56 protein-coding genes and 3 tRNA genes (1 of these 59 running past the window's edge) are annotated in these 54,812 nt (G+C 68.0%); 31 read left to right on the forward strand and 28 right to left on the reverse strand.

Going from position 1 to position 54,812, the window contains the following annotated elements; all coding sequences use genetic code 11:
* The 3 genes from ACP7AZ_RS15465 to ACP7AZ_RS15475 all read right to left on the reverse strand — a co-directional run.
* Positions 1 to 119: GTP-binding protein (locus ACP7AZ_RS15465; RefSeq protein ID WP_426038994.1), on the reverse strand; the 119-nt coding region annotated here is incomplete at its 3' end.
* Between the two features lie 51 nt (positions 120 to 170).
* Positions 171 to 244 (reverse strand) — tRNA-Gly (locus tag ACP7AZ_RS15470).
* 88 nt (positions 245 to 332) lie between these two features.
* Positions 333 to 416, reverse strand: a tRNA-Tyr gene (locus tag ACP7AZ_RS15475).
* 147 nt (positions 417 to 563) lie between these two features.
* Between ACP7AZ_RS15475 and rlmB the strand changes: the two genes are divergently transcribed.
* From rlmB to ACP7AZ_RS15490, 3 genes are all read left to right on the forward strand, one after another.
* Positions 564 to 1,484: a 23S rRNA (guanosine(2251)-2'-O)-methyltransferase RlmB gene (gene rlmB, locus ACP7AZ_RS15480; protein WP_426039527.1), complete on the forward strand. Its 921-nt coding sequence runs from the start codon at positions 564 to 566 to the stop codon at positions 1,482 to 1,484.
* 76 nt (positions 1,485 to 1,560) lie between these two features.
* A complete protein-coding gene (locus tag ACP7AZ_RS15485; protein ID WP_426039528.1) occupies positions 1,561 to 2,439 on the forward strand; it encodes a TerC family protein in 879 nt (292 codons plus the stop codon).
* 32 nt (positions 2,440 to 2,471) lie between these two features.
* Complete coding sequence (locus tag ACP7AZ_RS15490; protein WP_426039529.1) at positions 2,472 to 2,918, forward strand: hypothetical protein; 447 nt, start codon at positions 2,472 to 2,474, stop codon at positions 2,916 to 2,918.
* Here the strand turns inward: ACP7AZ_RS15490 and ACP7AZ_RS15495 are convergent, their stop codons facing one another.
* The 12 genes from ACP7AZ_RS15495 to ACP7AZ_RS15550 all read right to left on the reverse strand — a co-directional run bounded on the left by ACP7AZ_RS15495 (position 2,919) and on the right by ACP7AZ_RS15550 (position 15,143).
* Complete coding sequence (locus ACP7AZ_RS15495; protein WP_426039530.1) at positions 2,919 to 3,203, reverse strand: 2OG-Fe(II) oxygenase family protein; 285 nt, start codon at positions 3,201 to 3,203, stop codon at positions 2,919 to 2,921. It abuts the gene before it with no gap.
* Between the two features lie 12 nt (positions 3,204 to 3,215).
* On the reverse strand, positions 3,216 to 3,632 hold the full coding sequence (locus ACP7AZ_RS15500; RefSeq protein ID WP_426039531.1) for a hypothetical protein: 417 nt from the start codon (positions 3,630 to 3,632) through the stop codon (positions 3,216 to 3,218).
* Complete coding sequence (gene metG / locus ACP7AZ_RS15505; protein ID WP_426039532.1) at positions 3,629 to 5,332, reverse strand: methionine--tRNA ligase; 1,704 nt, start codon at positions 5,330 to 5,332, stop codon at positions 3,629 to 3,631. Before metG ends, ACP7AZ_RS15500 begins: the two co-directional genes overlap by 4 nt.
* A 59-nt stretch (positions 5,333 to 5,391) precedes the next feature.
* Positions 5,392 to 5,799 carry an MAPEG family protein gene (locus tag ACP7AZ_RS15510; RefSeq protein ID WP_426039533.1) on the reverse strand — a complete coding sequence of 136 codons (408 nt, stop codon included), beginning with the start codon at positions 5,797 to 5,799 and terminating at the stop codon, positions 5,392 to 5,394.
* Between the two features lie 46 nt (positions 5,800 to 5,845).
* Entirely contained in the window at positions 5,846 to 7,201 is a 1,356-nt protein-coding gene (locus tag ACP7AZ_RS15515; RefSeq protein ID WP_426039534.1) for an MATE family efflux transporter, read from the reverse strand.
* Between the two features lie 96 nt (positions 7,202 to 7,297).
* Positions 7,298 to 7,696, reverse strand: a complete 399-nt coding sequence (locus ACP7AZ_RS15520; RefSeq protein ID WP_426039535.1) for a DUF1489 domain-containing protein — start codon at positions 7,694 to 7,696, stop codon at positions 7,298 to 7,300.
* 164 nt (positions 7,697 to 7,860) lie between these two features.
* The gene (locus ACP7AZ_RS15525; RefSeq protein WP_426039536.1) at positions 7,861 to 9,852 is read right to left on the reverse strand and encodes an acetyl/propionyl/methylcrotonyl-CoA carboxylase subunit alpha; all 1,992 of its coding nucleotides are present in this window, start codon (positions 9,850 to 9,852) and stop codon (positions 7,861 to 7,863) included.
* 436 nt (positions 9,853 to 10,288) lie between these two features.
* Positions 10,289 to 11,188, reverse strand: a complete 900-nt coding sequence (locus ACP7AZ_RS15530; RefSeq protein WP_426039537.1) for an enoyl-CoA hydratase-related protein — start codon at positions 11,186 to 11,188, stop codon at positions 10,289 to 10,291.
* A gap of 14 nt (positions 11,189 to 11,202) precedes the next feature.
* The gene (locus ACP7AZ_RS15535) at positions 11,203 to 12,795 is read right to left on the reverse strand and encodes a carboxyl transferase domain-containing protein (protein ID WP_426039538.1); all 1,593 of its coding nucleotides are present in this window, start codon (positions 12,793 to 12,795) and stop codon (positions 11,203 to 11,205) included.
* A 201-nt stretch (positions 12,796 to 12,996) separates the two neighbouring features.
* Positions 12,997 to 13,416 (reverse strand): J domain-containing protein, encoded by a 420-nt coding sequence (locus ACP7AZ_RS15540; protein ID WP_426039539.1) that lies wholly within the window; start codon positions 13,414 to 13,416, stop codon positions 12,997 to 12,999.
* A 13-nt stretch (positions 13,417 to 13,429) separates the two neighbouring features.
* Entirely contained in the window at positions 13,430 to 14,263 is an 834-nt protein-coding gene (locus ACP7AZ_RS15545) for a division plane positioning ATPase MipZ (RefSeq protein WP_426039540.1), read from the reverse strand.
* Between the two features lie 193 nt (positions 14,264 to 14,456).
* Positions 14,457 to 15,143 (reverse strand): SPOR domain-containing protein, encoded by a 687-nt coding sequence (locus ACP7AZ_RS15550; RefSeq protein WP_426039541.1) that lies wholly within the window; start codon positions 15,141 to 15,143, stop codon positions 14,457 to 14,459.
* Positions 15,144 to 15,219: 76 nt separating this feature from the next.
* Here ACP7AZ_RS15550 and panC point away from each other — a divergent pair, with 76 nt between their 5' ends.
* Positions 15,220 to 16,083 carry a pantoate--beta-alanine ligase gene (panC, locus tag ACP7AZ_RS15555; protein WP_426039542.1) on the forward strand — a complete coding sequence of 288 codons (864 nt, stop codon included), beginning with the start codon at positions 15,220 to 15,222 and terminating at the stop codon, positions 16,081 to 16,083.
* Between the two features lie 65 nt (positions 16,084 to 16,148).
* A complete protein-coding gene (locus ACP7AZ_RS15560; RefSeq protein ID WP_426039543.1) occupies positions 16,149 to 16,658 on the forward strand; it encodes a cytochrome C in 510 nt (169 codons plus the stop codon).
* 4 nt (positions 16,659 to 16,662) lie between these two features.
* On the opposite strand, the gene ACP7AZ_RS15565 is transcribed toward ACP7AZ_RS15560, so the two are convergent.
* The 4 genes from ACP7AZ_RS15565 to gor all read right to left on the reverse strand — a co-directional run bounded on the left by ACP7AZ_RS15565 (position 16,663) and on the right by gor (position 21,276).
* Positions 16,663 to 17,433: a chorismate mutase gene (locus ACP7AZ_RS15565; RefSeq protein WP_426039544.1), complete on the reverse strand. Its 771-nt coding sequence runs from the start codon at positions 17,431 to 17,433 to the stop codon at positions 16,663 to 16,665.
* 282 nt (positions 17,434 to 17,715) lie between these two features.
* Entirely contained in the window at positions 17,716 to 18,303 is a 588-nt protein-coding gene (locus ACP7AZ_RS15570; RefSeq protein WP_426039545.1) for a prephenate dehydratase domain-containing protein, read from the reverse strand.
* Positions 18,300 to 19,670 carry a class II 3-deoxy-7-phosphoheptulonate synthase gene (locus ACP7AZ_RS15575; RefSeq protein WP_426039546.1) on the reverse strand — a complete coding sequence of 457 codons (1,371 nt, stop codon included), beginning with the start codon at positions 19,668 to 19,670 and terminating at the stop codon, positions 18,300 to 18,302. Before ACP7AZ_RS15575 ends, ACP7AZ_RS15570 begins: the two co-directional genes overlap by 4 nt.
* A 226-nt stretch (positions 19,671 to 19,896) precedes the next feature.
* A complete protein-coding gene (gene gor / locus ACP7AZ_RS15580) occupies positions 19,897 to 21,276 on the reverse strand; it encodes a glutathione-disulfide reductase (protein WP_426039547.1) in 1,380 nt (459 codons plus the stop codon).
* Between the two features lie 334 nt (positions 21,277 to 21,610).
* On the opposite strand from gor, the gene ACP7AZ_RS15585 reads away from it, so the two are divergent.
* Complete coding sequence (locus ACP7AZ_RS15585) at positions 21,611 to 22,567, forward strand: hypothetical protein (RefSeq protein WP_426039548.1); 957 nt, start codon at positions 21,611 to 21,613, stop codon at positions 22,565 to 22,567.
* Positions 22,568 to 22,587: 20 nt separating this feature from the next.
* Here ACP7AZ_RS15585 and rpiA read toward each other — a convergent pair whose 3' ends face one another.
* Positions 22,588 to 23,274, reverse strand: coding sequence for a ribose-5-phosphate isomerase RpiA (gene rpiA / locus ACP7AZ_RS15590; protein WP_426039589.1), 687 nt, complete (start codon positions 23,272 to 23,274; stop codon positions 22,588 to 22,590).
* Positions 23,268 to 24,614 carry a bifunctional UDP-N-acetylglucosamine diphosphorylase/glucosamine-1-phosphate N-acetyltransferase GlmU gene (gene glmU / locus ACP7AZ_RS15595; protein ID WP_426039549.1) on the reverse strand — a complete coding sequence of 449 codons (1,347 nt, stop codon included), beginning with the start codon at positions 24,612 to 24,614 and terminating at the stop codon, positions 23,268 to 23,270. Before glmU ends, rpiA begins: the two co-directional genes overlap by 7 nt.
* 67 nt (positions 24,615 to 24,681) lie before the next feature.
* Here glmU and ACP7AZ_RS15600 point away from each other — a divergent pair, with 67 nt between their 5' ends.
* Positions 24,682 to 25,398: an HAD-IA family hydrolase gene (locus ACP7AZ_RS15600; RefSeq protein ID WP_426039550.1), complete on the forward strand. Its 717-nt coding sequence runs from the start codon at positions 24,682 to 24,684 to the stop codon at positions 25,396 to 25,398.
* A gap of 150 nt (positions 25,399 to 25,548) precedes the next feature.
* Here ACP7AZ_RS15600 and ACP7AZ_RS15605 read toward each other — a convergent pair whose 3' ends face one another.
* A complete protein-coding gene (locus tag ACP7AZ_RS15605) occupies positions 25,549 to 25,953 on the reverse strand; it encodes a winged helix-turn-helix transcriptional regulator (RefSeq protein ID WP_426039551.1) in 405 nt (134 codons plus the stop codon).
* A gap of 104 nt (positions 25,954 to 26,057) precedes the next feature.
* Here ACP7AZ_RS15605 and ACP7AZ_RS15610 point away from each other — a divergent pair, with 104 nt between their 5' ends.
* The 3 genes from ACP7AZ_RS15610 to ACP7AZ_RS15620 all read left to right on the forward strand — a co-directional run bounded on the left by ACP7AZ_RS15610 (position 26,058) and on the right by ACP7AZ_RS15620 (position 28,529).
* Positions 26,058 to 26,804 (forward strand): SDR family oxidoreductase, encoded by a 747-nt coding sequence (locus ACP7AZ_RS15610; RefSeq protein WP_426039552.1) that lies wholly within the window; start codon positions 26,058 to 26,060, stop codon positions 26,802 to 26,804.
* Positions 26,805 to 27,090: 286 nt separating this feature from the next.
* Entirely contained in the window at positions 27,091 to 28,380 is a 1,290-nt protein-coding gene (locus ACP7AZ_RS15615) for a dicarboxylate/amino acid:cation symporter (protein WP_426039553.1), read from the forward strand.
* A 74-nt stretch (positions 28,381 to 28,454) separates the two neighbouring features.
* Positions 28,455 to 28,529, forward strand: a tRNA-Val gene (locus tag ACP7AZ_RS15620).
* Positions 28,530 to 28,611: 82 nt separating this feature from the next.
* On the opposite strand, the gene ACP7AZ_RS15625 is transcribed toward ACP7AZ_RS15620, so the two are convergent.
* Positions 28,612 to 30,252, reverse strand: coding sequence for a M28 family peptidase (locus ACP7AZ_RS15625; RefSeq protein ID WP_426039554.1), 1,641 nt, complete (start codon positions 30,250 to 30,252; stop codon positions 28,612 to 28,614).
* 151 nt (positions 30,253 to 30,403) lie between these two features.
* Here ACP7AZ_RS15625 and ACP7AZ_RS15630 point away from each other — a divergent pair, with 151 nt between their 5' ends.
* From ACP7AZ_RS15630 to ACP7AZ_RS15645, 4 genes are read left to right on the forward strand one after another with little or no spacing between them, the layout of a single operon-like run.
* A complete protein-coding gene (locus ACP7AZ_RS15630; protein ID WP_426039555.1) occupies positions 30,404 to 30,865 on the forward strand; it encodes a DUF4126 domain-containing protein in 462 nt (153 codons plus the stop codon).
* A gap of 12 nt (positions 30,866 to 30,877) precedes the next feature.
* Positions 30,878 to 32,251, forward strand: coding sequence for an FAD-containing oxidoreductase (locus ACP7AZ_RS15635; protein WP_426039556.1), 1,374 nt, complete (start codon positions 30,878 to 30,880; stop codon positions 32,249 to 32,251).
* Positions 32,248 to 32,400, forward strand: coding sequence for a hypothetical protein (locus tag ACP7AZ_RS15640; RefSeq protein WP_426039557.1), 153 nt, complete (start codon positions 32,248 to 32,250; stop codon positions 32,398 to 32,400). The genes ACP7AZ_RS15635 and ACP7AZ_RS15640 overlap by 4 nt, the downstream gene beginning before the upstream one ends.
* A 58-nt stretch (positions 32,401 to 32,458) precedes the next feature.
* Positions 32,459 to 33,631: an aspartyl/asparaginyl beta-hydroxylase domain-containing protein gene (locus ACP7AZ_RS15645; RefSeq protein ID WP_426039558.1), complete on the forward strand. Its 1,173-nt coding sequence runs from the start codon at positions 32,459 to 32,461 to the stop codon at positions 33,629 to 33,631.
* A 4-nt stretch (positions 33,632 to 33,635) separates the two neighbouring features.
* Here the strand turns inward: ACP7AZ_RS15645 and ACP7AZ_RS15650 are convergent, their stop codons facing one another.
* The 3 genes from ACP7AZ_RS15650 to ACP7AZ_RS15660 are packed head-to-tail and all read right to left on the reverse strand — an operon-like array spanning position 33,636 to position 38,026.
* Entirely contained in the window at positions 33,636 to 35,180 is a 1,545-nt protein-coding gene (locus ACP7AZ_RS15650) for a class I SAM-dependent methyltransferase (protein WP_426039559.1), read from the reverse strand.
* A gap of 46 nt (positions 35,181 to 35,226) precedes the next feature.
* Positions 35,227 to 35,610 carry a hypothetical protein gene (locus tag ACP7AZ_RS15655; RefSeq protein ID WP_426039560.1) on the reverse strand — a complete coding sequence of 128 codons (384 nt, stop codon included), beginning with the start codon at positions 35,608 to 35,610 and terminating at the stop codon, positions 35,227 to 35,229.
* Between the two features lie 31 nt (positions 35,611 to 35,641).
* Positions 35,642 to 38,026 (reverse strand): pre-peptidase C-terminal domain-containing protein, encoded by a 2,385-nt coding sequence (locus tag ACP7AZ_RS15660; RefSeq protein WP_426039561.1) that lies wholly within the window; start codon positions 38,024 to 38,026, stop codon positions 35,642 to 35,644.
* 233 nt (positions 38,027 to 38,259) lie between these two features.
* On the opposite strand from ACP7AZ_RS15660, the gene ACP7AZ_RS15665 reads away from it, so the two are divergent.
* Both ACP7AZ_RS15665 and ACP7AZ_RS15670 read left to right on the forward strand, forming a co-directional pair.
* A complete protein-coding gene (locus tag ACP7AZ_RS15665; protein WP_426039562.1) occupies positions 38,260 to 40,404 on the forward strand; it encodes a DEAD/DEAH box helicase in 2,145 nt (714 codons plus the stop codon).
* A 110-nt stretch (positions 40,405 to 40,514) separates the two neighbouring features.
* Positions 40,515 to 41,603: an ABC transporter ATP-binding protein gene (locus ACP7AZ_RS15670; protein WP_426039563.1), complete on the forward strand. Its 1,089-nt coding sequence runs from the start codon at positions 40,515 to 40,517 to the stop codon at positions 41,601 to 41,603.
* A 9-nt stretch (positions 41,604 to 41,612) separates the two neighbouring features.
* Here ACP7AZ_RS15670 and cysS read toward each other — a convergent pair whose 3' ends face one another.
* Positions 41,613 to 43,022, reverse strand: a complete 1,410-nt coding sequence (gene cysS, locus ACP7AZ_RS15675; protein ID WP_426039564.1) for a cysteine--tRNA ligase — start codon at positions 43,020 to 43,022, stop codon at positions 41,613 to 41,615.
* Positions 43,023 to 43,178: 156 nt separating this feature from the next.
* Between cysS and folE the strand changes: the two genes are divergently transcribed.
* The 15 genes from folE to ACP7AZ_RS15750 all read left to right on the forward strand — a co-directional run bounded on the left by folE (position 43,179) and on the right by ACP7AZ_RS15750 (position 54,634).
* Positions 43,179 to 43,793: a GTP cyclohydrolase I FolE gene (folE, locus tag ACP7AZ_RS15680; protein ID WP_303694410.1), complete on the forward strand. Its 615-nt coding sequence runs from the start codon at positions 43,179 to 43,181 to the stop codon at positions 43,791 to 43,793.
* Between the two features lie 273 nt (positions 43,794 to 44,066).
* A complete protein-coding gene (locus ACP7AZ_RS15685; protein ID WP_426039590.1) occupies positions 44,067 to 44,507 on the forward strand; it encodes a biopolymer transporter ExbD in 441 nt (146 codons plus the stop codon).
* Between the two features lie 201 nt (positions 44,508 to 44,708).
* Complete coding sequence (locus ACP7AZ_RS15690) at positions 44,709 to 45,542, forward strand: aldo/keto reductase (RefSeq protein ID WP_426039565.1); 834 nt, start codon at positions 44,709 to 44,711, stop codon at positions 45,540 to 45,542.
* A gap of 39 nt (positions 45,543 to 45,581) precedes the next feature.
* Positions 45,582 to 45,830 (forward strand): helix-turn-helix domain-containing protein, encoded by a 249-nt coding sequence (locus ACP7AZ_RS15695; RefSeq protein WP_426039566.1) that lies wholly within the window; start codon positions 45,582 to 45,584, stop codon positions 45,828 to 45,830.
* Positions 45,830 to 46,495: a Pr6Pr family membrane protein gene (locus tag ACP7AZ_RS15700; RefSeq protein WP_426039567.1), complete on the forward strand. Its 666-nt coding sequence runs from the start codon at positions 45,830 to 45,832 to the stop codon at positions 46,493 to 46,495. The genes ACP7AZ_RS15695 and ACP7AZ_RS15700 overlap by 1 nt, the downstream gene beginning before the upstream one ends.
* A gap of 34 nt (positions 46,496 to 46,529) precedes the next feature.
* Positions 46,530 to 48,059: a UbiD family decarboxylase gene (locus ACP7AZ_RS15705; RefSeq protein ID WP_426039568.1), complete on the forward strand. Its 1,530-nt coding sequence runs from the start codon at positions 46,530 to 46,532 to the stop codon at positions 48,057 to 48,059.
* A gap of 292 nt (positions 48,060 to 48,351) precedes the next feature.
* Positions 48,352 to 48,687, forward strand: coding sequence for a hypothetical protein (locus ACP7AZ_RS15710; RefSeq protein WP_303694401.1), 336 nt, complete (start codon positions 48,352 to 48,354; stop codon positions 48,685 to 48,687).
* 68 nt (positions 48,688 to 48,755) lie between these two features.
* On the forward strand, positions 48,756 to 49,376 hold the full coding sequence (locus ACP7AZ_RS15715) for a hypothetical protein (RefSeq protein ID WP_426039569.1): 621 nt from the start codon (positions 48,756 to 48,758) through the stop codon (positions 49,374 to 49,376).
* A gap of 40 nt (positions 49,377 to 49,416) precedes the next feature.
* Complete coding sequence (locus ACP7AZ_RS15720) at positions 49,417 to 51,240, forward strand: M14 family metallopeptidase (protein ID WP_426039570.1); 1,824 nt, start codon at positions 49,417 to 49,419, stop codon at positions 51,238 to 51,240.
* A gap of 5 nt (positions 51,241 to 51,245) precedes the next feature.
* The gene (locus ACP7AZ_RS15725) at positions 51,246 to 51,659 is read left to right on the forward strand and encodes an MAPEG family protein (RefSeq protein WP_426039571.1); all 414 of its coding nucleotides are present in this window, start codon (positions 51,246 to 51,248) and stop codon (positions 51,657 to 51,659) included.
* Positions 51,660 to 51,698: 39 nt separating this feature from the next.
* Positions 51,699 to 53,045, forward strand: coding sequence for a TldD/PmbA family protein (locus tag ACP7AZ_RS15730; protein ID WP_426039572.1), 1,347 nt, complete (start codon positions 51,699 to 51,701; stop codon positions 53,043 to 53,045).
* Positions 53,042 to 53,836 carry a 3'(2'),5'-bisphosphate nucleotidase CysQ gene (locus ACP7AZ_RS15735; RefSeq protein ID WP_426039573.1) on the forward strand — a complete coding sequence of 265 codons (795 nt, stop codon included), beginning with the start codon at positions 53,042 to 53,044 and terminating at the stop codon, positions 53,834 to 53,836. The genes ACP7AZ_RS15730 and ACP7AZ_RS15735 overlap by 4 nt, the downstream gene beginning before the upstream one ends.
* A gap of 25 nt (positions 53,837 to 53,861) precedes the next feature.
* Positions 53,862 to 54,101 carry a DUF4170 domain-containing protein gene (locus tag ACP7AZ_RS15740; protein ID WP_426039574.1) on the forward strand — a complete coding sequence of 80 codons (240 nt, stop codon included), beginning with the start codon at positions 53,862 to 53,864 and terminating at the stop codon, positions 54,099 to 54,101.
* 75 nt (positions 54,102 to 54,176) lie between these two features.
* Positions 54,177 to 54,425, forward strand: coding sequence for a hypothetical protein (locus tag ACP7AZ_RS15745; RefSeq protein ID WP_426039575.1), 249 nt, complete (start codon positions 54,177 to 54,179; stop codon positions 54,423 to 54,425).
* The gene (locus ACP7AZ_RS15750) at positions 54,422 to 54,634 is read left to right on the forward strand and encodes a hypothetical protein (RefSeq protein WP_426039576.1); all 213 of its coding nucleotides are present in this window, start codon (positions 54,422 to 54,424) and stop codon (positions 54,632 to 54,634) included. The genes ACP7AZ_RS15745 and ACP7AZ_RS15750 overlap by 4 nt, the downstream gene beginning before the upstream one ends.
* 16 nt (positions 54,635 to 54,650) lie before the next feature.
* Here the strand turns inward: ACP7AZ_RS15750 and ACP7AZ_RS15755 are convergent, their stop codons facing one another.
* On the reverse strand, positions 54,651 to 54,812 hold the 3' end of the coding sequence (locus ACP7AZ_RS15755) for a fused DSP-PTPase phosphatase/NAD kinase-like protein (protein WP_426039591.1). Its footprint extends 504 nt past the window's final position; 162 of the gene's 666 nt are visible here — the last part of the coding sequence; its start codon lies off the right edge, out of view; it ends in the stop codon at positions 54,651 to 54,653.

The raw sequence follows: 54,812 nt of genomic DNA on the forward strand, positions 1-54,812 counted from the left end.
CTGGCCTTGGCCAGAACCATCGTGATCGCAGCCGTCAGCGTCGTCTTGCCGTGGTCCACGTGACCGATCGTGCCGATGTTGCAATGCGGCTTGTTACGTTCGAACTTTTCCTTGGCCATGGCCAAACTCCTGATGGCCCGGCTCGGGGGCGCTGGTGCTTATCAAAAATATGGAGCGGGTAGACGGAATCGAACCGACATATTCAGCTTGGAAGGCTGCTGTATTACCATTATACTATACCCGCACGGAAACCACGGCAGTCCTTTGTTTTCACAAAGAAACTTCCGCAGCTGATCGTCCTCGAAAACCCTGCCGTCCGTATCGAAAGCGCGTGGTGGGGGAAGCAGGACTCGAACCTGCGAAGCTTACGCAGGGGATTTACAGTCCCCCCCCTTTGCCACTCGGGACATTCCCCCAGCGCGCTATGTCGATCCGTCCGAACCGTCCCTGACCAATCTTTCGACCGGCGTCGGAACAAAAGGCTTCGGGGTCGGGACACGCCTGAGATAGAGGGAGCGCCAGACCCGAAAGCCCTAGGGCTCCAAATCGGAGGGCGTCTTATAGTGTCGAGAAATCCAGAACGCAACGACCGGAAATCGGGCCAAAAGCCGACCGGCAAACCGGCCTTCAAAGGCCGGTCCGGCGACGCTTCGCCAGAGTCCAAAGGGGCGCCCAAGGGCGGCCCCGACCGCGGTGGCTGGAACCCCAACCCGCCAACCAAGGCCTTCTCCACCGCCGCGCCGCGCGCCGGGCGGGGCAAGGTCGACGCCGACGGCTTCGTGTGGGGCCGTCATCCCGTGCTGGCGGCGCTGGCGAACCCGGCGCGCAAGGGCATGGGGCGTCTGCTGGCGACCGCCGATCGCGCCGCCGAGCTGGAACGCGACGGCATCCCCAACGGCCACAAGGTCGAGGTGATCGAATCGCTGGCGCTGGAGCGGATGCTGCCCGCAGGCGCGGTGCACCAGGGCCTGGCCTTCAAGGTCCAGCCGCTGGAAGGCGTGGCGATCGAGGACTTCGCCGATCCGGCCGAGGGAATCATCGTCATGCTGGATCAACTGACCGACCCCCAGAACGTCGGCGCCATCTTCCGCTCGGCCCTGGCGTTCGGCGCGCGGGGAATCATCGTTCAGGACCGGCATTCGCCGGTGCTGGCCGGAGCGCTCGCCAAGGCGGCGGCCGGGGCGACGGAGCGCCTGCCGTGCGCGCGGGTGACGAATCTGTCCCGGGCGCTGGAGCGGCTGGCCGATCTGGGCTGGCGGGCGGTCGGACTGGATGGATCGTCCGAGGAACTGCTCGAGAATGCGCTGGATCACCGGCCGACCGTTCTGGTCATGGGCTCCGAAGGCGACGGCATCCGCCGTCTCGTCGCCGAACACTGCGACGTCCTGGCCAGGATCCCCATGCCGGGCGGCTTCGAGAGCCTCAACGTATCCAATGCGGCGGCCGTGGCCCTCTATGAAGCGACCAAGAAACAGCGCGGCTAGTGGCTTTCCTCCCCGTGGTCGTTCGGCGACGGGGAGGAGACTTGGCGCATGACGTTCGCGACGCTAGAGACCGCCAATGGAATTCCTCAGCTCTCCCGAACTCGCCAGCCAGTTGACCGCGCTCGGTCAGGTCATGGCCATCGACCTGGTGCTCGCAGGCGACAACGCCGTGGCCGTGGGCCTGGCCGCCGCCGCCCTCGCGCCCGAACAGCGCAAGAAGGCGATCCTGATCGGTCTGGCGGCCGCCGTCGTGCTGCGGATCGGTTTCGCCCTGATCACGGTGCAGCTTCTGGCCATTGTCGGCCTGCTGCTGGCCGGCGGCATCCTGCTGCTTTGGGTCTGCTGGAAGATGTGGCGCGAACTGCAGGAGCATAAGACTCACGACCAGGCCGAGGCCGAGGCCGAGCTCGAAACCGCCCTGTCCGCCCACCACGGCGGCGGACCGGCCCCCGAGGCCCTGGGCCTGAAGCGCAAGACCTTCGGCGCCGCCCTGCTGCAGATCATGATCGCCGACGTGACCATGTCGCTCGACAATGTGCTGGCCGTGGCCGGCGCGGCTCACGAGCATCCGTGGATCATGGTGTTCGGCCTGATCCTGTCCATCGCCCTGATGGGGCTGGCCGCGACCTTCATCGCCAAGCTGCTGAACAAGTACCGCTGGATCGGCTACATCGGCCTGGTCATCGTCCTGTACGTCGCCCTGCACATGATCTGGGACGGCGCGCGCTCGGTCGTGGTGCGGACCGGCAATCTGGAGCAATTCAACGCCGCCGCCCCGGCCTTCCTCGATATCTCCCCCTATGAGGTCGAGAAGTTCCAGCAGGGCGTGCGGACCGAGGACAGCGCCCTGCCCGGCACAGGCGAGCCCCTGACCTCGCCTGATGCAGCGGCGGAGGCCGCTTCCGCCCCGACCGGGACCGCAGTAGCCTCACCGGAGCCGGCAAAGGCGGAATAGTCCGCCGACCCGGCCGCAAGGCGGAGGCTGAAGTGAGCGTCATTCTGATTTCCGCGCTGATCGCGGGGCCGATGACGGCCGCGCCGGTCGCACCGCCCGCGGTCGTCGTCCAGGCGGGACCGCGATCCGTGCCGGTCGGCGACCCCCTGCGGCGGACGCTGCTGAATACGCTGCGTCCGTCGGTCGAGGACGAGCTGGGCCAGCCGGTTCAGTTCATGGTCGATACGCTGAAGATCCAGGGCGACTGGGCCTTCTACGCCGGCTCGGTGCAGCGCCCCGACGGCCGCCCCATCGACTTCGCCCAGGCCGGCTTCGCCGAAGCGATTGCCGAGGGCGTGTTCGACGGCCCGGCGACCTATGGGCTGATGCACCGCGTGAAAGGACGCTGGACGGTGACCGTCTTCGTCATCGGCCCGACCGACGTGGCCTATATCGGCTGGCCCGACGCCTACGGCGCGCCGCTGAGTCTGTTCGAATAGTCAGGCCCCGCGCAGCCAGCCGGTGATCGACACGCGGTCGGCCCCGGCCGACAGGGCGACCTGGGTCACCGAATGGGGGGCCGGGACCTTGAGCAGGTTCAGGGTGTTGAAGCGCGGGGTGAAGGCCTCGCCGACATTGCCCTCGGCATCGTGGAAGGCCAGCAGGCCGCCCCAGTCGATCCGCCAGCCGGGCGTCAGGCCCAGGACATAGGCATAGAGGCGGTTCTTCCCCTCGGCCGTGTCGTCATGCTCGGTCAGGAAGTGCCCCTTGCGGAAGCGGGTCAACTGGGCGTCGGCCTAGGCGATGCCGGGCTCGCCCGTCGCCTCCCGCATCAGGCCTAGGAAGGCCTCGCCGTTGAGGAAGGCGACCAAATCGGCCCAGACGGGAGCGGCTGCTCCGGCTTCGGCGAGATCGTAGATCGGATGGTTGTCGAACAGGTACTGAAACGCGTCAGTCGCGGCGGCCTGGACGGCCTGGCCCAGGGCCTGACGCTGGTGCGGCTCCAGCGAATACAGCCAGGCGCCGGGGAGATCGACATGACCGGTCGAGCGGCGGGTGACGACGTTGAAGTCGGGCTGCTCCGCTTCGGCCCGCAGGTGTTCGGCACAGGAAGCCGCCAGCAGGTCGTGAAGTTGGGCGCGGCCGGTGGTGGCGAGGCGCGCGCGCACCGCCGAGAGGGTCGCCGGGGAGTGATCCGCCAGCGTGGGCTTCACTGAGCCCCTCCGAACCGCTCGCTCCATTCGACGATCTGGACGTCCTCGATCTTCCTGAACAGGACCTCGGCCGCAGCGACAGTCTGACCGCGCGGGAGTTGGTCCAGAAGCGCGGCGTTGGTGGCGGGCCAGCTGAGATCCGTCTCGCCCACGGCGGCGGCGATCTTCCCGGCCGAGAAGGGCATGACGGGCGCGGCGATGCGGGCGAACAGGGCGACGAGGTTCAGGCCCGTGCGAACACCCACGGCGGCGCGATCGACATCGGTCTTGAACGCGGTCCAGGGCGCGGCTTCCTGCAGGTATTCGTTGCCGAGGACCCAGACGGCGCGCAGGGCCTGGCAGGCCTTGCGGAACTCCTGGGCCTCAAAGGCCTCGGTCGCCTCGGCGATGCCGGCGCGGATGTCGGCGTCGAGCTTGGCTTCCAAGGGGCCGGGTTCGCCGCCCTCGGGGACGACGCCGTCGAATTTCGACTCGGCGAACTTGACGATGCGGTTGACGAAATTGCCCAGGACGTCGGCCAGGTCCTTGTTCGTCGTCGACTGGAACTGTTCCCAGGTGAAGGCCGCATCCGACCCTTCCGGCCCATAGGCGGTCAGATGCCAGCGCCAGTAGTCGGCGGGCAGGATCTCCAGCGCCTGGTCCATGAAGACGCCGCGCTTTTGCGACGTGGAGAACTTGCCGCCGTACCAGTTCAGCCAGTTGAAGGCCTTCAGCGTATCGACGGTCTTCCACGGCTCGCCGGAGCCGAGAATGGTCGCGGGGAAGCTGACGGTGTGGAAGGCGACGTTGTCCTTGCCCATGAACTGGACGTAGCGCACGTCGTCCGCCCCCTCATCCAGCCGCCACCAGTCGCGCCAGGTCGTGCCGTTGGCCGCGGCCCATTCCTCGGTCGCGCCGATGTATTCGATAGGGGCGTCGAACCAGACATAGAAGACCTTGCCCTCCATGCCCGGACGCGAACCGCCGTCGGGACCGACCACCGGCACGCCCCACTTCAGGTCGCGGGTGATGCCCCGGTCGATCAGGCCTTCGTCGAGGTGTTTGAGCGCGATCGAACGGGCCAGGGTCTGCCAGTCGGTCTTCGACTCGATCCAGGCGCGGATCTGGCCCTCGATCTTCGTCTGCAGAAGATAGAGGTGGCGGGTGTCGCGAACCTCCAGATTGGTCGAGCCCGAAACCGAAGAATAGGGGGCGATCAGGTCGGTCGGGTCCAGCAGGCGGCCGCAGTTGTCGCACTGGTCGCCGCGCGCGCCCACGTGGCCGCAGTGGGGGCAGGTCCCCTCGACATAGCGGTCGGGCAGGAAGCGGGCGTCGTCGATCGAATAGATCATCCGGTCGACCCGTTCCTCGATCAGGCCGTTCTCCTCCAGCACCTTGGCGAAATGCTGGGTCAGGCGGCGGTTGGGCTCGCGCGAGGAGCGACCGAACCAGTCGTAGCTGAGGCCGAAGGCGGCGCCGGCGGCCTTCTGGATCTCGTGCTGTTCGTCGCAATAGGTCTGGACGTCCTGACCCGCGGCGCCGGCGGCCAGTTCGGCAGGCGTACCGTGTTCGTCGGTGGCGCAGATGTAGAGGGTCTCGTGCCCCTGGGCGCGCTTGAAGCGGGCGAAGACGTCGGCCGGCAGCATCGAGCCCGCCAGATTCCCCAGATGCTTGATGCCGTTGATGTAGGGCAGCGCCGAGGTGATGAGGATGCGGGCCATGATCGTCCGATGTTGGGGAAGGCGACCATATAGAGAGGGGCGGGCCCGGCGGCAAAGTCCTAGCTGAACGCCGTGAATCCGAGCTGCACCGCCATGGCCAGCAGGGCCAGGGTCCCGACGGCAAAGGCGTTGAATCGCAGCCTCACATTGTTGCCGTTCAGATGGATCAGGCTATGGGCCAGGCGCGAGGCGACGAAGATCCACGCTGTGACGGCCAGGCCCGGCCCCGTCGCCCCCAGATGCAGGGCCAGCAGCACCAGAACGTAGAACAGCACCGGCGTCTCGAACTGGTTGGCGTAGTTGTTGGAGATCAGGCGAACCGGCTCGGGCCAGGCGTCGTTCGAGGCCGCGACCGCCGCGAGCGGGACCTCGCGCCGACGCAGCGCGCCGATTCGGGACACGCCGACGAGGCCGACAAGGCCGAGGGTCAGGGCGATCTGGACCAGAAGGGGGGCGATCAGGGACATCGGGCGACTCCGGGTTTTGAATCGCTACTCTCTCTCCGGATCGACCCTAAGGCAACGCTTGAGTCGAAGCCGGCAGCCTTCTGGCCACCCGCATGAACCGCCCCGTCAACAGGGCGGAAGACACCAGGCTGGCGATGATCACGGCCCAGACCAGGCCATTGACCCCGATCTGGTGCGCCAGGACCCAGCCCAAAGGCATCATGACCCCACCATAGGCGGCGAAGTGGATGATCGTCGGCCACCAGACATCGCCCGCTGCACGGTTGGCCTGGGCGGCGACGACCTGGATGCCGTCCGCCACGAAGAACAGGGTCGCCAGAACCAGGGCGGGCGCGGCGATGGCCAGGAGCAGGGGATCACGATTGTAGGCCCCGACCATCAGATGCGCGCTGGGCCAGACCAGCAGGGCGACGATCAGGGTCAGGCCGGTGACCACGCCGATCCCGACCAGGCCTGCCCGCAACGCGCCTTCGCTGTCCCCTGCCCCATAGGCGCGACCGACCAGCACGGCCGTCGCCGACGACAGGCCCATGGGGACCATGAAAACGATCGCGGACACGTTCAGCACCACGGCCCAGGCGGCGGTCTCGTTGGCGCCCAGCTGGCCGGCGATGAAGGTCATGGCGGCGAAGGCCGCGACCTCGATGAAGTAGGACGAGCCGCCGCCATAGCCGATGCGGCGCTGTTCGGCGGCGGCGACCGGATCGGGCCTCGGCCGGGTGAAGATCCCCAGCGCCCGCGCCTCCGGCAGGCGGACGATGTAGATCACCAGGAAGATCGCCAGCGCCGCCCGCGCGGCGAAGGTCGCCCAGCAGGACGCCTCGGCGCCATTGATGCCGAGGCCGAGCAGATCGGGCACCAGCAGCAGGTTGAGGGCCAGGTTGACGCCATTGGCGACCCACATGGCGACCATGCCGGGCTTGGGTTTGCCGAGCGCCTCGAGGAAGAACTGGGCCGCGACCGACACGAGATAGGCGGGCATGGACAGGGCGAGCACGATCAGGGCCGGGCCCGCGCCCTCGGCCAGACCGGCCTCGAGGTTGAGCTGGCGCAGGAGCCAGGGGCCGAGGAACACCAGGGCGATACAGGCGGCGACGCCGAGCTGCAGCGCATAGACGAGTCCGCGTCGGAGGACGGCGCCGACCTCGGCGCGACGTCCCTCGCCCAGCATCCGGGCCGTCATGACCTGGACACCGAACAGCAGGCCGACCGCCGTCACGACGATGATCGAATGCGGCGCCCAGGCGAGGGAATGGAAGGCCAGCTCGCGCGAAGCGTAATTGCCGACCACGATCGCGTCGGTCAGCCCCATGGTCATGATGCCGATCCGCGCCAGCACCACCGGCCAGGCCAGGGTCAGAAGCTCGCGTGTCGCGGCGCGGGTGGAGGGGCTGAGGAACATCGAGTGGCGAGTGCTTCGTGGCGAGTGGCGAGGTGAGGCCGGGCGGCGGCTATAGCGACTTGCTCGCCACTAATCACTCGCCACTCGCCACTTTGTTCACCACGCCCCCATCTCGCGGAGCTGTTTCGCCAGATCCTCGGGCATGTCGCCGGCGTCGAGCGAGGACAGGTCCGGCGGGGCGTCTTTCGGCTCGAGGTAGCGCCAGCCCTGGAAGGGGCGACGGGCCTGGGGCGCGGTGCGGATGACCTCGGGCGACAGCTTGATCAGGCACATGGAGGCCTTGCCCTCCCCACTGGTCGAGACATCCAGAATGGGCATCCGGCAGGTCACCGAGCCCTTCATGACCCAGTAAAGGGAGCCGCCGTCCTCGAGCTCGGGCGCGCGCTTGGGCGTCATCCGGGTGTTGACGGTCAGCCATTCGCCCTTGGCCGCGCGGCGTTCCAGTGTTTCCACGTGGACGACGCCGACGCACAGCTTGATCATGTGGAGAGGCATGGGCGGTCACTAGCATCTCCCTCCCCGACCGGGGAGGGTCGTCGCGAAGCGACGGGGTGGGAACGGCGGGTGATGCGGATGCAGGAGGGCGGCGTTTCGCCTTGCCGCCCCCACCCGGTCTCCGCTGCGCTGCGACCACCCTCCCCCGAGGGGGAGGGAGAGACTTATGTGCTAGCCTCGACCTTCGCCAGCACGGCGTCAGCGGTCACCTGATCCCCGACGGCAAAGCCGATCTCGCCGACGACGCCGTCGAACGGCGCGACAAGGGCGTGCTCCATCTTCATGGCCTCAAGCACGATGATCGGCTGGCCCCTGGTCACGATGTCGCCGGCCCTGGCGGGCGTGGCGACAATCTTGCCGGGCATGGGGGCGCGGAGGGAGCCGTCCGAGGCTGAGCCGCCGCCGGCCCTTTCCGCCACGCCGCCGCGCCAGGCGACACTGATCGCCTCACCATCGGCGAACAGGATGTCGCCGTCATCCTCTCCATAGGCCCAGTTGAAGACCCGGTCACCGACCAGGACCTGCTGGTTGACGACCTCGGCCGGAATCTGATCCGCGCCGATCAGCCATTTGAACCCATCCGTCGTGTCGGTCAGGACGGGCCGGACGACGGGCTTGCCGCCGATGCGGGCGGCATAGCTGGCGCTCGACGGGCCATTCAGGCGGAAGCCGAACGTCGCGCCGGGCAGGCCCTCGAACGGCGACGCCCTGTCTGCGCCTTTGAACCCGGTGCGGGAATGCCACTCGTCTTCGGCCGCCAGGGCGATGGCGGCGGCTTCGATGTCCGGGTCGTGCGCGGCCGCCAATGTGTCCGCCTCCGCCGCGATCAGGCCCGTATCGACATCGGCCGTCACGAAACGGGGATGGCGCAGCAGGCGGGTCAGGAAGCCGGCGTTGGTCCTGACCGGCCAGACCTCGACCTCGCCGCAGGCCTGCGCCAGACGCTCCGCCGCCGCCGCCCGCGTGTCTTCATGCACGATCAGCTTGGCGATCATCGGGTCGTAGAACTGGCTGACCTCGCCGCCCTGTTCGACGCCGGTGTCGACACGGATGTCGTCAGGCAGCACGAAATGATCCAGCCGCCCGATCGAGGGCAGGAAGCCGTTGGCCGGATCCTCGGCGTAGAGGCGGGCCTCCATGGCCCAGCCGTTCATCGGGATATCGGCCTGTTTCAGCGGCACGGGCTCGCCCGCCGCGGCGCGGAACTGCCATTCGACCAGGTCGACGCCGGTGATGGCCTCGGTGACCGGGTGTTCGACCTGCAGCCGGGTGTTCATCTCCATGAACCAGATACGGTCGGCCTTGAGCCCGTCGGAGGCGTCGGCGATGAACTCGATGGTGCCCGCGCCGATATAGTTCACGGCTTTCGCTGCCTTCACCGCCGCCGAGGTGACGGCTTCGCGGGTCGCGGCGTCCATGCCCGGGGCCGGGGCCTCCTCGATGACCTTCTGGTGGCGGCGCTGAAGGGAGCAGTCGCGCTCGTACAGGTGGACGACCTCGCCGTGGCTGTCGCCGAAGACCTGAACCTCGATGTGGCGGGGCGAGAGGATGTATTTCTCGATCAGCACCCGGTCGTCGCCGAAGCTGGAGGCCGCCTCGCGTCGGCACGAGGCCAGGCCGTCGAGGAAGGCTTCGCCGGCGTCGACGCGCCGCATCCCCTTGCCGCCGCCGCCCGCGACCGCCTTGATCAGGACCGGATAGCCGATGGCGTCGGCCTCGGATTTCAGTCGGTCGGGCGACTGGTCCTCGCCCATATAGCCGGGCGTGACCGGGACCCCGGCCTCGACAATCAGCTTTTTGGCGGCGTCCTTGAGGCCCATGGCGCGGATCGAGGCCGGCGGGGCGCCGATCCAGACGATGCCCGCCGCCATCACCGCCTCGGCGAACTCGGCGTTCTCCGACAGGAAGCCGTAGCCGGGGTGGATGGCCTCGGCGCCCGTGGCCCTGGCCGCCGCCAAGACCTTGTCGGCGACGAGGTAGGATTCGCGCGCCGCCGCCGGGCCGATCAGGACGGCCTCATCGGCCTCGCGGACATGAAGGGCCCCGGCGTCGGCCTCTGAATAGACGGCGATCGTGCGGATCCCCATCCGCTTTGCGGTGCGGAAGACGCGACAGGCGATCTCGCCACGATTGGCGACCAGGACGGACTTGAACATGGGCCCGGTTTAGAGGGGCGGAGGGCGATTGTCTCCTCCCTCGCCGGGGGAGCGCGACTCCAAAAAAGAGTCGACAGAGTCGAAAGAGTCTACATCGACGGACGTGTGGCGGCGGCGATGTCAAAGACCGGGAGACAGTGTCTCACGGTTTTCAGGGGCGCCTGGAATAGAGCTATGAATCACGGCCGGGCGTTAGAATCGTTGAAAGATTTCGGGCGTGCGTTGATGGGTATGGCGTGGGATCTCCTTCTCCCCTTGTGGGAGAAGGTGGCAGCCGAAGGCTGACGGATGAGGGGTCACTCCGGCGGCTGAAGTCATGGATGGACCACTGCTCATTCGGCTGGAGCCGGTGTCACCCCTCACCCGCCGGCGCAAGGACGATCGCTGCGCTCTCGTGCGCCGCCTCCCTCTCCCGCAAGGGGAGAGGGCAAGTCCCCTATTCCGCCCAGCGCGGGGCGCGCTTGTCGAGGAAGGCGCGGACGCCTTCCTGGCCTTCGTCGGAGACGCGGGCGCGGGCGATGCGTTTGGCGGTCTCCTCCATCAGGCCGTGATCGATGTGGCGTCCGGCGACGTCGCGAACCAGTCGCTTGGCCTCGCCCATGGCGCCGGGGGCGTTCTGGGTCAGGCTGTCGGTCAGCATGGAGATGAACTCGTCCATCGAGCCCTCGGGCAGGACCATGTCGACGATCCCGGCGTGGGCGGCGTAGTCGGCATCGAAGATGTTGGCGGTCAGGAACAGCTGCTTCGCGCGGCGGGCGCCGACGGCCTCGATCACATAGGGGGCGATGGTCGCGGGGATGAGCCCCAGCTTGACCTCGGAGAAGGCGAAACGGCTGCCCTCGACCGCCACGGCCATGTCGCAGGCGCAGACGATCCCCGCCCCGCCGCCCATGGCCGCGCCCTCGACGAGAGCCACGGTCAGGGCCGGGATGTCATGCAGGGCCTTGAGCATTTTCGCCAGCATCATGGCGTCGTCGCGGTTGTCGCTCTCGGACCAGCCGGCGGCGTCGGCCATCCAGTTCAGATCGCCGCCGGCGCTGAAGGTGCCGCCCGCGCCGCGGATGAAGACGACGCGCACGTTGTCGGCCCCGTGCAGCGTCTCGAACGTCTCGTACAGGGCGGCGACGGTGGCGGCGTCGAAGGCGTTCTTCTTGTGCGGCCGGTTGATGGTGACGAACACCACGCCGTCGGCGGTGCCGTCCACCTGAATCAGGTCGTCGTTCGCGTCCGGCGCCGGGTCGCTCAACAGCGGGTGGGAGATCGCATTGATCTCGGCGGCCTCGGCATCGGTGATGTCCAACGCGTTCAGGTCGGCTTCGGTGGGTTTGTCGGTCATGGGAAACTCCTCAATCACATCCTGAACACGCCAAAGGTCGTGTCGGCTATCGGTGCGTTCAAACTGGCCGAGATGGCCAGACCGAGAACGTCGCGGGTCTGGGTCGGGTCGATGACTCCGTCGTCCCAGAGGCGGGCGGTGGCATGGTAGGGATTGCCCTCGTCCTCGTATTTCTGACGAACGGGCGCCTTGAAGGCTTCGGCCTGTTCGGGAGTCCAGCTGTCGGCGTCGCGGTGGACGGTGGCGAGGACGCTGGCCGCCTGTTCCCCGCCCATGACGCTGATCCGGCTGTTGGGCCAGGTGAACAGGAAGCGCGGGCCGAAGGCGCGGCCGCACATGCCGTAGTTGCCGGCGCCGAAGGAGCCGCCGATCAGGATGGTGAACTTGGGCACGCCGGCCGCGGCGACGGCGGTGACCAGCTTGGCCCCGTCCTTGGCGATGCCGCCGGCCTCGTATTTTCCGCCGACCATGAAGCCGGAGATATTCTGCAGGAAGACGAGCGGGATCTTCCGCTTGCAGGCCAGTTCGATGAAGTGGGCGCCCTTCAGCGCGCTCTCGGAGAACAGCACGCCGTTGTTGGCCAGGATGGCGACCGGATAGCCCCAGATGCGGGCGAAGCCGCAGACCAGGGTGGTGCCGTACAGCGATTTGAACTCCTCGAACTCCGAGCCGTCGACGAGGCGGCCGATGACCTCGCGCACGTCATAGGGAGCGCGGACGTCGTCGGGGATGAGGCCGTAGAGTTCGGCGGGGTCGAGAACGGGATCACGCGGCTCGCGCACGTCCATGTCGACGCGTTTGACGCTGTTCAGGTGGCCGACGATGTCGCGCACGATCTCCAGCGCGTGTTCGTCGTTGTCGGCAACATAGTCGACGACGCCGGACTTCCGCGAATGGGTCTCGGCACCGCCCAGGTCCTCGGCCGAGATGACCTCGCCGGTGGCGGCCTTCACCAGCGGCGGGCCGGCCAGGAAAATGGTGCCCTGGTTCCTGACGATGACCGTCTCGTCGGACATGGCCGGGACATAGGCGCCGCCGGCGGTGCAGGAGCCCATGACGCAGGCGATCTGGGGGATGCCCTTGGCCGACATCTGCGCCTGGTTGAAGAAGATGCGGCCGAAGTGGTCGCGGTCAGGGAAGACCTCGGCCTGATGCGGCAGGTTGGCCCCGCCGGAATCGACCAGATAGACGCAGGGGAGATTGTTCTGTTCGGCGATCTCCTGGGCCCGCAGGTGCTTCTTCACCGTCATCGGGAAATAGGCGCCGCCCTTCACCGTCGGGTCGTTGGCGACGATCATGACCTCGCGGCCCGAGACCCGGCCGACGCCGCAGATCATGCCGGCGCCCGGCGCCGCGTCGCCGTACATGCCGTTAGCGGCGAGCTGGCCGACCTCAAGGAAGGGCGAGCCTGGATCGAGCAGGCGTTCGACGCGGTCGCGAGGCAGAAGCTTGCCGCGCGAGACGTGGCGGTCGCGGCTGGCGTCCGATCCGCCGCGACCGGCCTTGGCCACCCGCTCGCGCAGCTCGACCTTCAGGGCCGTGTTGTGGGCGTGGAGCGCCTTGAAGGTCGGCGATTGCGGGTCGATGGCGGAGGTCAGCTTCGGCATGGCGCGAGGTTTACGAGCGGTCGCGACGGAAGGCAAAGGGTGCGCAACGGTCTCTCCCTCCCCGTCCGGGGAGGGTGGCCGAGAAGCGGCCGGGTGGGTGCGGCCGGCGAGCCGGACGCCGATTGCCCGTGTTTCGCCGCGCCCTCCCCACCCGGTCTCCGCTTCGCGCCGACCACCCTCCCCCGAGGGGGAGGGAGAGGGTTACTTGCGGAGCAGCCGGTCGCGCGCCGCATTCAGCCGTGCCGCCAATCCCTCGGTGCCGCCCTGATCCGGGTGGGCGCGCCCCATGAGACGGCGCCAGGCGGCGTTGATCGCTTCGGGGGTGGCGTCGGCCCCGACGCCGAGGATCGAGCGGGCGTCGACGTCCCCGAGGGTTTCGCGCTTCGCGGCGACCTGCCGGATGCGAGACGCAACGGTCAACCAAAGCGCCGCCCCGACCAGCGCGCCGCCGCTGATCCACGCGCCCTTCGACAGGGCCAGCGCTCCTCCGGCCAGCATGGCGGCCGATACGAGCGTGGCGGCGACTCGCCATTGGCCGCGCCGGGGACCTTCGGTCTGACGGCCCAGCCGGACCAGCGCCCAGACTCCGATGCCGACCAGCACCAGCCAGATCAAACCCATGGCGGGACCTGGGTCAGGCCGCCGCGTCCAGGGCCGGCAGAGCGACCTCATCCAGGCCGAGCGACTGCATCAGATTGCGCATCTCCTGACGCGCGGCGACGTGGGCCAGCGACACGGCCACGGGGCGGACCTCGCTCGACAGATCTGCGACGGTCAGGCCGAAAGGGAAGAGCTCGCGGTAGATGACCCGGTCGCGCAGGCCCGGACCGACGCGGAAGCCGACCCGCTTGGCCAGTTTCTGCATCTTGTCGTCCAGGCGGCGACGATTGCGCGCCTCGGCGACGGCCATGCGGTTGGTGATGATGACCCAGTCGATGGCGGCGTGGCGGCCTTCCGAGATCGCGCGGTGCTTGCGGGCCTCCCAGACGCTCTCGGAATAGGTGGAGGGCTTGAGAAGGTCGAGCGTCACCGGATCGACCGTGCCCAGCATGTCGAAGTCGACGAAGCTGTCGTTCATCGGGGTAACGATCTGGTCGGCGCGGGCGTGGGCCGCGCGTGACAGGGCGGTGTCGCCGCCGGGGGTGTCGATCAGGATGATTTCGGCGCCTTGCGCCTCGGCGAAGGCGGCCTCGAAGCAGGCGATCTGGTCGGCCTCGCCGGCCTTGGCCAGAGCCTTGCCGTCGCCGAGATCCGGCTCGATCGGCATGGGCAGGATCACGCCGTTGGCGGCGGTCCAGGCGGCGCGGTGGGCGAAGAAGTGACTCATGGATCGCTGGCGCAGGTCCAGGTCCAGGATGGCCACCCGCCGGCCCGCGTGCAGCAGTCCGCACACGATATGGATGGCGAGGGTGGACTTGCCCGCCCCGCCCTTTTCGTTGCCGACGACGATGACCTGAGGCTGCGTCATGAACCGATGATCCGAAAGCTGGCGACGACCGACTCACTCGCCGGTCGCCATGGTTCGCCAGAATCGGGCTCGCCGTCGCCTTCGTCAACGAAAGGTTAAAAGACGGCTGTGGATGGGATCGTCGGGGCTCACCGCTCCCCTATACCCGTGCACCCCGGCGAAGGCCGGGGTGCACGGATGATGGATTGGGAGGCTAGCCCCGGCGCAGGCAACCCAGCTGTGCCGCATCGGCGGCGCGGCAGACGGCGCGGGCGGCGTCGGCGGGGGCGACGACCTTGAGGCGGGTCAGGCGGCGCCCATCGACCTCAACCGCTTCGAACACAGGAGACAGTTCGGCAACCGCATGGCCGGCTGAGGCAATACGCGTCCAGGCGGCGCGGGCGGCGCCCGGGCTGGAGAAGGCGCCGAGTTGAAGCGTCGTGCGAGGCGACGCAGGCGCAGTTGGGGCCGCCGTAGTGGAGCGGACCACAGCGCGTTCGACATGGTGCGCCTGCATTCGGTCCGAGACCTGCTGGACGACCGCCTCAGCCACCATGGGAGCCGCGGCCTCGATCAGGGCGGGTGCGGCGCGTTCGACCGCGCCGCGCAGGCCGGCGTCGCGCGCGTCCCACAGATCATGCGGATCCATGACCTCGACCCGCAGCGCGCCGGGGTTCACGACCGCCTCGGTCATGGCCAGCGCGGGACGCAGGCCGCCCTCGGCCGCCGAGCGCACGGGTCGATGCACACTGTGGCGCTGCCCCCCGTCAAGAGGGATATCGGCCACGGCCTGGGCCATGGACTCGAACCGGTGCGGGTCGCCCTCGACCAGGCTGCACGACGAGGTCGCGAGGCCGGCGAGACCGAGGAGCACTGGACGAAGCATTCTGCTGGGCGTCATAAGCCGACCCTTAGCCGGGCACCTTTTGCCGTCCCGTGCACGAACAGGCTTAAGTCGAAGGGTTAACCCGGTAAGCATGACTGAGAACGCTCCTCCCCTTCCCATCGCGCGAACCGTCGAAGCGTTGCGCACGACCGTGCGCGACTGGCGTCGTCAGGGGTTCGCCGTAGCCTTCGTGCCGACCATGGGCGCCTTGCACGAAGGCCATCTGACCCTGGTGCGCGAGGCTGGACGGCGGGCGGACAAGGTGGTCGCCAGCGTCTTCGTCAATCCGACCCAGTTCGCGGCGCATGAGGACCTCGGCGCCTACCCGCGTCGCGAGACAGAGGATGCGGGATTGCTGGTCGGGGCCGGGTGCGACCTGCTGTTCGCGCCGACGGTCGGGGAAATGTATCCGGAGGGCTTCGTCACAGGCATCAGCGTCGGCGGACCGTCGCAAGGGCTGGAGACCGACTTCCGGCCGCATTTCTTCGGCGGGGTGGCCGTGATCGTGGCCAAGCTGCTCAACCAGGTCCAGGCCGACGTCGCCGTGTTCGGGGAGAAGGACTATCAGCAGTTGCTGGTGGTTCGCCGCATGGCCCGTGATCTGGACATCCCGACCGAGATCGCGGGTTCGGCGACCGAGCGGGACGGGCACGGTTTGGCCCTGTCGTCGCGCAACGCCTATCTGGCCGAGGCCGAGCTGACGGTGGCGCGCAGGCTGAACGGCATCCTGGCCGAGGCGGCGATGAAGGCGGCGGACAGGCGTCCGCTCGCAGCGGTGGAGCGGGAGGCCTACGCCGAGCTGCTGAAGGCCGGGTTCGAGCGGGTGGACTATGTCGCCGTGCGCCGCGCCGACGATCTGGCGGCATTTGCGAACGGAGTCGTCGATGGACCGGCCCGGATCCTGGCCGCCGCCTGGCTGGGAACGACGCGGCTGATCGACAACATGGCAGTCTGACCCCTCGCCAGCTTGACCCCAGGCGGTGGTGCATGTTCCCTCCTCACCGAACGGGGGAATATCAAATGACCACAAAGATGCTCGTTGTCGCGGGTCTCGGCGTCGCCGCCCTGCTGTCCGGCTGCGACCAGGCTGGTGTGAAGCTATCGACCAGCGCCGGGGGGCCACACGTCATCGCCGCGTCCGACATCGAGGCAGGCCGCTATGTCGTTCTGGTCGGCGGCTGCAACGACTGCCACACGCCGCAGTACGCCATGACCGGCGGGGCCCGGCCGCCGGAGAGCGAATGGCTGAAGGGCTCGTCCGAGGGACACAGCGGCCCTTGGGGGACCAGCTACGGCAAGAACCTGCGCCTGACCGTCGCGGGGCATTCCGAAGACGAGTGGGGCCAGTTGCTGAGCACGGGCGCCAGCCTGCCGCCCATGCCCTGGCCGAGCGTCCGCGCGATGTCGGAGGCCGACAAGCGCGCCGTCTATCGCTACATCAAGTCCTTGCCGGGCGACCCGGGCCAGCCTTCGCCGGCCCCCCTGCAGCCCGGCGTGACGCCGCGCGCGCAAGTCGCGCCCGCCGCCTGACCCTCTAGCCGATCGCGCCGACACAGCCCTCGGCGTCGCCGGGGGTCAGGTCGGCCTCGGTCAGGGCCAGGGTCCAGCCGTGGTGGGTATTCAGGCCCCAGCGACGCGCGCCGCCGCCGTCGCCGGCGTCCCCGCCCGCGCTGACCACGACCCGTCGGCCCCTGGGCAGGGCGGCCGGGTCGATCTTGCCCACAGCCAGAGAGGTCGGCTGACCGCCGGCCGAGCCGAAACCGTCGAAGACGCTCAGGCTCGACCAGTCGCGGCGCAGACCGACCCACCAGGAATCTTCGGTGTTCACGGCCAGAACAGCGACACCCTTGCCCTCCGCCGCGAAGGCGAGCGCGGCCTGCGGGTCGCGGACCATGCGGATCGAGGCGGCCGTGCCGAAGCGATGGCGGGCGCCATCGAAGGCGCGGGTCGGGTCGGTCGGAGCCCAGACCTGGACCTGAAGCTGGCCCTGGCGCGCCAGACCCCAGCCGACGATCTCGCGCCACAGGCCCTCGACGGCGACGGCGTTCTCGGGCTCGGCCCTGGCCATGACGCGGCTCAAAACGGTCTGTTCGCGGTCGGGGCGGAGCTTGGTGTGGGGGCCGTGGGGCGCGTCCTTGGCCTGGCCGACCTTAGCGGCGATGGCGAGGCGGCGCTGGAACAGGACCAGGAGTTCGTCGTCGACGAGGTCGATCTCGTGACGCAGGGCGGCCAGGGCCATCTGCTCGGGCGACATGTCGTCGGGATTCATGTCGGGCCAGACTTGCTGGAGGTTCGATTTCGGCATGGGATTTGGGCTTTCACGGGATGCATTTCGATGAAGGGCGAAGGGGTGCGCCGCCGCCCTGGTTGAGGGCGGTCGCCGGCGAGGCTGTCAGGAGCGAGGAATGCTCGAGGCCTCAGCCGGCGTATCGAAAGCCGTAAAAGCAGGAGCCGAGATAGCAGGCAGCCGCGCGCGAACGGAGCGAAAGGATCGAAAGCGAAGCGCGCAGCGGGGACATGAGTCGAACCGGTTGTGGGGATCGTGTGCGATCCATGGGGCCTTAAGACACGCAACGATCGTGCGACGTCAACCCGGCTCGCGGGCCAGAAGAACAAATCGCGTGCGATTGTCGTCGGAATCCTGAAGATCGTTGCGCAGAACCGTCAGTCCGTAAACCTCGGCCGCAGCGACCGGCGCGATGGCGGCGCGGGTGCGGTCGCCCAGCGCGGCGACCTCCCGGGCGGCCCCGGCGGTGTCGAAGGCCTCGATGATCTCGAAGCCCATGTCGGCCACGGTCCGGGCGCATTGGCGCAGGGCGATGGGATGGCTGGCCACGGTCCGGATCTGTTCGAACTCGGCGCCGTCGACCGCCATCAGGGCCATGCGGATGGGACGCCAGGCATCGCCGACAATCGGCAGGCCCGACTCGGCCACAAGGGTCGCCGCTGGCTCCACGACACCGATGGTCGAGTTCTCGACCGGGATCAGGGCGCAGTCGCAATCGCCCGACTGCACGGCGGCGATGGCTGCGTCGAAGGTCTCATACGGCACATGCTCGTCCCAGGGACGCAGGACCATGCAGGCCTCGTGGCTGAAGGCCCCGGGCGCGCCCTGGAAGGCCGTGCGGCCTGCCCGATCCTCGCTCTCCGGCCTGCCGACAGCCCCGGTGGTCATGCCGCCTTCGACCTGTTGAGGCGGCCCGACTTCAGCCGCTCCGCCACCAGGAAGGCCAGCTCCAGCGCCTGATCGGCGTTGAGGCGCGGATCGCAGTGGGTGTGGTAGCGGCTGGACAGGTCGTCCTCGGACACGGCCTGGGCGCCGCCGAGGCATTCGGTGACGTTCTGGCCGGTCATTTCCAGGTGGACGCCGCCGGGGTGGACGCCCTCGTGCTCGGCCACCTCGATGAAGCCCTTCACCTCGCCCAGGATGCGATCGAACGGGCGGGTCTTGTAGCCATTCGAGGCCTTCAGCGTGTTGCCGTGCATCGGGTCGATCGACCAGATGACCTTCTTGCCGTGCGCCTTGGCGGCCTTCATCAGGCGCGGCAGGCGGTCGTGAACCTTGTCGTGGCCGAAACGGCCGATGATGGTCAGGCGGCCGGGCGTGTTGTCCGGGTTCAGGGCGTCGATCAGGGGCAAGAGGTCGTCCGGCTCCATCGTCGGGCCGCACTTCACGCCGATCGGGTTCCTGATACCGCGCATGAACTCGACGTGGGCGCCGTCCAGCTGACGCGTGCGCTCGCCGATCCAGAGCATGTGGGCCGAGGTGTCGAACCATTCGCCCGAACCGCCGTCGAGGCGCGTCAGGGCGCTCTCGACGTTCAGGAGCAGCGCCTCGTGCGAGGTGAAGACCTCGACGCGCGAGAGGTCCGGATGGGATTCGGGCGTGACGCCGACCGCCTCCATGAAGGCCAGGGCCTCGGCGATCTTCTCGGCCAGTTCGCGGTACTGCGCGCCGACGCCGCCGTCGGCGAAGCCCTGAGTCCAGCGATGGATGTTGTAAAGGTCAGCATAGCCGCCGCCGGCGAAGGCGCGCAGCAGGTTCAGGGTCGAGGCCGACTGGTTGTAGGCCTTCAGCAGACGCTGGGGATCGGGGATCCGCTCCTCGGCCGTAAAGGCCGAGCCGTTGATGTTGTCGCCGCGGTACGATGGCAGCTCGACGCCGTCGATCTCCTCCACCGCCGAGGAACGCGGCTTGGCGAACTGGCCGGCGATGCGGCCGACCTTCACCACGGGCTTGCGACCCGCGAAGGTCAGTACGACGGCCATCTGCAGGATCAGGCGGAAGGTGTCGCGGATGTTGTCGGTCGAGAACTCCTTGAAGCTCTCGGCGCAGTCGCCGCCCTGGAGCAGGAAGGCGTCGCCGCGTTCGACCTGGGCCAGTTTGGCCGTCAAGCTGCGCGCCTCGCCCGCGAACACGAGTGGCGGCAGGGCGCGCAGTTCGTCCTCGACGGCGGCGAGCGCGCGCGGGTCCGGATAGTCCATCGGCATGTGCACGATGGGTTTGTTTCTCCAGGATTCAGGGGTCCAACGCTTGGTCATTGCAGAAGAATAGGCCTCTCGCGGTTGCGAAACAACAAATCTGGTCTCCTCCCTGTTCGCCGCCTGGCGAATGGGGAGGTGGCGCCGAGCCCTTGCGAGCTGACGGAGGGGTTCTGGAGGGCGGCAAGAACCCCTCCCGTCGTTGGGCCACATTCGGCCCTTCCTCCACTCCGCTTCGCTCCGAGCCACCTCCCCATCGCTGCGCGACAGGGAGGAGACGTGCGGCTTAGCCCGCGCTCGTTTCCTGCGACTGCTTGACCTTTAGGGTCACCAGTTCCTCGGCCATCGTAGGGTGGACGGCGCAGGTGGCGTCCCACTGCGCCTTGGTCAGGCCGGCCTTCACGGCGATGGCCGCCAGCTGGATCATCTCCGGCGCCTCGGGACCGACGATGTGGACGCCGACCACGCGGTCGGTGTCGGCATCGACGACCAGCTTCATCAGCACCCGCTCATCACTGCCGGTGAAGGCGTATTTCATCGGCCGGAAGCGGGTCACATAGACATCGACGCCCTTGGCGCAGGTGTGCCGGGCCTCGCTTTCGGCCAGGCCGACGACGCCGACAGGCGGCTGGCTGAAGACCGCCGTGGCGACGGCCTCGTAGTCGAAATGCTGCGGGTTGTCCTTGTAGACCGTCTCGTGGAAGGCCACGGCCTCGCGGATGGCGACAGGGGTCAGGTTCATCCGGTCGGTGACGTCGCCAATGGACCAGATATTGTCGGCGGTGGTCCGGGACAGGGCGTCAACCTTGATAGCGCCCTTCTCGTTCAGCTCGACCCCGGCGGTTTCCAGCCCCAGATCGACGACATGCGGGACCCGGCCGGTGGCGAACATGACGACGTCGGTCTCGATCTCCATGCCGTTTTCAAGAACGTTCATCAGACCCGTCGCGGTCTTTGTGATCTCGGTGTGCTGGGAACCCAGGATCACCTTGATCCCGCGCTTCTCGATCTCGCCGGCCAGGTGGGCGCGAACGTCGTCGTCGAAACCGCGCAGGATGTTCGGGCCGCGATAGATCAGGGTCGTTTCAACCCCCAGGCCCGCAAAAATGCCGGCGAACTCCACCGCGATATAGCCGCCGCCTGCGATCAGGATGCGTTTGGGCAGTTCGGGCAGGTGGAAGGCCCCTTCCGACGTGATGGCGTGTTCGATGCCCGGCAGGTCGTCCGGCATCCAGGGCCGGCCGCCCGTGGCGATCAGAATGCGTTCGGCGGTGATCGTCTGGTCCTTGCCGACGATCTCGACGGTGTGGGCATCCTTCAGGACCGCACGGCCGTGGATCAGCTCGACCCCCGCCTTGCCGAGGTTGGCGGCATAGATGCCCGACAGTCGGGCGATCTCGACGTCCTTGGCCTGGATGAATTTCGGCCAGTCGAAGCTGGCCTCCACCGTCCAGCCATAGCCCTCGGCGGTTTCGAACTGGTGGGCGAAGTCCGAGGCCATGACCATGAATTTCTTGGGCACGCAGCCCCGAACGACGCAGGTGCCGCCGACGCGGAACTCTTCGGCTATGGCGACGCGCTTGCCGCCGAGGCCCGTCAGACGCGCCGCGCGCACCCCGCCGGACCCGGCGCCGATGACGAAGAGGTCGTAGTCGTAGTCGGCCATGGCGATCTCGAAGCGGACGGAAAACACAGTCCGAAGCGTCCGAAGCGTCCGGAGAGGCCGGGCGTCGCTGGCGGCGTCGGCGGACGGATTTAGGCGCCGCTGACGCTCGGGACAAGCGCCCTTCCCGCTTCAGCTCCAGGCCTCGGGCCCCCCTGACCGTTGCGCAGTGACGGCAGGGCTCGAACAGGCCGGTGTCGGGGCCTCAGGAACGCGCCCAGCGCGGGTGGCGCCTGTCGCTCTCAGGCCACGGCAAGCGCGTTGCACCAGCCGCAGTTGAACAACCACAGATCAGTGTTAGCCTCGTCTCCGGGACCTGTTCAGGAGAGACACCGCCATGCTTACGCTCGCCGCCCTGGCCGTTATGGCCACCCTGTCGATCGAGGGTGACGCCAATGCGTCGAACCGGCCGCTCCAGGTGGCGCCGCAGGTGGCCCAGACGGGCGAGCCTATCCGGCTGGAGGACATCGAGGTCACGGGCCGTCCGCTGGACACCATGATCCTGAACTTTGTCGATGAGGTCGCCGCCCCGGCACGTAACCGGGGTCTGGCGCGCTGGGACAATCGCGTGTGCGTCGGGGTGGCCAATCTGCGCACTGACGTCGGCCAGTACATCGTCGATCGCGTCCAGACCGTCGCCCAGGATCTGGGCCTAGAGAGCGGCCGTCCGGGGTGCCAGCCCAACGTCGTGATCGTCGCCGCCGCGGACGCGGACGCCGCGACACAGGCCCTGACCGAGCGACGCTCGCGCTTCCTGATGGGCGGCAGCGGCATGGACCGTGGCTTTACGGCCTATGACGCGTTCAAGGCCTCCGATGCGCCGGTTCGCTGGTGGACCGTCAGCATGCCCGTCGATACCGACACGGGCCTCCGCGCCGTGCGACTGCCGGGCGATTGCCGCAACGAATGCGATCACTCGCACACCTATGCCCCGATCGTGACGACGCGCCGCGCCTCGAACCTGACCACCCAGGTCGTCGACGAGATCATCCAGACTGTCGTGGTGCTGGATGTGGACCAGGTGGCGAACGTTTCGGCCCAGCAACTGGCGGACTATGTCTCGATGGTGGTCTTCGCCCAGATCGACCCTGAAGCGGACACCAGCGCCTACGCCTCGGTGCTGAACGTGTTCGATGCGCCCGAGACGGCCGAAGGCCTGACGCAGTGGGACCTCGCCTATCTCGAAGGACTGTATGACGCCCGGCGCACCCTGCGCAGCACGCGGGCGAGCAATCGCGAAATCGCCAGTTCGATCCATCGCGCCCACTCCCGGCTGAACAGCGCCGAAGAATAGCGCCGGAGCCGGCGTGGAGGTCAGGGCAGCCTGATCTCCACGCCCGTGTCCGTGCCGATGATCGCCTCGTCAGCAAGGTCGAGGAACAGACCGTGCTCGACCACGCCGGTGATCAGCTTCAGGTCGTCGGCGAGACGGACCGGGTCATGGATGGCCTGGCATCTGGCGTCGTAGATAACGTTGCCGCCGTCGGTGCGGACCACGCCGCGATCCGCCTGACGCAGACGGGCGGGCATCTGGATGTCGTGGTCGATCAGGACGTCGGCGATTCGGTTGCCCGTCGTCTTGTGACCGAAGGCGACCACCTCGATCGGCAGGGGAAAGGCGCCCAGAACCGGCACGACCTTGGCCGCGTCGGCGATAACGATGCAGCGGCTGGACGCCTCCCACACCAGTTTCTCGCGCAGCAGGGCCGCGCCGCCGCCCTTGATCAGAGCCAGGCCGGGCCCGATCTCGTCGGCGCCGTCGACGGTCAGGTCGATGCGGGAGACATCCTCCAGCGTGACCAGCGGCAGGCCCAGTTCCCGGGCTAGGTCGGCGGTCTTCTCCGAGGTCGGGACGCAGCGCAGGCCGTTCAGGCCACGCGCCGCGAGAGCCTTGACGAACCAGGCGGCGGTGGAGCCGGTGCCCAGGCCGACGACCATGCCAGCCTCGACGCGCAGGGCGGCGGCTTCTCCGGCGCGTTGTTTTTGCAGATCGCTCACCAGGACTTCGCCTTCTTCGCTTTCGCCTTGTTGCGGAAGGCCGCGCCGGCGCCGTCCTTGTTCACCTGACGGCCACGGGCAAGCGCCAGGGCATCGGCGGGGACGTCCTCGACGATCACCGAGCCCGAGCCGACGATGGCGCCCGCGCCGATGGTCACCGGGGCGACCAGAGACGCGTTGGAGCCGATGAAGGCCCCCTCGCCTACAGTCGTCAGGGCTTTGTTGTAGCCGTCGTAATTGCAGAAGATCGTGCCCGCGCCGATGTTCGCGCCCGCCCCGACCGAACCGTCCCCGAGATAGGACAGGTGGCTGGCCTTGGCGCCCGCATCCATGCGAACATTCTTGACCTCAACGAAGTTGCCGACCTTTACGTCCTCACCCAGGTCCGCGCCGGGCCGCAGGCGGGCGTAGGGGCCGACCTCTGCGCCGGTCGCGACCGTGGCGCCCTCGATATGGCTGAAGCTGCGGATGCGGGCGCGCTCGGCGACGCGGGCGCCGGGGCCGAAGACGACGAACGGATCAATGATTGATCCGGCCCCGACCTCGGTGTCCCAGGCGAAGTGGACGGTGTCCGGCGCCGACATGGTGACGCCGGCGGCGAGGAAGGTCTCGCGCTGGATCTTCTGGAACAGGGCCTCGGCCTGGGCCAGTTCGAACTGTGCGTTAACGCCCATGACGGAGTCCTCTGAGGCCATGGTCACCCGGGTCGGCTCTCCGCGCTTCCTGGCCAGTTCGACGACGTCGGTCAGATAGTATTCGCCCTTGGCATTGTCGTTCTTCACCTCGGCTAGAAGGGAGAACAACAGGCCTACCGGTGCGGCCATAACACCTGAATTACAAGTGATTATTGCCAGAACCTCAGGCGACGCCTCCTTGGCTTCGGTGATGGCGGCGAGGGTTTCGCCGTCCATGACCAGACGGCCATAGGCGCCCGGGTCGGCGGCCTCGAAGCCGATCACAGTGACGCCGTCGTGCGTCTCGAACACCGCCTCGATGTCGGCGGCGCGCATCAGGGGCACGTCGCCATAGGTGACCACGACCTGACCGATGAAGTCGCCCAGCACCGCCTCGGCGGCGCGGACAGCGTGGCCCGTGCCCATGGGCGGGTCCTGGACCGCAACGGCGTCCTCGCCCAGACGCGCCACGACATGGGCGCGGACCTCCGGGGAGTGGGCGCCGACCACGACGACGATCCGCTCGCAGTGCAGGGCCTCGGCCACATCGATGGCGTGGTCCAGCATGGCGCGGTGGCCGACCGGGTGCAGCACCTTGGGCAGGGGCGACTTCATCCGCGTCCCCTGGCCGGCGGCAAGGATGATGGCGGCTCTGGGATGGGTGGTCATGAATCGGTCCGGGGTCTAGTCACGCGCCGTGGTCTAGCCCATCGGGACGGCCGACGGGAGACGACTGATGATCGAACGTGACCTCGAAGGCTGGACCCTTGCCTTCGACCTGGATGGCACCCTGGTCGAGACGCATGAGGACCTGGTCGGCACGCTGAACCGGATGCTGGCCCTGAAAGGCCTGCCGCCCGCGCCGATGGAGAGCGCAAGGGAACTGATCGGCGGCGGCGCGCGCGCCTTGCTGGTCCACGGTTTCGAGCTGGGGGGAGCGCCCGTCGAGGCGGCGAACGACCCCGTCCTGTTCGACGCCTTCATCGCCGACTACATCGACCACATCGCCGACCACTCCAGGCCGTTCGAGGGCGTGGTCGAGACCCTGGAAGCCCTGGCCGCGCGCGGCGCCACCCTGATCGTCGTGACCAACAAGCGGTCGGACCTTTCGGAACTGCTGCTGGGCAAGATCGACCTGACGAAGCATTTCGCCGCCATCGTCGGCCCTGACCGGGTCAGCCAACGCAAACCCTCGGGCGCCCATGTGATCGAGGCGATCCGGTCCGTCGGCGGCGACCCGGCCCGCGCCGTCATGGTCGGCGACGCAGCGCCCGACATCGACTGTGCGCGCGACGCCGGCATCCCGTCGATCGGCGTGAGCTTCGGCTACACCCCCGTGCCCATTGAGGATCTGGAGCCCGACGTCATCGTCGACGCGTTCGAGGACATCGAGGAAGCCGTCGATATAATCGTGGTGGAGCATTATGTAACGCGGGCCCTGGCGGGCGCCTAACCCGATCTTTAGATCTCACTGTCAAGCTGCTCCTCCCGAAAAGGAGAAGCCTGTGTTCGGAGAAGTTCTCGCCTACCTGCATCGTCACAATCGCGTGGCGCTGACAGGCACGGTCATTGTCACCCTGGTCACAGTCGCTCGGCTGATCGGCTAGCCCGCTTTCGCCGCATCGAACGCGGCTCGCGAGGCCTCGATCCGTTCCAGGTTTGTCTCGGCCCATAGCCACACCCCGCAGAAGGCCTCGGCAAGGCTGAAGCCGAGGTCAGTCAGGCGGTATTCGACCTTGGGCGGGACGACCGGATGGACGGTGCGGATGACGAGGCCGTCGCGTTCCATCCGACGCACGGTCTGGGTCAGCATCTTCTGGCTGACGCCGCCGGAGAGTTCACCGAGACGGGTGAAGCGCAACTCGCCGTGCTCGGCCAGGACATCCAGCACAATCATGGTCCATTTGTCGGCGACGCGGCCGATGACCTCGTTGACCAGGGCCTCGACGCGCGGATCGACCGGCGGATGATCGAAAACGGGAGGGCGGACTGCGGCCGTGCTGGTCATTGGTTTCTCATGGGCGCGTATAGAACTTTCGGGTACCTGCTTCCCGACAGAGAGTGTCGGGTATAGCTGATCCGTCATCGGTTCACACCCCCGAGGAGACACCCATGGATACCGCAAACGACACCGTCCTGATCACCGGCGGCGGCACCGGGATCGGCCGCGCTTTCGCCGAGGCCCTGCATGCAAAGGGCGCAAAGGTCATCATCGCCGGCCGCCGCGCCGAGGTGCTGGAAGGGGTCTGTGCCGCCAATCCGGGGATGGTGTTCGAGACCGTGGACGTGGCCGATGCCCGCTCGATCAAAGCCTTCGCCGCCAGGGTGATCGCCGCCCATCCGGACCTGAATGCGGTGATCTCCAACGCCGGGATCATGAAGGCCGAGGATCTGTCGGACGGCGTATTCGACATGAGCGTCGTGGACGAGACGGTCGCTATCAACCTGCTGGGCACGATCCGGCTGGCAGCGGCGGTCCTGCCGCATCTACTGACGAAGCCGGCGGCCAGTTTCGTGACCGTGTCGTCAGGCCTGGCCTTCGTGCCGCTGGCGGCGACCCCGACCTATTCGGCGACCAAGGCGGCGATTCGCTCGTGGAGCCAGTCGCTGCGGACGCAACTCGCCGGGACTTCGGTCAGGGTGATCGAATGGGCCCCGCCGGCGGTGGCGACCGACCTGATGCCCGGGCATGCGGAGGATCCGCGATCGATGCCGCTGGCCGAGTTCACGGCCGAGAGCCTGGCACTGTTCGAGGCGGGCGAGGCAGAGGTGTTGGTGGGGCGGGTGAAGTTCCTCAGCGAGGCGGACCGGCGCGGGGACTATGCGGCGGTGTATGCGGCGTTGAACGGGGCGCACTGAACCTTCTTCTTTCGTCCTCTTCCGGCAAGCCGCTGCTTAGCGGCGCAGACCGGGGGACGCAGCGGCGACGAAGGCGATCGTTTCAGGCACGATGTCGGAAGCAGCAGTGTCCGCGACAGGTTCGCGCTCTCGCGCGCCGCTGGGTCCCCCGGTCTCCGCTGCGCTTCGCCGCAGGATGACGAAAGAGATTTTCTAACCCTCTTTGCAGAATTCCTGCGTCTCCATCGCGTTGCGGCGCAGGGCTGCCGCCAACATCTTGAGAGGCTCCTCCCCGAAGGCCGCCTGTATGTTCGCCAGATTCTTCGCCATTCCCCTGTGGCAACGCACCGCCGCAGGGTTCGCGCTGGGCATCGTCGCCGGTCTGATCCTGAGGGAACAGGCGACCGTCTGGCTCCAGCCGATCGGCGACATCTACCTGAACCTGATCCGGATGGTCGTGGCGCCCCTGGTGCTGTTCACCATCGCCTCGTCGATCGCCAAGCTGGGCGAAGGCGCCGGGGCGATCCGGCTGGGGGCGCGGACCATAATGTGGTTTGCGATCACCTCCCTGCTGGCCGTTCTGGTCGGGTTCGCCTTCGGGCATCTGATCAATCCGGGCGTGGGGCTGGCCAACCTGCCGCTCGGCGAGGTGCGCGCGCGGGAGATCCCGACGCCGCTTGACGTGCTGATCGGGATCGTCCCGACCAACCCCTTCGCGGCCCTGGCCGAAGGCAGGGTGCTGCAGATCATCTTCTTCTCGGCGCTGGTCGGGGCGGCGCTGGTGGCGCTGGGCGACCGGGCCCAGACGGCGCGACGGTTCGTCGACGAGGGTGCCGCCATCATCTTCCGCATCACCCGCTGGGTCATCCAGCTGACCCCGTTCGGCGTGTTCGGCCTGATCGGCTCGGTCGTCGGCGGCTATGGCTGGGAGGCGCTGCTGCCGCTCGGCAAGTTCATCATCGCCATCTATGCGGCCTGTCTTTTCCACATTCTGATCGTCTATTCGGGCCTGCTGAAGCTGCACGGGCTGAAGGCGACCAGCTTCTTCCGCGGGGCCTTCGCGGCCCAGCAGACGGCGTTCGCGACCTCGTCGTCGATCGGCACCCTGCCCATCACCCTGCGTCAGACGGTCGAGCGGCTCGGCGTGCCCCAGGCCTATGCGGCCTTCGCCGTGCCCCTGGGCGCCAACGTCAAGATGGATGGCTGCGGCGCCATCTATCCGGCCATCGCGGCCATCTTCATCGCCCAGTATTTCCAGATCGAGCTGTCTCTGACCCAGTACGTCCTGATCGGGCTGACGGCGATCCTCGGGTCGCTGGGCACGGCGGGCGTGCCGGGGACCAGCATCGTCATGCTGACCCTGACCCTGTCGACGGCCGGCCTGCCGCTGGAGGGGATCGGCTATATCGTCGCCATCGACCGGATCATCGACATGATGCGCACCGCGACCAACGTCACGGGCCAGATGCTGGTCCCCGTGCTGGTGGCCAAGGAGGAAGGCATCCTCAACGAGGGCATCTATGATGGCCACGTCGCCTGGCTGCCGGGCGACCCGGACGCGGAGACGCCGGAGGGGGTTCGGGCGGCCGGCATCTGAGGCTTGCCTCTGATCGGGGAGCGGGCTATGTCCGCGCCTCCCCGCTTTGGCGCCTTGCCTGCGGGGCCCGAGATGGATGCTTAGCTCAGCGGGAGAGCACCTCGTTCACACCGAGGGGGTCGCAGGTTCAATCCCTGCAGCATCCACCATTCTTCTGGCGGGCAGCCGCGACACCAACTCTGCCCCGGGGTTTCGGTTCGAGGCGAGAGCCCCCTCCTCCACCCGTTTCTCTCATTCCTCTCGTGACGCCGCGCTGGCCTCACGCACGGCCTCGAACTCGTTGCCGGGCGTCCAGGCGGGCCAGTCCGAGCCCTCGGCCAGATCACGGCCGACCCGGTAAAGCAGTTGTACGTCCCGGGCCGCCCCCTCCATGGACCAGTCGGCGGCCCATTCGTCGGTCGGCTGATGATAGCGGTCGCGGACATAGGCGCGGCTGGCGTCCGAGGCACCGGTGAAGCCGGCGGCGGCGAACAGGGCCGGGACGCCCATCTTCGCCAGCGGGAAATGGTCCGAGCGATAGAAGGCGCCGACCTGGGGGGCCGGATCGGGGATCAGGGACCGCCCCTCCTCCGACGCCAGATCGGCGAGCCGGTTCTGGGCGTCGGTCTTGCCGAAGCCGATGACCACGATCTCGGACGACGCCGGGCCGGGCAGCAAACTGTCCATATTGATGTTGACCACCGTGGTCTCCAGCGGAACCAGCGGATGCGCCGCATAGTAGTAGGCGCCCAGCAGCCCGGCCTCCTCCGCCGCCCAGGAGACAAACAGGACCGAGCGGTCGGTGCGCGGCGCCTCGGCATAGAGACGCGCCAGTTCCAGCACCGCCGCCACCCCCGTCGCGTTATCCACGGCGCCGTTATAGATGTCGTCGCCGGCCGCATTGGCGACCGCGCGGCCGTAGGCGTCCCAGTGGGCCCCGTACATGACGGTCTCGTCCGGACGGCTGGTCCCCGGCAGGCGGGCGGCGACGTTGCGGGTCGTCAGGCGGCTGAAGGTCTGGCCGAAATCGAGCGACATCGTCACCCCGTCCAGCGCCACGGGCCGGAAGTCCGACGACTGGGCCGCGGTCTTCAGGGTCGCATAGTCGAGGCCCGCCGCCGTCATCAACCGCGCCGCCTGTGCCTGCTGGATCCAGCCCTGGGCCTGAACCCGCTCGCGCTCCGGATCGGCGCGGACGATGTCCAGGCCGGGGGCGGTGGAGGAGTTCTGCAAAGTGTTCCACGGATAGCCGGCGCCCGCCGTCTCATGGATCACGAAGACCGCCGCCGCGCCGCGTCGGGCCGCCTCTTCGAATTTGTAGACCCAGCGGCCGTACCAGGTCATGCCCTGGCCGTCGAAACGGTCCGCCGTGGGGCTGTCAGGCGCGACCTCGAAGTCCGGGTCGTTGACCAGCATCAGCACGACCTTGCCGCGGACATCGACACCCTTGAAGTCATCCCAGCCTCGCTCCGGCGCATCGACGCCGTAGCCGACGAAGACCACCGGCGCTTCGGTGATGGTGATGTGGTCTTGGGGCCGGTGGCTGTTGGCGATGATGTCGGTCCCGCGCTGGAACGTGATCGTCTCGCCGCCGGCCCTGGCCGTGATCACCGCCGGTCCGTCATGGACGAAGCGGTTGATCGGCACGGTCTGGAACCAGGTCCCGTCGTCGCCGGCGGGTTCGAGGCCCAGGGCCCGGAACTGTCCCGCGATCCAGGTGACCGACTTCTCCTCGCCCGGCGTGGTCGGGGCGCGCCCTTCGAATTCATCCCCGGCGAGCACGGCGACGGCCGCGTTCAGCCGCTCCGGATCGACCCGGCCTTCCTGGGCGACGGCGGCCGAGGCGGAAACGACACAGGCGGCGAGGACTGCGAGGCGGAGGCGTGCGGACATGGGGCGCTCATTCAACAACTGGACCTTGACCCTGATCCTCCGGGTCGCCGCTGTCGAGCGATACGGCGACCGAACAACATTCAGCATGAGCCTCGCGCCGGCGCGCCGATGAGGGCAAGGTCCAGACCCAAGCTCGATCGGGAAGGCGACCATGACGCTGTATCTTCTTGCTTTCGCCATCGGCGTCGTCGCCGGTCTACGCGCCATGACGGCGCCCGCCGCCATCGCCTGGGCCGCCTGGCTGGGCATCGTGCCGCTGGTCGGGACCCCACTGGCTTTCCTTGGTCATATCGCGGCGCCGATCATCCTGACTCTCGCGGCGATCGCGGAGTTGATCACCGACCAGTTGCCGAAGACGCCGAGCCGCAAGCTCCCGATCCAGTTCATCACCCGCATCCTGATGGGCGGCCTGGGCGGGGCCGCCATCGGCATCGCGGGGGGATCGCTGGTCGGGGGTCTGGTCGCGGGCGTCGTCGGCGCCGTGATCGGGACCTATGGCGGGGCCGAGGCCCGGGCTCGGCTGGCCACGGCGTTCGACCGCGATCTGCCCGCCGCCCTGATCGAGGACGTCGTCGCGGTCAGCGGGGCTGTGCTGATCATCGCTCTGATCTGATACAGGGTCCTGATGAAAACCTATGACGCCATCATTGTCGGGGCGGGTCAGGCCGGGCCGCCATTGGCTGAACGGCTGGTCGCGGCAGGCCAGACCGTCTGTCTGGTCGAGCGCGGGCGGTTCGGCGGCACCTGCGTCAACACCGGCTGCATGCCGACCAAGACCCTGGTCGCCAGCGCCCACGCCGCCCACATCGCCCGCCGCGCCGGAGATTTCGGCGTCATCGCCGGCCCGGTCTCGATCGACTTCGCCAGGGTGATGGCGCGGAAGGACAAGGTCGTCGATACGGCCAGCAGCGGCGTCCGCGGCTGGCTGGACGGGATGAAGGGATGCACCGTCCTGGAAGGCCACGCCCGCTTCCTGTCGCCGACGGAGATGCAGGTCGGCGCGTCGCGGATCTCCGCCCCCAGGATCTTCCTCAACCTCGGCGGACGGGCGGTCATTCCCGACATGCCGGGCGTGCACGACGTGCCGGTCCTGACCAACACGACGATCCTGCAACTGACCGCGCTGCCGGAGCATCTGGTCGTCGTCGGCGGCAGCTATATCGGGCTGGAGTTCGCCCAGATGTTCCGGCGCTTCGGCTCCGAGGTGACCGTTGTCGAGAAGGGCGACCGGATCATCCAGCGTGAGGATACGGACATCTCTGAGGCCATCCAGGCGGCGCTGGAGGCCGAGGGCGTCCGCTTCCGGCTGAAGGCTGACTGCATCACCTTCGCCATGCGCGGCGACCAAATCGCCGTCGGCGTCGACTGCACCGACAACGAGCCGAAGGTGCTGGGAACCCACGTCCTGCTGGCCGTCGGTCGGCGTCCCAACACCGACGATCTGGACCTCGACAAGGCCGGGATCGCTGTCGATGCCCGGGGCGCCATCACCGTCGATGACCAGCTGCGAACGACCGTTGGCGGCATCTGGGCTCTGGGCGACTGCAACGGGCGCGGAGCCTTCACCCACACCGCCTACAACGATTTCGAGATCGTGGCCGACAACCTTCTGGCCGGCGCGGACCGGAAGGTGACCGACCGGATCGACACCTACGCCCTCTATGTCGATCCGCCTCTGGGTCGGGTCGGGCTGACAGAGGCTCAGGCGCTGGCCGCCGGTCACCGTATCGAGGTCGGGGTCCGTCCCATGACCCGGGTCGGCCGCGCCGTCGAGAAGGACGAGACCCGGGGGCTGATGAAGATCGTCATCGATGCGGACACCCAGGCCATCCTGGGCGGCGCCATCCTCGGCCCCGGCGGTGACGAGGCGATCCATGCCGTCGTCAACGCCATGGCATCAGGGGCCAGAGCGTCCACCCTGCAGCACACGGTGCATATTCACCCGACCGTGTCGGAACTGATCCCCACGATCGTCGGCGAAAGGAAACCCGTGTCATGAGCGACCGCGGCGGATACCTGACGACGGTCAACACCGTGACGCCGGGCACCGGGGGCTGCGAGGACTGCCCGAAGACCGGATCGTTGGGGCGCATCTCTGTGCACGACGCCTCGTCAACCTGTCCGACCGGACGCCGCAGCCGGGTCTGATCCCGCGCTACGGCTGACGGTGATTGAGGCGAAGGCGGACGCGCGCTAGGAACGCGCCATGCAGTGGCTTCCCTCCGACCGTCCCATTCTCGAAGCCGCGATGGCGGCGTTCCGCGCCGGCGACTGGCGCTCCGCCAGGGCGCGGCTGGAAGAGGCCACGGCCACGGGTCGGGCAGACGCCGGCGCCCATGCCCTGCTCGCCACCGCCCTCTGGAATCTGGACGAGACGGATGCGGCGCTGGACGCGGCGAACCGCGCTTTACAGCTTGATCCGCGCCAGCTGCGAGCCCTGCTGGTCAAGGCCGAGGCTCTGGCGGCCAAGGGCGAGCGCAGAGAGGCCAATGCGCATTTCGGGCTAGTCGAGGCGGCGGCCGCCGGCCATCCCTCCCTGGCTCCGGACCTCATCGCTGGCGTGGCCCGAACGAGGGCGCGACGGGAACAGTTGAAGACCGATCTGGAGGGCTTCGTGCGCTCCGAACTGGCCGAGGCCGGCTATCGCGAGGGCAGGGCGCCGGAGCGGTTCACCCACGCCCTGGAGGTCCTGACCGGCCGCCGCAAGCTGTACGTCCAGCAACCACGCTTTCTCTATTACCCGGGTCTCCCGGACGTGGAGTTCTATCCACGCGAGGCGACGCCCTGGATGGACGCGGTCGAGGACGCCACGGATGCCGTCGCCGCGGAAGTCATGAACGTCATCGACGAGGACAAGGCCTTTGAGCCCTACGTCCAGTCCAAGGATGACATGATAATTCGTGCGCCGTCGAAACTGACCGACAACATGGACTGGAGTTCCTACTACCTGTGGAAGGATGGCCGGGAGACGGAGAACGTGGCCCGCTTCCGCAACACGATGGCGGTGATGAACGCAGCCCCGCTGTGCCACGTGAACGGCCGCTCGCCGCTGATCAACTTTTCGCAGCTGAAACCCGGCGCGCACATCACGCCTCACACCGGCGTGGTGAATACCCGGCTGCTGTGCCACCTGCCGCTGGTCGTGCCGCCGAACTGTGTGTTCCGCGTCGGCAACCAGACCCGCACCTGGGAAAAAGGCAAGGCCTGGATGTTCAACGACTCGATCGAACACGAGGCCTGGAACCGCAGCGATAGCACGCGGATCGTCTTGATCTTCGACGTCTGGCGCCCCGAGCTGGACGAGGAAGAACGGCGGCTCATCTCGACCCTGCTTCAGTCGATGGACGCCTATGCGCCGCCGACGGGGTCGTGGGACTGATCGGCTACAGGATCGCCAGGGCCCGATAGAGGGGCACGGTCTGGTCGAGGAAGCGGCGCGCCATGTGGCCGATCGCCGCCAGATTATCCTCGGGGGTAACCGCCTCGTGGCCATTGCGCACGGCGCGTTCGTTGGTGGTCTCGAACACCTGCCAGACCGAGTGGGCGATCTCGCCTGTCGTGCGGGCCCCGGCGAGCCAGGCGCTCAGGAACAGCTGGGCCGACCGGGGCGTCAGGATGCCGCCGCCGGTCACGGGCGAGGCCATATGTTTCAGGTGCGGTCCGGTCACCGCGCGGTCAAGGACGAGGCGATTGCAGGCGTCGCATCGCGCGCGGATTTCAGGCGTGAAGGCCTGCGCCGGCCTGAGCACGCCCATGCCCACAAGGTTGATCAGGGCGGCAATGACGTCGCTGCGCCGGAGGGTGGAGACGCCGGACGCGGCCATCAACTCGGTCGTCGTCTTCGGGCGGAAGTCGTCGTTCGCCAAGGCGACGGCCAGGGGGCCGTAGGTCGTTTCAGACAGAACGACCTCGCCCTGGGCGCCGGTCAGCTGGAAGTCGATCTCGTCGAGGCCGCAGATGAGAACGAAGGCCTGGGCGTCGAGGCGCGCCGCCTTTTCGGAGGGCGACAGCGTGCGTGTCGCTTTCGCGAAGACATCGGGGCGGAACTGCTGGTTGACCAGGAAGTCGCGGACGGACTCGCGCAGGACTGTATCCTTCTGCCGGTCCAGCAGGGCGAGGCTGGCGGGCGGGAGATGGATGGCGTTGACCCGGTCCAGCAGGCGCGCGGAGGTGACGAAGCCGAGGTCCGCCTCCGCCAGGGCCTGGGCCACCTCCGAGAAATACGGGACGTGCCAGTCGGCGTTGAGATATTCGTGGCCGATGTACTGCGCGCCGACCTTGCGCAGGGACGCGGCATGGCTGGCGGCGGGGCGGTTGTCGGCGAAGAAGCGGCCGTCGGCGGCCGCGACATCCTCCATGAACTCCAGCGCCGCTTCGATCCGGCCTTCGGCGTCGCCGCCCGGTCGCGCGGCATGGCCCAGTTTCAGCAGGTGGCGCACCGGCGACCGCGACGCCCAGCCCGGCTGGCAGTTGTAGCTCAAGTAGACGACGCCTCGGGGCTTCAGCCGGTCCCGGATCAGGTCGACAATGACCCGCCGGCTGGTATCCGAAACCCAGCTCCAGACTCCGTGCAGGGTTATGATGTCGAACAGCGGCAGGTCGTCCCGGGCCGCGAACGCCTCGAAGCTCCGGGCGTCCAGATGCAGGGCGCCGTTGAACGAGGCCGCCAGCTCCCGTGCAGTCGCGACATGGGCCGGATTGATATCGACGCCCCAATAGTCGCCGAGGTTGGCGGCGGCGTGAACCGCCAGCGACACCCCCTGCCCCATGCCCAGTTCCAGGTAGGTCGGCGCCTCTGGAACGGCGACATCGACCCCCGCAATCAGGCCACAGAACCGCAGATGGGCCGGCACCAGCTCGTGGTAGTAGCCGGCAGTGTATTCCAGCTCCGCGTAGTGGCCCTGGTTGTCACCTGGTGTCGCGCTCATGCGCCCCTCATGCACCAGACGAGCCCCGCGAGGCGAGGTCCATCTATCAGGAGGAGGCGGGCTTGTTCGCCAGGCACCAGGCCGAGGTGACCTCGATCTTGCCGGGTGAGGCGTCGTCCTCGACAGCGAAGGAGCTGGCGAAATACTGGGTCACCTCGTCCTGGGTCATAGACATCAGCGCCAGGCCTTCCCAGTCGTTCATCGCGGCGCGGACGGCGGTGACGTCGCCGGGGGGCGTCTGGGCCTCCAGCGCCCCCTGCTTCAGAGCCAGATAGGCCATGCAGGCGACCGCCTGATCGGCGCCGGTCGCGCCGCTGACCACCTCAGCGACCGGGGTTGCGGGCACGGCCGGGGCCTCGGGCTCCTCCTGCTGGCAGGCGCCGAGGGCGAGAACGGCGGCGGCCACGGCGGCGGCGCGAAGGATGGTCATCGGCTTTACTCCTGCTGAAATCGGGACAGGCTCAGTGCGAACCAGAGTTATAGCCGCTGGAGGCCAGGCGCAGGACGACGTCGTCCACCTGCACCCCGCCCCGGTCGATGACCAGATTCTGGTAGTTGCGCTGGCCTTCCATGGTCTCGGCCTCGACGTTATCGACCTCGGCGACGAACTGGCGGCGCAGATAGGTGGCCAGTTCGCCCGCCGTCACGGCGCCATCGCCGTCTCCGTCGCCCGCCCCGGCCAGACCGGCGCGCAGGAAGTGGGACAGATAGCCGCCGGCCTCGAACTTGTCGGCCACCGCGCTGGTCAGGTCCTCCTCGGACGAGAACAGGCCCATGACGCCCGGGCGGTCGACCACGTTGCGGGCGAAGCCGCCGGAGAAGCAGCTGTCGAGCACCAGCAGCGACAGGCGGGTGTTCAGCCCGTCGAACAGCTGGGCCATCTCCTGGTCGGTGATCTCGCCGTCGCGCAGGACGATGGACTCGGTGCGGCCGTCCGGCTCCACCGAGCTGGCCTGGGTGTCTTCCTGGCTGCCGTGGCCGGAGAAGAAGAACAGGAACATGTCGTCGGGTCCGGCCTGACGCGAGACCTGCTGGAAGGCGCGACGCACGCCGCCGACGGTGGCCTCAGCATTGGTCAGCACGACGCTGGAGGGGTTCAACACCCCGCCCCGCTGCAGCGTCTCGGCCAGCTTCTCGGCGTCTTCATCCGTGTACGGAAGATCGTTGGCGACGTCGCCGTAGTCAGAGATGCCGACCATGATGGCGAAGACGCGCGGGCCGCCCTGGACCGAAGCCTGGCGCGGCGATCCCTGGCTCGGGACGACCGCGAACCGGTACGATCCGGTCTCGCCGGCGGCGTAGGAGGTGACCGTCACCTGATACTCGCCGTCTTCCTGGATGACTGTGTCCAGACGGCTGTTGGTGCCATCCTCGCCGTCATCGTTGTCCAGCTGTTCGCCCGAGGGCGTGGTCAGGATGATGTAGGCGTCAAATGCCGAAGAGGTGAGTTCCGCCGCTATCCGCTGGCCGCGTCGGCCAGTGAACGTGAATGTGTCGACGTATTCGCCGCTGTCCAGCTGCTCGTCGCCCGATTGAAGCGCGCCCCCGACAGTGTCGCCGATCGAGATCGAACCGCCCTCCACGTCCTGACGCTGGCCGCGATCCTCGACGTAGGAGTCCTGACGCGGACGCCCTTGCAACGCACGGCCGTCGGCCGGAAGGGCCGCCAGACGATACGAACCCTGTTCGCCGGCTTCGTAGCTGGTCGCCGTGATCTGGTAGTCACCATCCTGCGGCAGGGTCACGAACAGGCGGCTGTCGCGGCTGCCGTCGGCGTCCGGATCGTCGTCGTTGAACTCCGACAGGCCCGGTCCCTCGATGGCGATGTACGGGTCGAACACCGGGGACGACAGGCGCAGGTCCAGCTGCTGACCACGGCGGCCGCGCAGGGTGTAGGTGTTGATGTATTCGCCGCTGTTCAGCTGGCGATCGCCCTGCCCGAGGGTCCCGTTGATCGTCTGGCCCAGCTGGATCACGCCGTCCGCCTGACGCGACGGCGGTTGGTAGGTCGGCTGGGGCTGACGGCCGCCCCCGGCATAGGGCGCGCGTCCGCCCTGTTCGGCCAGGATCTGGTAGCGACCCGTCTCATTGGCGCCGAAGCTGGTCGCCGAAATCTCCACCGTACCATCGGCGACGGCGGTGAAGGTCAGGCGGCTGTTGCGGCCGCCGCGCTGGCCCGGATCGTCGTCATTGTCCTCGCTGAGGCCCCCTGGTCCGCGCACCATCAGATAGGCGTCGAAATCGCCGGCATCGAGACTGACCGTGTAGGTCTCCCCGCGCCGGACCTGCAGTTCCCAGTCGTCTGCGAACTCACCGGCTTCCAGCCTGCGGTCACCCTGGGCCAGGGCGCCAGATGCGCCACGGCCAGGTTGCAGCATGCCGCCGCCCGCGTTCTGGGGGCCTCGACCGCCGCCAGCCGCCTGGGCGAGCGCACCCGCGCCAGCTCCGCTCATTGACAGGGTATAGCGGCCGCTTTCGCCCGGCTCATAGCTCGTGGCCGTGATGCGATAGGTCCCGTCGGCGGGCAGGCGCACGTCGAGGCCCGCATTGGTGCCGTCGTCGCCCGAGTCGTCGTTGTCTTCCTCGAAGTCACCCGGGCCTCGGACCAGCAGATAGGCGTCGAAATCATCGGAGCGCATGACCACCGACAGCGGCTGACCCGCCCGGCCCTGAACCTCGTAGACATCGACGAACTCGCCGGTGTCCAGCTGGTCGTCGCCGCGTGACAGGTCGCCCTGGACCGATCCGCCCGGCTGAAGCCGTTGCTGGGCGATCGCCGGCCCCGTCAGCAGCGGTGCGGCCGCCAGCGACAGTGAAAGCGCCGTAGAAAACAGGACGTTGCGCATGACGATTCTAACCCCCGAAAGACCGGCGGACATTGGCCCCTGTCGACCCCGGTGTCACTGGCTCGCGGAACGAGGGTCAGATTCCGACACGATCTCGCCGCATCACCCTCATTCGGCCTTGATCGGGGACCAAAGGCCCTGCCCCGCGAAATCTCGCCCCTGCTTGATTTCTCGCTCTCTATGAACGCCCCGCGCCGCTCGCCAATTCGGGCCCGGCGCCCTACGGAACTGCCATGCCCTTCCCTGCCAGCCATCCCGCGCTAGACCGCGCCCTGTCCGAACGCGGCTATGCCGAGCCGACCCCGGTGCAATCCGCCGTGCTGGAGGCGTCCCAGGCCGAGGACGGGACCGGACGCGATCTGCTGGTCTCGGCCCAGACCGGCTCGGGCAAGACCGTGGCCTTCGGCCTGGCCCTGGCCCCGACCCTGCTCGGCGACGCCGAGAAGTTCACCGACTTCGGCAATCCGCTGGCCCTCGTCATCGCCCCGACCCGCGAACTGGCCCAGCAGGTCTCCAACGAGCTGCAGTGGCTGTACGCCCAGACCGGGGCGCGCATCGTCTCCTGCGTCGGCGGCATGGACCCCAAGGTCGAGCGGCGGGCGCTGGAGCGCGGCGCTCATATCGTCGTCGGCACGCCCGGCCGTTTGCGCGACCACCTGGAACGCGGCGCCCTCGACCTGTCGGAAGCCCGCGCCGTCGTGCTCGATGAAGCCGACGAGATGCTGGACATGGGCTTCCAGGAAGACCTGACCTTCATTCTCGACGCCGCCCCGCCCGAGCGTCGTACACTGCTGTTCTCGGCGACCCTGGCCCGCGACATCGTCCAGCTGGCCAAGACCTATCAGCGCGACGCCGTGCGCATCGACACGGTCGCCGGCAACAAGTCGCACGCCGACATCGAATACAAGGCCATCCGCGTCGCCCCGAATGAGATCGAACTCGGCGTCGTCAATGTGCTGCGCTATTTCGAGGCTCCGGGCGCCCTGGTGTTCGCCAACACGCGCGAGCGGGTGAAGCATCTGACCTCGTCGCTGCGCGAACGCGGCTTCTCCGTCGTCGGCCTGTCGGGCGAACTGACCCAGAGCCAGCGCTCCGAAGCCCTGCAGGCCTTGCGTGACGGCCACGCCCGCGTCTGCGTCGCCACCGACGTCGCCGCGCGCGGTCTGGACCTGCCCGACCTGGGCCTGGTCATCCACGCCGAGATCCCGGTCAACAAGGCCGGCCTGCTGCACCGTTCGGGCCGGACAGGCCGCGCGGGCAAGAAGGGCGTTTCCGTCCTGCTGGTCTCCTATACGCGCCGTCGCAAGGTTGAGCTGATGCTGCAGTCGGCCTCGATCGTCGCCGAATGGTCGGGGCCTCCGAGCGCCGAGATGATCATGGAGAAGGATCGCGAGCGACTGCTGGCCGATCCCGCCCTGACCGCGCCGGTCGAGGACGAGGAGGCCCTGGAGCTGGGCCGTCTGCTGCTCGAGCGCACCACGCCCGAACAGGTCGCCGCCTCCCTGATCCGCCTCTATCGCCAGAAGCTGCCGGCCCCGGAAGAGGTCTATGACGACGAGCGCATGAAGCGCGCCCAGGTCAGCGGCGTGAATGATCGCGGCCAGGCCGACGGCCCCTTGCGCGACTTCGCCCGCGGCGGCGACATGGTCTGGTTCCGCATCAACATCGGTCGCGACAAGAACGCCGATCCGAAATGGCTGTTGCCGACCCTGTGCCGCCTCGGCCACGTGACCAAGGGCGACATCGGCTCGATCAAGATCTTCGACCGCGAGACCAAGTTCGAGATCACGACGGCGGCCGAGGCCAAGTTCCGCGCCGCCATCGCGGCCGGGACCGAGGACGGCGTGACCGTCAACGACGCCGTGGCCCCGGGGCCGAAGGAGCGTCCCGCCAGCCGCTGGGACAAGAAGCCCGCCGGCGATGGTGGTGATCGTCCGGAGCGGAAGCCGTGGGCCAACAAGACCGAGGGCGGCGATCGCGCGCCGCGTGCGGACAAGCCGGCGTGGAAACCCCGTGAGGATGGCGACAAGCCCGCCTGGAAGCCGCGCGAGGACAAGCCGGCCGGCGAGAAGAAGCCCTGGGTCAAGCGCGAGACGGTTCCGGCCGCCGCCGCCGACGGTGAACGGCCTAAATGGGTCAAGCGCACATCGGATGCACCGACGCCCGAGGGCAAGAAGCCGTGGGTGAAGAAGCCCCAAGCCGACCGTCCGAAGACCGCGTGGGCGCCCGCTTCCGACGCCGCTCCGGCCGCGCCCGGGGACAAGCCCTGGAAGGGCAAGCCCAAGGGCGGCGACCGTCCCTGGGCCGCCAAGGACGCGCACGGCAAGCCGGCCGGCGAGAAGAAGCCCTTCAAGGGCAAGAAGAAGCCGAACGGCTGATCTGTTGCCTTCTCCCGCAAGGGGAGAAGGATCGTGACCGAAACTCCTTCTCCGCCCCCGCGTAACCGCTTACAGTCCCGGCAAGTGACGACCCCGGGACAGGAGACACGATGGCCGACGTCGCACTCAGCGGCATTCGCAAGAGCTTCGGCGCGACGGAGGTTCTGAAGGGTGTCGACCTGACCATCGCCGACGGCGAGTTCGTGGTCTTCGTGGGTCCGTCCGGCTGTGGCAAGTCGACCCTGCTGCGCGTCATCGCCGGTCTGGAAGAGGCCGACGCGGGCGAGGTCTCGATCAGCGGGCGGGGGGTCAACGCCCTGTCGCCGTCCGACCGGGGCATCGCCATGGTGTTCCAGTCCTACGCCCTTTATCCGCACATGAGCGTGCGCGAGAACATGGCCTTCGGGCTCAGCCTGGCGAAGACAGACAAGGCCGAGATCGAGCGCCGGGTCATGGCCGCGGCCGAAACCCTGAACATCGTCGATCTGCTCGATCGCAAGCCCAAGGCCCTGTCCGGCGGCCAGCGTCAGCGCGTCGCCATCGGCCGCGCAATCGTGCGCGAGCCCCAGGTCTTCCTGTTCGACGAGCCGCTGTCGAACCTCGACGCCGCGTTGCGCGTGCGCATGCGCTACGAGTTCGCCTCGCTGCACGAGCGGCTGAAGACGACCATGATCTACGTCACCCACGACCAGGTCGAGGCCATGACCCTGGCCGACCGGATCGTGGTCCTGAACGGCGGGGTGATCGAACAGGTCGGGGCGCCGATGGCGCTCTACGAACACCCCCGCACCCGCTTTGTCGCCGAGTTCATCGGCAGCCCGAAGATGAACCTGATCCCGGCCGAGGTGGTCGAAGCGTCGGCGGCAGGCGCGACCGTGCGGACAGCGGCGGGCGAGACGGTGCACGTCGCCGTTGACGCGGGGCCGGCCAGCACGGGTCAGTCGGTCATGCTGGGCGTGCGACCCGAGCATCTGACGCTGTCAGGCCCCGGCGATGCGATCCGGGGGAAGGCCGCCTTCGTGGAGACCCTGGGCAATGCGACCTATGCCTATGTCTCGCAAGCAGGAGCGAGCGAGACCCTGACGGTGCAACTGTCCGGCGACATACGTCCCAAGGTCGGCGAGGCCCTGACCCTGCATATCGACCCCGCGCGCGCGCACCTGTTCGACGCGACGGGAGCAGCGTTCAGGCGGCTCTGAGAGCGGCGCCTACTCCTTCAGCCGCCAGGTCGCACCGGTCGGACCGTCCATCACCACGACGTTCAGCGCCGTCAGCCGGTCGCGGATGCGGTCCGCCTCGGGCCAGTTCTTTTCGGCGCGCGCGGTGACCCGTTCGGCCAGAAGCCCCTCGACCTCGGCCTTCAGCGACTCGTCGGCGCCGCCTTCGAACCACTGGTCCGGGCTGGACAGGAGCACGCCCATGATCCGGCCGCAGGCGGCCAGTTCGGCCTTGGCGATTCCCACTGCGTGGTGATCTCCGGCCGTCATCGCCCGCTCGATCTCGCTGGACAGGGCGAACATCGTCGCCATGGCCCCCGGCGTGTTGAGGTCGTCGGAGATGGCCTCGAGGAACTCCGGCGACGGCATGTCGCCCAGCGGCGCGATCGCCTCGGCGCGACGCAGGGCCCCGTACAGCCGGTCCAGGTTCTTGCGCGACTGATCCAGCAGCGACTGGTTCCAGTCCAGCGGCTGACGATAGTGGGCCGACAGAAGCGCCCAGCGCACCACCTCGCCCGGGATCGCCTGCACCAGGTCGTGCAGCAACAGGACGTTGCCGACCGATTTGGACATCTTCTCCGCATCGACGGTCAGGAAGCCGTTGTGCATCCAGTAGCGGCTATACTCCTCGTGCGAGGCCTCGCCGTGCGCATGGCCGTGGGCGCACACGCCCTGGGCGATCTCGTTCTCATGGTGGGGGAAGACCAGGTCGATGCCGCCGCCGTGGATGTCGATCGGCAGGCCCAGGGTCTTCTCGATCATGGCCGAACATTCGATGTGCCAGCCTGGACGGCCCTCACCCCACGGGCTCGGCCACGAGGGCTCGTCGGCCTTGGCCGGCTTCCACAGCACGAAGTCGTGCGGGTTCTTCTTGTAGGGCGCGACCTCGACCCGGGCGCCGGCGATCATGTCGTCCAGGTTCCGCCCCGACAGCGCGCCGTAGGCCGGATAGGAGGACACGTCGAACAGCACATGGCCCTCGGCGACATAGCCGCAGCCTGCGTCCACGATCTCGCCGATCTGTTTGATGATCGCGTCCATGTGGTCGGTAACGTGGGGCGCGATGTCCGGCGCCGACACGTTGAGCAGGGCCATATCGGCCAAATAGGCGGCCTCGTAGCGGGCCGTGACCTCGCCGATCGGCACGCCCTCTTTGGCGGCCTTCTGGTTGATCTTGTCGTCCACGTCGGTGACGTTGCGAGCGTAGATCACGCTCTCGCCCCCGTATTCACGCCTCAGCAGCCGGACGAGGACGTCGAACACCACGGGCGGGCGGGCGTTGCCGATGTGGGCGTAGTCGTAAACCGTCGGGCCGCAGACGTAGAGCGTCACCCGTTCCGGGTCCCGGGGGACGAAGGCACGCTTCTCGCGGCGCAGGGTGTCGTGCAGGTACAGTGTCATTTGATCGCGGTGCAGTCGGTTTTCTTGCGGGACGGGCCCTGCGTCCCATATAGCCGTGTCGACGCGGCGAATAGCCGACGTCATCGAAAAGGGAGAGCGACGCGCGTCAAACCGGAACCTTCGTTCCGGCGCTACTGGTCGCTTAGAAAACACTTCATGGACGCCAACGCCTCCAGACCGACCCTCGTCGGCAACGATCATCTGTCCCGCCCGACCCGCGAGGAGGCCCTGGCCGCCGTGCGCACCCTGATCGCATGGTCGGGTGACAATCCGGATCGGGAAGGCCTGCTGGACACGCCCAAAAGGGTCGTCGACGCCTATGGCGAATGGTTCGAGGGCTATGCGGCCGATCCGGCCAAGGAACTGAGCCGCACGTTCGAGGACGTGCAGGGCTATGACGACATGGTGCTGCTGCGCGAGATCGAGGTCGAGAGCCACTGCGAGCACCACATGGCCCCCTTCCTGGGCAAGGCCTATGTCGCCTATCTGCCGACCGAAAAGGTCGTGGGCATCTCAAAGATCGCCCGCGTGGTAGAAATCTTCTCCAAGCGTCTGCAGACGCAGGAGACCCTGACCCAGGAGATCGCCAAGGCGCTTGAGGACAACCTCAATCCCGCTGGCGTCGCCGTCCTGATCGACGCCGAGCACCAGTGCATGACGACCCGCGGCGTGCATCACCGCCATGTCTCGACCATCACCACCCGCTTCACCGGGGCCTTCAAGTCGGACCCGGCCTTGATCGAACGCTTCCTGAAGCTGGCCAAGGGTTAGAACGCCCCCCCTCGGGGAGGGGACCGCGAAGGGGTGGAGGGGGCCGGCCGCAAACACCGAATTCGCGGTGAGCTCCCCCGTCTCTTCACTGGCCTTCGATCCACATCCCCCGATGGGGGAAGATTGTTGCGCGCGACACGCGAAAACCGCCTCCAGGGAACCGACTTCCTTCCGAGACCGCTTTACAAGCCTCGCGGCAGACGCCAAGAAACCGTCCGAACCGTAACGCGTCGCTCGCGCCCCGCTGGCCGAGCCTCCATGGAGAAACAACGCATGGGCTCCAAGCTCGCAGGTCCCGCCGGACAAGGTGGCAAGACCATCGCCCAGAACGCGGACATCAACGTCACGCCGTTCGTCGACATCATGCTGGTGCTGCTGATCATCTTCATGGTCGCCGCACCTCTCGCCACCGTCTCCATCCGCCTCGACCTGCCGCCGGCGACGCCGCCGACCGGCGAAGAGCCCAAGGAACCGGTCTACATCACGATCCAGGACACGGGCTCGATCTTCATCGCCGAGCAGCAGACCACGATCGATACCCTGGCGGTGGACGTCTGCGCCGCCCTGGGCGGCGGCTCGCCTGCCTGCCAGGAGGAGCGCGTGTTCGTCCGCGCCGAGCCGGAAGTCCGCTACAACGCCTTCATGGAAGTCATGAATGACCTGCAGAAGAACGGCTTCTACAAGGTCGGCCTGCTGAACGAAGACATCGAATAGGCCTCACGCCTTTTCAAAACGATCAGGGCCGCGTCTCGCAAGGGACGCGGCCTTTTTCATCTGCGCCACCCGCGGCTGGGCTCGGAGCCATGACACCCGAAGACCGTGTCGAAGACCGACTTTCACATCGCCTGAAGGGTGGCGTCCCGATCGATACCCCCCATATCCGGCCTCCCCGATACCTGGCCGGAGCCTTCCCCGATGTCCGAACAACTCTCCCTGACCATCGACGGCCTGAGCCTTCCCCAGCTCGGCTTCGGCACCTGGCAACTCGAGCCCGCCGACGCCCGCCGCATGGTGGCGGAAGCCCTGCGCATCGGTTACCGCCACATCGACACGGCCTGGATCTACAAGAACGAGGCGGCAGTCGGCGACGGCATCCGCGATTCGGGGGTCGCGCGCGAAGATATCTGGCTGACCACCAAGATCTGGGTCGCCCACTTCGAGCACGACGCCCTGCTTCGTCAGGCCGAGGAATCGGCGGCGAGCCTCGGCTTCACCCCCGACCTTCTGCTGCTGCACTGGCCCAAGACCACCCCGACCTTCACCGAGACCCTCGGCGCGCTGAACGCAGCGAAGGACGCTGGTCTGACCCGGTCGATCGGCCTGTCGAACTTCCCCTCTGGCCAGTTCCGCGAGGCGCAGCGCCTGTCGCCCGCCCGGCTGATCACCAACCAGGTCGAATACCATCCCTATCTGTCGCTGAAGACCCTGCGAGCCACCGCTGAGGACCTCGGCTCCTCGATCACCGCCTGGTCACCGCTCGCCCAAGGCAAGATTGCGGACGATGCCGTGATCGGCGAGATCGCTCGCGCCCACGGCAAGTCCAACGGCCAGGTCACCTTGCGCTGGCTGGTGCAGCAGGGCGTCATCGCCATCCCGCGCACGCAGAAGCCCGAACGCGCCGCCGAGAATTTCGACATTTGGGATTTCGAGCTCGCCGACGAGGAGATGGCCCGCATCCACGCCCTCGCCCGCCCCGACGGCCGCCTCGGCGACTGGCTCGACAAGGACTTCAAATGGGACAAGGATTGACCCCGGACGCGCCAGCATAGGCGCGCGTGGAGGCGACCCATGGGCTCTGTTCTCGGTTTCCCCGGCATCGATCCGGGTGACGCAGCAATCGGGGCCCGCCTGAAACGCTGGCGTGAACAGCGCGGCGTAGATGTCGATGCCGTCGCCGAGGCCCTGAAGATCACTCCCCAGGAAGAGCGCCGCGCCGAGGCCGGCCGCGCCCATCTGACCTCGCTCCAGATTGCCGCCGCCACCAACCGCCTGCGCTTGCCGGTGTGGGCCCTGGTCTCCGACAGCCCGGCCTACTGATGCTCCAGGGGATGCACGGCGCGGCGCGTGGCTGGCGGATCCTGTTCGCCATTGTCGGCTGGGTCGGGCTCCTCGCCCAGTACGCGCTGTCACTGGAAGCGGGGACGCGGTCTGTCTTCGGCTCGACGGTTGTCTTCTTCAGCTATTTCACGGTGCTGACCAATGTGCTGGTCGCTCTGGCCCTGACCGCTCCGGCCATGTTCCCAGACAGTCGCATCGGCCGCTGGACGGCCAGCGAAGGGGTCCGCGCCGCCGTGGCCATGTATATCGCCGTCGTCGGCCTGACCTATCACACCCTTCTGGACGCGACCTGGAACCCTCAGGGGCTGCTGGTCTACGTCAACCAGGTCCTGCACACCGTCATGCCGATCGCCTTCGTGCTCGACTGGCTGCTGTTCGTGCCCAAGGGGCGGCTGCGCTGGATCGACCCGGTGAAGTGGCTCGCCTACCCTCTGCTCTACGGTCTCTGGACGGTGATCCACGGCCAGTTGATCGGCTGGTATCCCTACTGGTTCATCGATATCGGCGCGCTCGGCTGGGAACGGGCGGGCGTGAACTTCGCCGCCTTGCTGGCCTTCTTCCTGGTTCTCGGCCTGATCGTCGCGGCGATGGACCGCGGCCTGAGCGCCCTTGGCAAGGGTGACAGTTCCGTCACGCCGTCCTAGGCAGGCGCCCTGACCGCCCAGCCGAAAGCGACCGATGGCCTACAAATCCCTGCGCGAATTCATGGCCCAGTTGGAGGCCTCCGGCGAGCTGGTCCGCGTGTCCGAGCCAGTCTCGACCGTGCTGGAGATGACCGAGATCCAGACCCGGCTGCTCCGCAACGGCGGTCCCGCCGTCCTGTTCGAAAAGCCGGTCATGCCCGACGGGTCGATCAGTCCGATCCCGGCCCTGGCCAATCTGTTCGGCACGGTCAAACGCGTGGCCATGGGGGTGACGCTCGACAAGAAGGCCCGCACCACAGCCGCCGAACTGCGCGAGGTCGGCGAACTGCTGGCCTTCCTGAAGAACCCCACCCCGCCGCGCGGTCTGTCTGACGCCATGGAGATGCTGCCGCTGGCCCAGTCGGTGCTGGCCATGCGGCCCAAGGTGGTCAAGTCCGCACCCGTCCAGGACATCGTCCTCAAGGGCGACCAGATCGACCTCGGCAAGCTGCCGATCCAGACCTGCTGGCCCGGCGAGCCTGCCCCCCTGATCACCTGGGGTCTGGTGGTCACCAAGGGCCCGTCGGACGACCGCGAGGACGATTTCAACCTGGGCATCTACCGCATGCAGGTATTGGGCAAGGACCGCGCCATCATGCGCTGGCTGGCCCACCGCGGCGGGGCACAACACTATGCCCGCCACAAAAAGGCCCGACCGACCGAGCCCCTGCCCTGCGCCGTTGTTCTGGGGGCCGACCCCGGCACCATCCTGGCCGCCGTCACCCCGGTGCCCGACACCCTCAGCGAATACCAGTTCGCCGGCCTGATGCGTGGGGCCAAGGCCGAGCTGGTCGCCTGCAAGACCGTGCCCCTGATGGTCCCGGCGCAGGCCGAGATCGTGCTGGAGGGCCATGTGCTGCTGAACGAGCACGCCCCCGAGGGCCCCTACGGAGACCACACCGGCTACTACAACTCGGTCGAGACCTTCCCGGTGTTCCAGGTCAGCGCCATCACCATGCGCCGCGACCCCATCTATCTGACCACCTTCACCGGCCGCCCGCCGGACGAACCCTCGGTGCTGGGGGAGGCGCTCAACGAGGTCTTCATCCCCCTGTTGCGGGCCCAGTTCCCGGAGATCACCGACTTCTGGTTGCCGCCAGAAGGGTGCAGCTATCGCATCGCCGTGGTGTCGATGAAGAAGGCCTATCCCGGCCACGCCAAGCGCGTGATGCTGGGCGTCTGGAGCTATTTGCGCCAGTTCATGTACACCAAATGGGTCATCGTCGTGGACGACGACATCGACGCCCGCGACTGGAAACAGGTCATGTGGGCCCTGGCCACCAAGATGGACCCGGCCCGCGACATCACCCTGATCGAGAACACACCGATCGACTATCTGGACTTCGCATCGCCTGAGAGCGGCCTCGGCTCCAAGATCGGCCTGGACGCCACCGACAAATGGCCGCCGGAAACGAAGCGGGAATGGGGCGAGAAAATCCGCATGGATGACGCCGTCGTCGAGCGGGTGTCGGACATGTGGGACCGGCTCGGCTTGCCGGGTGACGGGACGCCGATCTGGAAATAGGCAGCTCAGTCGTCTCAGGGGCCGCAATCGCTCAGCCGTCAGCCTCAGCCGGACCGAAGCGCCGCCTTTCGGGACCGGGCCCAGCGCCTCCAGCGTCCGGTTCACAGTGCGCTTTCAGCCCCCTTCGCGGACCGGGTTCGTCGGGCCTGTGATCACCGGCCTGTTCCGCTGACCGTGGCGTCGCTGCGTCACACAGGCTGCGGCTCACCCCAAATGTGTCTGCATTGCGTTTTTCGCATGACAGCGCCGCAATGCTGTGGATAGCGTCGCGACTTCTCTCCCGGAGCGCCCCATGAAGTTCGCCGCCGTCGCACTCGCCATCGCCTTTGCTGCACCGATCGCCGTCTCCATCCCCGCGACCGCCGAGGCCCAGGTTCTGGCCGGCCGCGGCGGTGACACCCGCCGTCTTCGCGAGGCCCCCCGCCCCGCCCTCACCGCGCGCGAGGAGGACCGGTTGTTCGAGGCCGAGGAAGCCGTCTTCTCGTTGCAATCGCAGATCGAGACGCTGGAAGCCCTGGCCGCGCCGACCCCGGAACAGATCTCCAGCATGGAAGACCTGCGCGAGCGGCTCGAGGACGAACAGGGGATCGTCGACCGCCTCACGCGCAAGCGCGACCGTCGCGGCTGATCGTCGGGTGGGGGTGACCGCCCCCGTCGCCTTCGCTAGCGTCCCTCCTGCAAAAGTCGGGGGACTCGGTGAGCGCGTTTGAATTCTTCTTCAGCTTCTATGGCCTGCTGCTCGGCCTGTCGGTAGCCGAACTGGTCGGCGGTTTCTCGCGCGTGCTGCATGAGCGTCAGCGCGTACGCTTCGGCTGGCTGACGCCGCTGCTGGCCCTGTTCGTGGCCATGGACGTGGCGACCTTCTGGAGGCAGGCCTGGACCATCTTTCGGGGCGCGCCCTTCAACCTGGCCCTGCTGTTCGTCGGCCTCGTCGTGGCCGCCACCTTCTACGTCGCCGCCAGCGTGACCTTCCCGCGCGTGACGGCCGAAGGGGTCGAGGAGCGGATCGATCTGGACAGCCATTTCTGGGCGCATCGGCGCCTGATCTTTACCTGCATCCTTGCGGCCAACCTGATCGTCGTGACCATCTTCATCTGCCTCATGCTGGCGGATGCGGGCTTCGCCTCCCTGTCCTCGCCGCGATTGTGGATCGGCTTCGCCGTCTTCAGCCTGGGCTCGGCGACGGCGGCCTTCGCACCCTGGCGTCGCGTCGCCGTCGGCGCCCTGATCGTCCTGGTCGCCTACAGCATGTTCAATGTGGCGCGGTCAGGCGTAACCCTGATCGCGGCCGGGGGATGGTCGCTGCCGACCGGATGACGGCTTGCCAGAAACGACCTCGGAGCAGATGAAACGATCCATGCGCACCGTCCTCATCCTGACCGCCCTCGCGGTCCTCGCGTCGAGTCCCGCCATGTCCCAGTCACGACCCAATACCGCCCCATGGGACCAGCCCTTCCTGCCGCCGGCGCTGGAGTGGGACGGCGCCAGCCGGGCGCTGATCGCCGAGGCCTCCAACCCCTGGATCACCGATTTCGAACGCGATCCGGCGCACGACTTCAGCCCCGACTACGCCGCCACCCGCGCCTGGTTCGACCGGCTGGACGCGGCGTCCGACCTGATTCTCATCGAACAGTTCGGCGTCTCGCCGGAGGGCCGCCCGATCTACGCCGTGATCGCCTCCAGAGACGGCCCCACGCTCGATCCGTCGAAGCCCGTCCTGCTGGCCCAGGCCGGCATCCATCCCGGAGAGATCGACGGCAAGGACGCGGGCATGATGCTGCTGCGCGACATCGCCTTCGGGTCAAAGGGCGACCTGCTGGACCGCGCCAACCTGGTCCTGATCCCCATCCTGTCGGTCGATGGGCACGAGCGCGCCTCACCCTACAGCCGCCCGAACCAGCGTGGCCCCCGCATCCAGGGCTGGCGCAACACGGGCACCAACCAGAACCTCAACCGCGACTTCCTGAAGCTGGACCAGCCGGAGATGCAGGCCCTGCGGCGCTTCATCAACGGCCTGAAACCCGACCTCTACCTCGATATCCACGTCACCGACGGGATGGATTACCAGTACGACGTGACCTACGGCTTCAACGGCGAGTTTGACGCCTTCAGTCGCTCGCCCTCCAGCGCCCGCTGGCTCGACACCGTGTTCAAGCCTGCCATGAACGCCGCGCTCGAGGACCAGGGCCATGTCCCCGGCCCGCTGGTCTTCGGCATCGACGACCAGAACCCGCGCGCCGGCCTGAACGACGGAGGGCTGGGCGAACGGTTTTCGAACGGCTGGGGCGACGCTGCCCACGTCCCGACCATCCTGATCGAGAACCACAGCCTGAAGCCTTACGAGCAGCGTGTCCTGGGGACCTACGTCTTCCTCGAGGCCAGCCTGCGCCTCATCGCCGACAACGTCACGCCCCTGCGGGCCGCCATCGCCGCCGACCGCGCGCTGCGTCCCGCCGAGGTCCTGGCGAACTTCGAGTCCGACCCGGTTCCGCACCAGACCCGCGCGTTCAAGGGCGTAATCTACGAAACCTGGGACAGCCCGGCCTCCGGTCGCCAGGAGGTTCGCTGGCTGGGCCGCCCGGACCCCGAGTTGTGGCAACTGCCGTACTACGGCTCACGCCCCGGCATCCGCCTGCATCGCCCGACAGCCTACTGGGTCCCCGCATATCGCTCCGACCTGATCGAGCGGCTGCGTATCCACGGCCTGACCATGGAGACGCTCGCCGCGCCTCGCACCGTATCGGTCGAGATGCTGCACCTCGACAACCCGATCCTCGCGCCGCGACCCAACGAAGGCCATATCCAGGCGACTGTCACCGAGGTCACGCCCGAGCGTCGCGACTGGACCTTCGCCCCCGGCTCCATCCGGGTGCCGACAGACCAGCCGCTGGGCGACATCGCCGTCCTGCTGCTGGAGCCCCAGTCGGGCGAGAGCTTCTTCGCCTGGGGCCTCTTCCCGGAGATTCTCAGTCGCGTTGAATATATCGAGGGCTACGCCATCGCGCCCCTGGCCGAGGCCATGATGGCGGCCGATCCGGCGCTGAAGGCCGAGTTCGAGGCCAAGGTCGCCGCCGAGCCAGCCTTCGCCGCCAATGGCGACGCCAGATTGGCGTGGTTCTACGAGCGAACCCCGTTCTATGATGACCGCTACCGACTCTATCCGGTCGGACGGGAGGACTAGAAGCCATGGCCGACATGACCACCGCACAAGCCGCCGCTCTCTGGAGCGGCCTGATGATCCTTCTGATGATCGTCCTGGCCATCCGGGTGATCATGACACGCCAGAAGCACGGAATCGGACTGGGTGACGGCGGTCAGCCGGAGCTGACTGTGGCGGGGCGCACCTTCGGCAACTGCGCGGAATATGTCCCCGTCGGCGTGGGCGCGTTGGCCCTGCTGACCCTGTTAGGCATGCCCGCCTACGCGGTCCATGCCGTCGGCGGCGTGCTGTTCCTCGGACGGCTGCTGCATTCCTTCGGTCTGGCGACGGACAAGGTGACCCTGGCCCGCAAGGCCGGCATGGGCCTGACCTTCCTGTCCCTGATCACGGCCGCCGGAATGCTGATCGTCCACGCCTTCATTCGCGGCCAGCCCTTCTAGGCCCGTTGCGGGGGCGGTCCGGGTTCGCCATATCGGGCCATGCCTGACAGCCTTTCCGCTACCGACCTCCTGCAAGACATCGTCGCCGCCGCCCTTCGGGCCGGAGCCGATGCCGCCGAGGCCGCCACCGCCGAACGCGCCTCCCTCTCCGTCGGCGTCCGCAACGGCGCCCTTGAGGATGTGGAGCGAGAGGAGAGCCGCGACCTGGGCCTGCGGGTCTTCATCGGCCGGCGTCAGGCGACCGTCTCCGCCTCGGACCTCAGCGCCGCGACGCGCGCCCGCCTGATCGAGCGCGCCGTCGCCATGGCCCGACTGGCCCCGGAAGACCCCTGGGCCGCCCTTGTCCCCGTCGGCGGACTGGCCCGAGGCCCCTTCCCGGACCTGCAGCTGGCGGATCCGTCAGAGCGCACCGCCGCCGAACTTGAGCAGGTCGCCCGTGAAGCCGAGGCCGTCGCCCTCGCCGTCCCCGGCGTCTCCAGGTCCGAAGGCGGCCACGCCAGCACGGCCTCCAGCCGCTGGCGCCTGGTCACCTCCGAAGGTTTCGACGGCGCCTATGCCGCGACCGGTTTCTCGCTCGGCGTCGGTGTCATCGCCGGAAAGGACGGAGCCATGGAGCGCGGCGGCGAGAGCCGTTCCACCCGCTGGCTCGCCGACCTGCCCGGCCCCGACGGCATCGGCGCCGAGGCCGGCCGCCGTGCGGTCGAGAAGATCGGCCCGCGCAAGATCGCCTCGACCACCGCACCGGTGATCTTCGAGCGCCGCGTCGCCGCCCAGGTGTTGTCACCCCTGCTGGGCGCCATCTCCGGCCCCTCGATCGCGCGCGGCCAGTCCTTCCTGAAGGACCGGATGGGCGAACAGGTTCTGCCCAGGGGCCTCAGCCTGATCGACGACCCGTTCCGCATCCGGGGCATGGCCTCCACCCCGTTCGACGACGAAGGCTCGCCGGTCGAGCGCCGCAACCTGGTCGACGACGGCGTCCTGACCACCTGGCTGCTGAACTCATCGGCAGCCGCCCAGCTGGGCCTGAAGACCACCGGTCACGCCTCAAGAGGCCTCGTCGGCCCGGCGGGCGTGCAGACCCACAACCTGCACCTCAGCCCCGGCGACGTCGACCTGCACGGTCTGATGGGCCAGGCGGGGGCCGGTCTGGTCGTGACCAGCATGTTCGGCCCGTCGCTGAACGCGAATACCGGCGACTGGTCCGCCGGGGTGTCCGGCTACTGGTTCGAAAACGGCGAGCGGGCGTATCCGGTCAGCGAGATCACCGTCGCCGGCAACCTCGCCGATCTGTGGATGCGCCTCGTGCCCGGATCGGACCTGGAGTTCCGCGGCGGATTCAACAGCCCGTCGCTGCTTATCGACGGCGTCGCCATCGCCGGCAAATGATCGATCTCGCCGCCGATCTCGCCCTGATCCTCGACGCCGCCCGCGCCGCCGGCGCCCTTGCCGAGGCCGAACGCGATCGCGGCCTGAAGATCACCCACAAGGACGGCGGCTCCCCGGTCACCAACGCCGACCTCGCCGTCGATGACATGCTGAAGGCGACCCTGCTGGCCGCCCGCCCCGACTACGGCTGGCTGTCGGAAGAGACCGTCGATACGGCCGAGCGCCTGTCGCGCCGCCGCCTGTTCGTCGTCGATCCCATCGACGGCACCGTCGCCTTCATGAAGAACCAGCCCTGGTGGTGCGTGCCGATCGCCGTGGTCGAGGACGGCCGGCCCGTCGCCGCCGTCATCCATGTCCCCGCAACCGGCGAGACCTACGAGGCGACACTGGCCGGCGGCTCACGCCTCAACGGCCGCCCCATCTCGGCCTCCGACGTCGATGCCCTGGACGACGCCGCCGTCCTCGCCGACGCCCGACTGATGGAAGGGCCACACTGGCCTGAGCCGTGGCCGCCGATGCGCTACGAGAAGCGGAACGCCTTGGCCTACCGCATGGCTCTGGTCGCCTCCGGGGCCTTTGACGCGGCCATCGCCCTTACGCCCAAATGGGACTGGGACGTCTGCGCCGGGGCCCTTATCGCCGCCGAGGCCGGGGCGAGGGTCTCTGATCACCACGGCCAACCGTGGCTGTTCAACCGCCCGGACCCGCGCCAGGCCAGCCTCGTCTGCTCCGCGCCGGCCCTGCACCCGTTGATCCTGCGGCGCACAACGCCTATCCCGCTGGCGACCTGATCCCCGCTCCTCCCGGACACGCCCCATGACCGCCAACGCCGCCGACCCCCAACTGCTTCACCTCGTGATCGGCGGAGAGCTGCGCCACCTGGACGCCCCGGTCTTCCGCGACCTGTCCAAGGTCGAGTTCGTCGGCGCCTTTCCGAACTATGCCGAGGCCAAGGCCGCTTGGAAGGCCCGGGCCCAGGCCACCGTCGACAACGCCCACATGCGCTTCTTCATCCTTCATGCGCACCGCATGATCGACCCGCGCGGCGAGGCCTGATCGTCGCACCGGGAACCGCAGCCGGGACGCGAGCGCTCTTACCGGGTAGGTTGGCATCAACTGAGGAGCGCTCACATGATCCCGACCCTGATCGTTCTGACCCTGCTGGCGCTGGGCGTAGGCATCGTCGCCTTCGCCACTCGTCGTCCGGCGACCCGAGAGAACATCGTCATCGACCAGGACACCGCCTGGAACGATCCCGTCACCCCCGCCAACGCCGTCCCTGTGGAGGCTGATCCCTTCGCCAATGCCCCGGCGCCGACGCCGCCCGTGACCGTCGAACCGGCCCCGGCCGACGCCATTCCTGCGGAGCGCCCATCGTGAACCTGTTCGGCACGACCCTCGACGGAGCCCAGATCGCCGCTCTTGTCGGCCTTCTGGCCACCTTGGGCCTATGGCTGATCGTGCTCGGTCGTGAGCGCGGCTACGCCCGCTGGTTCCGCCAGTGGGAGACCGACCGCAAGGCCCGGCTCGACGCGGAAAACGGCGTCACGCCCGAACAGAAGCGCAAGCCGACCGGCCCCTGGGGCTAGGGCTGGGAGGCCGGGGCTACTCCCGCCTCAGAAGCTTCTCGGTCAGCAACGTGCCCCACCAGTTGGCGCGGAACGCCCTGCGCATCGCCGCGGGGTCATAGGCGTCGGACTCGACCCACTCCATAAAGCCCACGCCCGTCGGTTCGACCTCGTTCACATAGGCCTCGAGGAAGTGGTC

The organism is Brevundimonas sp. DC300-4, assembly GCF_049897365.1.
GTDB lineage: Bacteria > Pseudomonadota > Alphaproteobacteria > Caulobacterales > Caulobacteraceae > Brevundimonas.

Coding starts and splice junctions, on each gene's coding strand:
- ACP7AZ_RS15725 (WP_426039571.1), top strand. CDS start 51,246: ATGGCCGACATGACCACCGCACAAGCCGCCGCTCTCTGGAGCGGCCTG.
- ACP7AZ_RS15670 (WP_426039563.1), top strand. CDS start 40,515: ATGGCCGACGTCGCACTCAGCGGCATTCGCAAGAGCTTCGGCGCGACG.
- ACP7AZ_RS15740 (WP_426039574.1), top strand. CDS start 53,862: ATGACCGCCAACGCCGCCGACCCCCAACTGCTTCACCTCGTGATCGGC.
- ACP7AZ_RS15565 (WP_426039544.1), bottom strand. CDS start 17,433: ATGCCGAAATCGAACCTCCAGCAAGTCTGGCCCGACATGAATCCCGAC.
- ACP7AZ_RS15745 (WP_426039575.1), top strand. CDS start 54,177: ATGATCCCGACCCTGATCGTTCTGACCCTGCTGGCGCTGGGCGTAGGC.
- ACP7AZ_RS15665 (WP_426039562.1), top strand. CDS start 38,260: ATGCCCTTCCCTGCCAGCCATCCCGCGCTAGACCGCGCCCTGTCCGAA.
- ACP7AZ_RS15645 (WP_426039558.1), top strand. CDS start 32,459: ATGCAGTGGCTTCCCTCCGACCGTCCCATTCTCGAAGCCGCGATGGCG.
- gor (WP_426039547.1), bottom strand. CDS start 21,276: ATGGCCGACTACGACTACGACCTCTTCGTCATCGGCGCCGGGTCCGGC.
- ACP7AZ_RS15550 (WP_426039541.1), bottom strand. CDS start 15,143: ATGACGCCCAGCAGAATGCTTCGTCCAGTGCTCCTCGGTCTCGCCGGC.
- ACP7AZ_RS15695 (WP_426039566.1), top strand. CDS start 45,582: ATGGGCTCTGTTCTCGGTTTCCCCGGCATCGATCCGGGTGACGCAGCA.
- ACP7AZ_RS15635 (WP_426039556.1), top strand. CDS start 30,878: ATGAAAACCTATGACGCCATCATTGTCGGGGCGGGTCAGGCCGGGCCG.
- ACP7AZ_RS15515 (WP_426039534.1), bottom strand. CDS start 7,201: ATGTTCCTCAGCCCCTCCACCCGCGCCGCGACACGCGAGCTTCTGACC.
- ACP7AZ_RS15720 (WP_426039570.1), top strand. CDS start 49,417: ATGCGCACCGTCCTCATCCTGACCGCCCTCGCGGTCCTCGCGTCGAGT.
- metG (WP_426039532.1), bottom strand. CDS start 5,332: ATGGCCCGCATCCTCATCACCTCGGCGCTGCCCTACATCAACGGCATC.
- ACP7AZ_RS15630 (WP_426039555.1), top strand. CDS start 30,404: ATGACGCTGTATCTTCTTGCTTTCGCCATCGGCGTCGTCGCCGGTCTA.
- ACP7AZ_RS15735 (WP_426039573.1), top strand. CDS start 53,042: ATGATCGATCTCGCCGCCGATCTCGCCCTGATCCTCGACGCCGCCCGC.
- glmU (WP_426039549.1), bottom strand. CDS start 24,614: ATGACCACCCATCCCAGAGCCGCCATCATCCTTGCCGCCGGCCAGGGG.
- ACP7AZ_RS15655 (WP_426039560.1), bottom strand. CDS start 35,610: ATGACCATCCTTCGCGCCGCCGCCGTGGCCGCCGCCGTTCTCGCCCTC.
- ACP7AZ_RS15570 (WP_426039545.1), bottom strand. CDS start 18,303: ATGACCACCGGGGCTGTCGGCAGGCCGGAGAGCGAGGATCGGGCAGGC.
- ACP7AZ_RS15610 (WP_426039552.1), top strand. CDS start 26,058: ATGGATACCGCAAACGACACCGTCCTGATCACCGGCGGCGGCACCGGG.
- ACP7AZ_RS15585 (WP_426039548.1), top strand. CDS start 21,611: ATGCTTACGCTCGCCGCCCTGGCCGTTATGGCCACCCTGTCGATCGAG.
- ACP7AZ_RS15710 (WP_303694401.1), top strand. CDS start 48,352: ATGAAGTTCGCCGCCGTCGCACTCGCCATCGCCTTTGCTGCACCGATC.
- ACP7AZ_RS15575 (WP_426039546.1), bottom strand. CDS start 19,670: ATGACCAAGCGTTGGACCCCTGAATCCTGGAGAAACAAACCCATCGTG.
- cysS (WP_426039564.1), bottom strand. CDS start 43,022: ATGACACTGTACCTGCACGACACCCTGCGCCGCGAGAAGCGTGCCTTC.
- folE (WP_303694410.1), top strand. CDS start 43,179: ATGGACGCCAACGCCTCCAGACCGACCCTCGTCGGCAACGATCATCTG.
- ACP7AZ_RS15485 (WP_426039528.1), top strand. CDS start 1,561: ATGGAATTCCTCAGCTCTCCCGAACTCGCCAGCCAGTTGACCGCGCTC.
- ACP7AZ_RS15625 (WP_426039554.1), bottom strand. CDS start 30,252: ATGTCCGCACGCCTCCGCCTCGCAGTCCTCGCCGCCTGTGTCGTTTCC.
- ACP7AZ_RS15650 (WP_426039559.1), bottom strand. CDS start 35,180: ATGAGCGCGACACCAGGTGACAACCAGGGCCACTACGCGGAGCTGGAA.
- ACP7AZ_RS15640 (WP_426039557.1), top strand. CDS start 32,248: ATGAGCGACCGCGGCGGATACCTGACGACGGTCAACACCGTGACGCCG.
- ACP7AZ_RS15690 (WP_426039565.1), top strand. CDS start 44,709: ATGTCCGAACAACTCTCCCTGACCATCGACGGCCTGAGCCTTCCCCAG.
- ACP7AZ_RS15600 (WP_426039550.1), top strand. CDS start 24,682: ATGATCGAACGTGACCTCGAAGGCTGGACCCTTGCCTTCGACCTGGAT.
- ACP7AZ_RS15730 (WP_426039572.1), top strand. CDS start 51,699: ATGCCTGACAGCCTTTCCGCTACCGACCTCCTGCAAGACATCGTCGCC.
- ACP7AZ_RS15700 (WP_426039567.1), top strand. CDS start 45,830: ATGCTCCAGGGGATGCACGGCGCGGCGCGTGGCTGGCGGATCCTGTTC.
- ACP7AZ_RS15535 (WP_426039538.1), bottom strand. CDS start 12,795: ATGCCGAAGCTGACCTCCGCCATCGACCCGCAATCGCCGACCTTCAAG.
- ACP7AZ_RS15685 (WP_426039590.1), top strand. CDS start 44,067: ATGGGCTCCAAGCTCGCAGGTCCCGCCGGACAAGGTGGCAAGACCATC.
- ACP7AZ_RS15605 (WP_426039551.1), bottom strand. CDS start 25,953: ATGACCAGCACGGCCGCAGTCCGCCCTCCCGTTTTCGATCATCCGCCG.
- ACP7AZ_RS15520 (WP_426039535.1), bottom strand. CDS start 7,696: ATGCCTCTCCACATGATCAAGCTGTGCGTCGGCGTCGTCCACGTGGAA.
- ACP7AZ_RS15525 (WP_426039536.1), bottom strand. CDS start 9,852: ATGTTCAAGTCCGTCCTGGTCGCCAATCGTGGCGAGATCGCCTGTCGC.
- ACP7AZ_RS15660 (WP_426039561.1), bottom strand. CDS start 38,026: ATGCGCAACGTCCTGTTTTCTACGGCGCTTTCACTGTCGCTGGCGGCC.
- ACP7AZ_RS15530 (WP_426039537.1), bottom strand. CDS start 11,188: ATGACCGACAAACCCACCGAAGCCGACCTGAACGCGTTGGACATCACC.
- ACP7AZ_RS15705 (WP_426039568.1), top strand. CDS start 46,530: ATGGCCTACAAATCCCTGCGCGAATTCATGGCCCAGTTGGAGGCCTCC.
- ACP7AZ_RS15510 (WP_426039533.1), bottom strand. CDS start 5,799: ATGTCCCTGATCGCCCCCCTTCTGGTCCAGATCGCCCTGACCCTCGGC.
- ACP7AZ_RS15540 (WP_426039539.1), bottom strand. CDS start 13,416: ATGGGTTTGATCTGGCTGGTGCTGGTCGGCATCGGAGTCTGGGCGCTG.
- panC (WP_426039542.1), top strand. CDS start 15,220: ATGACTGAGAACGCTCCTCCCCTTCCCATCGCGCGAACCGTCGAAGCG.
- ACP7AZ_RS15545 (WP_426039540.1), bottom strand. CDS start 14,263: ATGACGCAGCCTCAGGTCATCGTCGTCGGCAACGAAAAGGGCGGGGCG.
- ACP7AZ_RS15560 (WP_426039543.1), top strand. CDS start 16,149: ATGACCACAAAGATGCTCGTTGTCGCGGGTCTCGGCGTCGCCGCCCTG.
- ACP7AZ_RS15615 (WP_426039553.1), top strand. CDS start 27,091: ATGTTCGCCAGATTCTTCGCCATTCCCCTGTGGCAACGCACCGCCGCA.